This is a genomic window from Zoogloea sp. (assembly GCF_041911615.1).
Lineage (GTDB): Bacteria > Pseudomonadota > Gammaproteobacteria > Burkholderiales > Rhodocyclaceae > Zoogloea.
Window position 1 is genome coordinate 1 of record NZ_JAYROR010000104.1, and the last position, 47,454, is coordinate 47,454.

Here is a 47,454-nt window from a genome sequence, read left to right on the forward strand (position 1 = left end):
CCTGGCGGCGCTGGCGGCGCTCGCCGTCGTCATCGGCCGGCCGGCGCGCCGCTGGCTTGCCGCGCTGCCGGTCGCCGCGCCGCTGCTGTCGCTGTTCCTGCTGCTGGCCGCGCCGACGCTGGAGCGCTATCGCGGGCTCTCCGGGCTGCTCGGGGTGCTGATCGTCGGCGCCGCGCTGGAAGGCGGGACGCCGGGTCGCCTGATCGCCGTCGCCTACGTCGCCAAGCTGGCCTTCGATGCCACTGGCGGTGCGGCCTCGACGCTACTGCCGGACGGCATCGCGGTGGCCTGGGCGGCGCATCTGGGCGGCCTGCTGATCGGCATGGCGCTGGCCGGCGCGTTCCGGCTGTCGCGAGCGACGACACGATGAACCGGCGTCGCTTTCTCACCGGCCTGGGTGCCGGTGCGGCGCTGCTGGGCGGCGGCGGTGCGGCGCTGGCCCGCCAGCGGGTGTGGAATCCGTGCCGTGCCAGCGTGCCGCCGGCCATCGCCGATCACGACATCGTCCGCGCCGCCTGGGACGGCATCGATCCTGCCCAGCTCTGGGACGCCCACGCCCACCTGGCCGGCATCGGCGACGGCGCCAGCGGCATCCGCATCAATCCGCGCATGCTCAGCCTGCTTCACCCGGCCGAGTACGTGCAGCGCCTGTTCTACCTGAATGCCGGCTGCGCCCACCAGGCGCCGGGACGGGTGGACCAGAGCTACGTCGAACGCCTGCACAACCTGGCCGACGGCATGGCGCCAGGCTTCAAGCTGCTGCTCTTCGCCTTCGAACAGGCCCACGACGCCGACGGAAGGCCGCGTCCCGAGCTCACCGCCTTCCACGTCCCGGACGCCACCGCCCGCGACGTGGCGCGCGCCCATCCGGCCTACTTCGAGTGGGCCTGCTCGATCCACCCGCTGCGCGAGGACTGCGTCGAAGCCCTCGAGGCCGCAGCGAAGGACGGCGCCCGGGCGGTGAAGTGGCTGCCGCCGGCGATGGGCATCGACCCGGCCTCGCCGGCCTGTGACCGCTTCTACGCCGCGCTGGCGCGGCTCGACCTGCCGCTGATCACCCACGCCGGCGAGGAAAAGGCGGTGGCCGGCGCCGGCCACCCGGAATGGGGCAACCCGCTGCGGCTGCGCCGGGCGCTGGAGCACGGCGTGCGGGTGGTGGTCGCCCACTGCGCGAGCCTGGGTGAGGACGCCGACGAGGATCGCGGCCGCCACGGCCCGAAAGTGCCGAGCATCGACCTGTTCGCCCGCCTGATGGACGAGCCGCGCTTCGCGGGTCGCCTGTTCGGCGACATCTCGGCGATCACCCTGCGCAACCGGCGCCTCGCGGTGATCCGTCGCCTCGTCGAGCGGGACGACTGGCATCCGCGCCTGCTGTTCGGCACCGACTACCCGCTGCCGGGTATCCTGCCGCTGGTGTCGCCGGCGCGGCTCGCCGCCGACGATCTGCTACCCGCCGCCGCCGTGCCCGTGCTTGAAACCCTGCGCGAGCACAATCCGCTGCTGTTCGATTTCGTCCTCAAGCGCCAGCTTCGCGCTGGGGATCGCCGCCTTGCCGCCAGCGTCTTCGCGACGCGCCCCTTCTTCGACCGGAAAACCGCATGAGTTCCCAGTTCCGTCTGCTCCGCGAGCAACGCTTCCGCCCGTTCTTCCTGACCCAGTTCCTCGGCGCCTTCAACGACAACCTGTTCAAGAACGCACTGGTGGTGCTGCTCACCTTCCAGGCGGCGAGCTGGACGACGATCGCCCCGGCGCTGCTGGCCAACCTGGCGGCGGGGATCTTCATCCTGCCCTTTTTCCTGTTCTCGGCCAGCGCCGGCCAGCTCGCCGACAAGTACGACAAAGCCGGCCTCACGCGACTGGTCAAGGGGCTGGAAATCGCCATCATGCTCGTCGCGCTGGCCGGCTTCGTCGCCCACAGCCTGACGGTGCTGCTCGCCGCCCTGTTCCTGCTGGGCTGCCATTCGACCCTGTTCGGTCCGGTGAAGTACGCGCTGCTGCCCCAACACCTGCACGAAGACGAGCTGATCGGCGGCAATGCGCTGGTCGAGGCCGGCACCTTCGTGGCGATCCTGCTCGGGACGCTGGTCGGCGGCATGCTCGCGGCGGCGCCCCAGGGCGAACTGTGGGTCGCCGGCGGTGGGCTGGCGGTGGCGGTGGCCGGCTATTTCGCCAGCCGTGGCGTGCCGCCCGCCCCGGCGCCGGAACCGGCCCTGAAGATCAATCCCAACCCCGTTTCGGAGACCTGGCGCAACATCGGCTTCGCCCGCCAGAACCGTCCGGTGTTCCTGGCGATCATGGGGATTTCGTGGTTCTGGCTTTACGGCGCGCTGTTCCTTGCCCAGTTTCCGGCCTACGCCAAGGGCGTGCTGGGCGGGGGCGAAGGTACGGTGACGCTGTTGCTGGCCACCTTCACGGTGGGCATCGGCCTCGGTTCGCTGCTGTGCGAGAAGCTCTCGGGCGGCCAGGTGGAGATTGGCCTGGTGCCGTTCGGATCGATCGGACTCACGCTGTTCGGGCTGGATCTGGCCTTCGCCTCGCCGACCGTGCTGCCCGCCGGCGCGCCGCTCGCCATCGGCGCGGTGCTGGTCCAGCCGGGCATGGTCCGGGTGCTCCTCGCACTGCTGATGCTCGGCGTCTTCGGCGGCTTCTTCATCGTGCCACTCTACGCGATGATGCAGAGCCGCTCGGCGCCCCAGCAACGCGCGCGGATCATCGCCGGCAACAACATCCTCAACGCGCTGTTCATGGTGGTGGGCGCCCTGTCTGCGGGTGCGCTGCTGTCGGCCGGTTTGACGATTCCCGAACTGTTCGGCGTCGCCGCGCTGATGAACGCTGCGGTCGCGCTCTACATCTACCGGCTGGTGCCGGAATTCCTGCTGCGCTTCGTGGTGTGGATGCTGGTGCACAGCGTGTATCGGCTGCGCACCGAGGGCAGCGCGCGCATTCCGGCGGAAGGCCCCGCGGTGCTGGTGTGCAACCACGTGAGCTTCGTCGACGCACTGGTGATTGCCGCCGCGTGCCGTCGGCCGATCCGCTTCGTGATGGATCATCGCATCTTCCGCTGGCCAGTGCTGTCGTACGTCTTCCGCCACAGCCGGGCGATCCCGATCGCACCGGCCAAGGAAGATCCGCAGATGATGGAGGCGGCCTTTGCCGAAGTGGCACGGGCGCTGGCCAACGGTGAGCTGGTCGGCTTGTTTCCGGAAGGGAAGATCACCGCCGACGGCGAGTTGTGCCCGTTCCGCCCGGGTCTCGCGCGCATCCTCGAGGGTAACCCGGTGCCGGTGGTACCGATGGCCTTGCGCGGGCTGTGGGGCAGCATGTTCTCGCGCAAGGACGGCCCGGCCCTGTCGCGGCCGCTGCGGCGCGGGCTCTTCAACCGGATCGAGCTGGTCGTCGGCGAACCCCTGGCACCCCAGACCGTCAGCCTGCCCGGCCTCCAGCTGCAGGTAGCCGAGCTGCGCGGCGACTGGAGATAAGGCCCGGCCGGCTCAGGCGGCGGCCACTCCGCCGACCGCCATCGGCGCGGGAATCAACCGGCTGGCCAGACGCGGGCGGATGGTGAGCACCGCCAAGGCCACCGAGACGACGATCAGCGCCCCGAAAACGCTCATGAATCCACTGAAACCCAGCACCGCCGCCAACGGCTTGGCGACGCCGACGAAGGCGGCGTACAGCCACGACGCGGCGCTGACTGCGCCGAAGATCGACGGCAGCGTGGCGGCCTGCAGGGTGTCCGCCTGCGGCGTGGCGAAGCGGGGGAAAGCCAGGAAATGGAGCGCCAGGCTGTTGATCGTCAGCACCGTCACGACGCTCAGCTTGGCCAGCAGCTTGGGCTTGCTGGCCAGCACGTCCAGGTCGAGGCCGATGTCCAGGACGATCACCGCGAGGCCGCTGACCCACAGCAGCCCGAGGGCGAGCGTCGCAAAACGGGCAGCCTGCTCGAGCATCCGCATGTTCACGCGTTCGCGGGCGAAGATCGCGTAGTCGCCGAAGCCCACCGCCACCGCGGCCACCGCCAGGGCCAGCACATGAATGTAGATCAGGGCCATCCGGGTGACGGCGATCGGATCGAAGTTGAATTCCATGGGGTGTCGCCTCAGCGCTTGGTCATCTTGCGGTACAGGTATTCGATGGAGGTGTGCATCGCCTTGACCGCGGTATTGAGTTCGTGGATTTCGTTGGCCGAGGTGTGCTCACCCTCGATGAATTCGACCTTATCGATCTTGGCGCCGGGATCGGAACCCGACGCCGCGAGGGCAAACTCGCGCACCTTGCGCACCGGCACGATCACCTGCTGACGAATGAAGGCCAGCAGCCCGGCGACACCCAGCGCCATCGCCACCAGCGCCGCCCACACCTGGCGGTCGAAGCGCTGAACGAAGCTGCCGATGCTGAACTCGAGCGGGATCGCGACGCTGATGACGCCGGCGAGCTTGCCCTCCTCGTAGCCGTAGCCCTGCGGCCCCGGGTACAGGGCACTGACCGCCGCCGGCGCCTCGGACGGCACGCCATGACAGCGCAGGCAACCCTTCTCGGCCACCAGCCGGCGCGCGTAGAGCAACTGGCCGCCGCGCACTTCGCTGTATTCGGTGGCGCCGGTCTCGCGGATCGTGCTCATCGCCACCTTGTCGAACTCGGTCGGCGCGTTGCCGGGGTTCATGAAGCGGTCCGAGGTCATGCGGAACTTGGCCTTTGCCGGCGAAGCCATCGTGATGTCCGACAGTTCGCGCTGGACCAGCGCGGGGTTCTTGCGGTGGAAGGCCGCCGCGTCGCCCACCTGGCCGTTCGCCACCTCGCGCTCCAGGAAGCTGCCGACCTGCAACTTGGCGTCGCGGGGGTCGTCCTTCACCCACACGCCGCGGTAACGGGTTGCCCACTGGCCGAAGTTATCCACCATGTCGGCCACGGTGCGGGCCTGGTTGCGGGTTTCACTGATGTAAACCGACGAACCGATCAGGTAACTGCCGACCGCCGCGATGGCGGCCAGGCCCAGCAGCAGCAGGGCGAACTGATAGGAAAGGGGAAGCTTCTTGAAGGCGTTCATAGGGTGGATCGATCAAACCAGCAATTCACGGAGAAAATCGGCGCGGGCCTGGCCGTCATTGACGTGCGCGGCGGCGGCATGGGCGAAGACATCAACGGGCACACCGCCCGGATATTGGGAATAGAGCTCGTCGAGCACGTCGTCGATCATCATGCTGGCCACCGGGCCGGCGTATTTCTTGAGCACGACGCGGGCGCGCTCGATGACGACGTCGATCTCGGGCAGGGGCTGGTCGATCCGCGCCACCGGCTCGGCGGCGGAGACGCCGAGGGCGACCGACTTCAGGGCGTCCAGGATGGCGGCGGCGGTGCGGCTGATGAATCCGTTGGCGCCGGACGCGGCGGCCACTTCCTCCATGCTGGAGAGGATCGAGTTGGTCATCAGGAACAGCGGCGTCGAGATGCCGTTGCGGCGCATCTGGCGTCCCAAGCGGAATCCGCTGCCGCCGTTGGCGAGAGAAGCCGCATCGCAGAAGACGGCTCCGAAGCTGGCCGACGCGCACAGCCGCAATGCGTCCTCGATGGAATCGGTCACCCGGGCCACTTTCGCGAGCCCGGGCGGAACGACCCCGGCATCCGTGGTCACGAACAGGACGGCTGTCGACATGGGGATATCTCGGCTTCCATGTTCATGGGCCGACATGTCATAAAACGTACCCGGCAGGGACATTTCGACCTCTTGGCGGTCCATGAAACATAATCTGACAAATGAATGATCAGATTATGCAAAACGGCCGCCAAAAACGTCCCATATCACCGAAAGGACGTCGTGACGGATATCACAAGGGGTCGATCAAGAGCCTAAAGAACCATTTTGGGCGGCCGTAAAGCACCTCCCGCATGGTTTTGGACCCATTTCAGGCGTCGGAAAGGCAGTTTGGCGTGATCGCGAGCGTGGTTTCACCGGCCGAGAACCACACCTGTCCATCCTGGATCGTGCAGGTGAGGGCCATGCCGCGCTCGGCCAGGGCGGCCAGCGCGCGGGATTCGTCGGGCGTCAGCGACCAGACCGCCAGATTGGAGAGCTTGGCGAAGGTCGCTGCGTCCTTCTGCCACCACACCTCCACCGTGCGGCCACCGTAGGCCACCACCACGACCTCGTCCGCCCGCCCCGCCGCGCGACGCAGCAGGCGCTCGTCGGGCAGGCCAACTTCGATCCACTTGAGGATGCGACCCGTGTCGTCCTTTAGCCACAGGGCAGGTTCGTCGTCGCTGGAAATGCCGCGCCCGAACTGCAGGTTCTCGTCCGCATGGAGGGCAAAGGCGAGGATGCGCACCATCATCCGCTCGTCGGTCTCGGACGGATGCCGCGCGATGGTCAGCACGTGTTCCGCGTAGTAACCCCGGTCGAGGTCGGAAACGTTGAGGGTGGCGCGGAAGATGGTCGACTTGAGGGCCATGGCAAGGTGCGGGAAAAAATGAAAAAACCGGGCACGAGGCCCGGTTTTGAGCAGGCGCCGGAGCGCTTACTTGCTGACGGCGGCCTTGGCCTTGTCGGCGGCATCCTTGGCAGCGTCGGCGGTCGCGTTCACGGCGTCCTTGCCGGCTTCCTTGGCGGCGGCGACAGCGTCCTTGGCCGCATCCTTGGTGGCGTCGACAGCTTCCTTGCCGGCTTCCTTGGTGGCGTCGACGGCTTCCTTACCGGCTTCCTTGGCGGCGCCAGCAGCATCCTTGGCCGCATCGGCGGCCTGCTTGGCGGCTTCCTCGGCCTTCTTGGCAGCGTCGGCGGCGGCGTCGGCAACAGCCGGAGCGGGAGCCGGCGGCGGGGTTTCCTTCTTGGAGCAGGCGGCGAGACCGAGGGCCAGCAGGGCGGCGAGGAGGACGGAACGAGTATTCATCGGGTTTTCTCCAACAAAATGTTGATCAATGTTCAATCATTGCGGGTCGGACAAACAACGCCCGACGATACATGCGCGCGACATCCTAACGCATCAGCCCCCGGATAGGATGACTTCGGATCAAAAAAGAAAAAGGCCCCGAAGGGCCTTTCCTGCGATCGAATCCACGCGCATCACTTGACGCGGTTGCGGTATTCGTCGGTGCGGGTGTCGATTTCGATCTTGTCGCCGATTTCCACGAAGGCCGGAACCGACAGTTCGAAGCCGCTCGGCGCGATGCGGGCGGGCTTGAGGACCTTGCCAGAGGTGTCGCCCTTGACGGCGGGCTCGGTGTATTCCACTTCGCGCACGACGGTGGTCGGCAGTTCGACGGAGATCGCCTTGCCGTTGTAAAACACCACTTCGCAGGGCATGCCGTCGATCAGGTACTTGAGCGCGTCGGTCATGTTCTCGGCTTCGACTTCGTACTGCTCGTAGTCGGCGTCCATGAAGACGTACATCGGATCGGCGAAGTAGGAGAAGGTCACTTCCTTGCGATCGAGGACGACGATCTCGAACTTGTCGTCGGCCTTGTAAACCGACTCCGACGGCGCGCCGGTGAGCAGGTTCTTCAGCTTCATCTTCACGACGGCGGCGTTACGACCGGACTTGTTGTATTCGGCCTTCTGAACCACGAGGGCGTCGCTGCCCACCATGATCACGTTGCCGGAGCGGAGTTCCATTGCGGTTTTCATGCGTCTTCCTGCTTGCTAATGATTGCGCGGCACGTGCCACGGATAATAGGTAACTTATTATTCTATCGCATCTTTACAGAACTGCACCAGATTTCCCGCGAGATCCCCGGCGCCCCGAATCGTCGCCGACCAGGTCTGTGCGTGGTGCGCCAAGGCCGGCAACGCGTCCCGGAACGCCGGCCACGCGGCGGCGACACCCCGGCCACGATTCCAGGCGCGCCAGAAGCTGCCGAGGGCCTGCGCCGTCCCGCCATCCAGCCCGACGCAGAAGCGCGCCAGGAAGGCGTCGAGTTTTTCGAGATGGGCGTCGTCCTGCTGGACGTAGATCTGCCAGACGAAGGGCCGCTCGGCCCACTGGGCGCGGACGAAGGAATCCTCCCCACGCACGAAGTTCAGATCGCAGGCCCACAGCAGCGCGTCGTAGTGCTGCTGGGCGACGAAGGGCAGCACCTGGATGGTGAGGGCACCTCGCTGAAGGCGATCCCCCGGACGCAGGTCGCGCAGCCCGAAATGGGCTGCGACACCGGGGAGCACCCGCCCTTCCGGGACCAGGCAGGTGACCGGCGCCGGGCCGCGCTGCCAGCCTTCGAGGAGTTCGCCGAGCGCGGGGCTCTCGTAGGCGAACAGCGAAACGCGCAGCTCGTCCGACGTCGGCAGCGCCAGATCGAGCGTCGACCAGAAGCGTTCCGCCTCGAAGCCCGCGCGGCGCGCGGCGTAATCGGCCTCGCGCAGCAAGCCGCCGGAAGCGCCGTCGAAGCCGGGAAAAAAAAAATGCTGACGCAGCGGCAGGCGCGGGTGCGGCGACGGCAGGCCGTGGCAGCCGGACACCCAGTCCTCGGCGCTCAGGTATTCGAGGTTGATCCACACCGGCCGCGGCGCGCGGCGCGCCATCGCCTCGACGAAGGCGTCGGGCAGCGCGCAGGCGAATGCGCCGATCACCACCGCGCCGGGCTCGATCTCGGGCAGTGGCGCCGTCCAGCGGCGGATCTCGACGCCGTCGAGGTGCTGGACGTCCCGTGTCGGATCGATCTCGGGCGCGAGGCGACGGGCCGCCGCGAGGTCGTCGACCCACAAGCGGACCGCGATGCCGTGCTCGACGGCGAGCTGCCGGGCCAGTCGCCAGCACACGCCGATGTCGCCGAAGTTATCCACAACGGCGCAGAAAAGATCCCAACAGGGCGCGGAAGAAGGCAGGGGAGTCACGCTTGGGGACAAACCGGGGAGACACGGGCGAACAAATTGTGCACAAACCAGCGCGGCGGTGCGAGGCGAAATTTCCTCAACAATCGCCCCACACGTCGTCCGGCGTCTTGCCGACAGCTTTATGAACGGCTCAAGTCCCTGAGATAATTGGACTTAGAACGGTTGTCCACAGAAAACGTCCAAGCAATAACGTAAACAGTATTTATATATAAAGAAAAACAACCAACAACTGCGCTCACGCGCAGCGGCTGGTTCCACCTTGCAACACGACATCCGAAAGGCCCCCATGCTGTCGATCATCGACCTGCGAGATTTCATCGATCTGGACCACGAGACCGTTCAGATCGTCAACGACAGCACCCAGCTGTCCGACGCCCAGGCCACCGAACTGGCCCGGGAACTCCTGAAGACCGAACAGGGGGTGCTGGCCCTGCACGAGATGTTCAGAGAGCAGATCGCGGAAGCGAGCGGACTCGGGCAGTACCGCCGCGAACAGGCCCTGCACAAGGCCTACGCATACTTTGCCCGCAAGTACCCGATGCCCGGCGTGCTGTAAGCCTGCTTTGCCCCGGGCGAAGCAGCAACCTGTGCACAACCAGCGGGGAAAACGGCGCAAAAATTGTGGGCAAAGGCCTCTTCGTGACCGACGAGGAATTTCCTCCCCATTTTGTCCTCGCTTTTTCCGGTGCCCTTTCCAGTGTTTTTTCCAGCATTCAGGGGATTGAATGAAAAGCGGTTTACCCGGTTATCCACAGAATCTGGCTGAGCATAGTTAACATCTTTTTTTATATATAAAGAAAACCTATTAAAACCATCCTGTCCGCAGCCGCCTGCCCATCGGGGCCGGGAGGCCGCGGTAAAGCGTGTTTTTGGTGTAAGGCGTTAAATTCCGCGTTGCGCGGGCTGACGGCGGCTTTCAAGAACCGATACACTGGCGCGCTGACTTACGGAGTACCCCTTGCGTTTCGAACACCTCGTCGAGATCAACGATCCAAAGAACCCCCTCATCGATCCGTTGAGCCGCGAACAGCTCTGGACCGGGCTGATGTTCCGTGTCGAGGAGCCGGGCATCTTTCTGCCTGGTCTGGATCGCTGCGAAATCCTCTCGCGCTCGCCGGAACGGATCGAGCGGGCACTGCACTTCGGTTCGACACTGATTCACGACAGCGTGAGTTTTGTTCCGCAGGAATGGGTGCGCTTCGAATCCGCGGCCAATGCCGAGCACGCCGGCGGGAAACTGACGATCCGCATCGAGGCGCCCGACGCACTGAGCCTCTACCTGCGCTTCACCTACGAAACCACGTTGCCCGATGGAGCCGAGGCGGGGGCGGGTCTGCAGGTGTCGGAGTTCGTCAAATCCGCCTATCGGGAGTCGGATCTGGACACCGTGCGGATCATCCGCATGATCGCCGCCAACGGACGGCCCCAGTAGTCGTCAGCACAGTCAGCCGCCGTATCCGGTATCCAACCAGAACAATCAGGAGATCCCATGACCATCGAAAGACCCGCGATCCCGTCCTTCCAGCCGCCGGTACGTACCCTGATGGGGCCGGGGCCGTCCGACGTGCCGCCGCGCGTGCTCTCGGCGCTGGCCCGGCCCACCGTTGGCCATCTGGACCCGGCTTTCGTCGGCATGATGGACGAGGTCAAGAGCCTGCTGCGCTATGCCTTTCAGACCCGCAACGCGCTCACCTTCCCGGTGTCCGGGCCGGGCTCACTGGGCATGGAGACCTGTTTCGTCAATCTGGTGAGCCCGGGCGACAAGGTGATCGTCTGCGTGAACGGCGTGTTCGGGGGGCGGATGGTCGAAAACGTGCGTCGTCTCGGTGGCACGCCGGTGATCGTCGAGGATGCCTGGGGGGCGCCGGTGGATCCGGCGAAGGTCGAGGACGCCTTTGCCGCCAACCCGGATGCCCGTCTGTTTGCCTTCGTGCATGCCGAAACCTCCACCGGCGCCCTGTCGGACGCCGCGGCACTGGCGGCGATCGCCCGTCGCCACGATGCACTGACGATCATGGATTGCGTCACCTCTCTCGGCGGCGTGCCGGTGCTGCTCGACGAGTGGGGCATCGACGCGGCCTATTCGGGCAGCCAGAAGTGCCTGTCGTGCACGCCGGGCCTGTCGCCGGTGAGTTTTTCGGAAGCCGCGGTGGCGCGCATCCGCGCCCGCACGACGCCCTGCCCGAGTTGGTTTCAGGATCTGGGCCTGGTGCTGGGCTACTGGAGCGGCGCCAAGCGCACCTATCACCACACGGCACCGGTCAATCCGCTTTACGGGCTGCACGAGGCGCTGGTGATCCTCGCCGAGGAGGGCGTGGAGGCGGCCTGGCAGCGTCATCGCGACAATCACCTGCGGCTGGCGGCGGGTTTGCAGAAGCTGGGGCTGGATTTCGTGGTGCGCGAGGACGCGCGTCTGCCGCAGCTCAACACCGTATGGGTGCCGGCCGGTGTGGACGAGGCGGCGGCGCGGGCGCGCCTGTTGAACGAGTTCGGGCTGGAGATCGGGGCGGGCCTGGGTGCGCTGGCCGGGAAGGTGTGGCGCATCGGCTTGATGGGCCATTCGAGCCGCCCGGCCAATGTCGCCCTGTGTCTGGCCGCGCTCGAGGCGGTGATCCGCGGCTGAGCGCCGCTCCGGGGCTGTTGCGAATGTCCGAGGCAGTCGCCCTAACGGGTGGCTGCCTCGATTTCCTTGCGGCGTTGCTCGGCCTGCTGCTGGGCGGCTTCGAGCTGGGATTCGATCTGCGCCTGGGCGGCGCGGGCCTGTTCGGCCTCCTGGGCCTTGAGTTTGGCTGCGGTGGCGGCGCTGCTGCCGGTGTCGGCCAGGCCGCAGGCGGTCAGCAGAACGGCGGCCGCGAAGGCGGCGGTGGAATGCGCAAGGCGGCGGACGGGCATGGTTGTCTCCGGATCGGAAAAGGGGCGGGCGCCAACGGCGTAAAGGTAACGCGCGCGGGTGTCGCCGTCATGTCCGGCCGCCGGGTGGGCGAGGTTATTTCTTCGGGGTGTCGCCCACGCTGAGTTCGCCCTTGAGCTTGGCGATGCTCTTTTCGCCGAAACCCTTGACGTTCTTCAGGTCGTCGATGCTCTTGAAGGGGCCGTTCTTGCTGCGGTAATCGACGATGGCCTTGGCCTTGGCGGGCCCGATACCCTTGATGCCGTCGAGTTCGGCGGGGGTGGCGGTGTTGAGGTTGACGGCGGCGAAGGCGAGGTTGATGCCGCCAAGGGCCAGGCTGAAGGCGGTCGCGATGCGGACGAGGCTGCGTTTCATGGTGGTCTCCGGTTGAATGACAGGGTTATTTTACTGAATTTTTATACATATAAGTCATTTCAGATAAAATATTCCCTTGGCACGCTCCGCGCCAGGGCACTTGGTCGGTGCGGCAACATTTCGAGACGGTTTCATCCCAACCAATGCGGCCATCGCGCGTTGAAGGAGCACAACCCGAACGGAGTGCGCCATGAAACGTCTGATCTGCATTGCCCTTGCCACCGCTTCCCTCGGCGGCTGCGTCGTTCTGCCGGCGGGGCCGGCGTATCGCGACCATCATCCCCACTATGTCGAAGCGCCGGTCGTCGTGGTGCCCGGCAACCGGGGCTATGGCCCCGCGCCGCGGCCGGGCTACGGCTGGGATCGTGGCCGCGACTGGGACCGGCGCTGGTGAGCGCGGCGGCGGTGAGGTAAATCGGCGCAAATTTCCGCCAGCTCGTGTGGGATGGCGCTATCTTTGACGGCTGGACCCTGCCCAAGCACCGCTTCCCGATGTCCTCCATCCCCGTCCCCAGCCACGAACACCGCCTGAGCCTGGCCGAAGTCCTCGAGATGCTGGCGGTGGACGGCCTCGTCGAGCGGGCCGACGCCGACGCCTTGCTGGCGCATCAGCGCCAGCGCAGCGACGACCTCCATCCCCTGCTGGTGGTGGCGCGTCAGAAGTGGGTGTCGCGGGTGCCGCCGAACCGGGTGCTCGGCATCGACGAACTGGGCGAATGGCTGGCCGGGCGGGTCGGGCTCGACTACCTGCGCATCGACCCGCTGAAGATCGATTTCGCGGCGGTCACCGCGGTGATGTCGTCGGCCTACGCGACGCGTTTCGGCGTGCTGCCGGTGCAGGTGGGGCTGCGCGAGGTGGTGGTGGCGACGACCCAGCCTTTCCTGCGCGAGTGGGAACGGGAAGTGGCCGGCATCCTGAAGAAGGACATCCGCCGGGTGGTGGCCAACCCGGCCGACGTGGCGCGTTACCTCGTCGAGTTCTACAACCTGGCCCGCTCGGTCAAGAAGGCGGCCCAGAGCAGCAGCGCCCACGCCGCCGCCGGCACCTTGTCGTCCTTCGAGCAGCTGGTGGAGATCGGCCAGTCGGGCAACCGCCAGTACGACGCCAACGACCGCCACATCATCAACATCGTCGACTGGTTGTGGCAGTACGCCTTCGAGCAGCGCGCCAGCGACATCCACATCGAGCCGCGCCGCGACATGGGGCTGGTGCGCTTTCGCATCGACGGGGTGCTGCACCAGGTTTACCAGATGCCGATGCCGGTGCTGGCGGCGATGACGAGCCGCATCAAGATTCTCGGCCGCATGGACGTGGTCGAGAAGCGCCGGCCCCAGGACGGCCGCATCAAGACCCGGGTGGCGAGCGGCAAGGAAGTGGAGCTGCGGCTGTCGACGCTGCCCACAGCCTTCGGCGAGAAGCTGGTGATGCGCATCTTCGATCCCGACGTGCTGGTGCGCAACATGGCCGAGCTGGGGTTTTCGGATCAGGACGAGGCGCGCTGGCGGTCGATCGCCGACCGGCCCAACGGCATTGTCCTGGTCACCGGCCCGACGGGCTCGGGCAAGACCACGACGCTGTATTCGACCCTCAAGCAGCTGGCGACGTCGGAGGTGAACGTCTGCACCATCGAAGATCCGATCGAGATGGTGGAGTCGGCCTTCAACCAGATGCAGGTGCATCCGGCCATCGAGCTCGGATTTGCCGAAGGGGTGCGGGCGTTGATGCGGCAGGATCCGGACATCATCATGATCGGCGAGATCCGCGACCTGGAAACCGCCGAAATGGCGATTCAGGCGGCGCTCACCGGCCACCTGGTGCTCAGCACGCTGCATACCAACGACGCGCCGTCGGCGCTCACCCGGATGCGCGACCTGGGGGTGCCGGCCTACCTGCTCAACGCCACCCTGCTCGGCATCATGGCTCAGCGCCTGGTGCGGGTGCTGTGCCCGCATTGCAAGGAAGCGCATCCGCCGACGCCCGAGGAAGAGGCGATCTGGGATCACCTGGTGGCGCCGTGGAAAGCCGCCCGACCGGCGCGCGTGCATCGCGCGGTGGGCTGCATGGAATGCCGGATGACCGGTTACATGGGGCGCATCGGGCTGTACGAGATCCTGCTGATGTCGCCCGAGGTGCGCAAGACCTGCGCCGGCGAGGTGGATCTGGCGCGGGTGCGCGAGCAGGCGCTGCGCGAGGGCATGCGGCCGCTGCGCCTGTCGGGGGCGGCCAAGGTGGCTGCCGGGGTGACGACCCTCGCGGAGGTCGTCAAAGTGGCGCCGCCGGCCGAGCACGAGGGCTGAGGCCGGGTCTGCGGGCAATCCGCAATGCCGCGGTGCACCACTTTGGGTTAGGCTGCGCGCTTTCCTTCCGCTCGCCCCGTCCCTGCCGCGATGTCGTCCTTTCTCCACCAGCTCGACCTGGCGGCGCCGTTCTTTGCGCTGGTATTCGTGGGCTACGCCCTGATGCGCTTTTCGGGCTGGCCCAAGGCAATGTCGGAAAACCTGTCGCGCTTCGTGTTCTCGGTGTCGATGCCGGCGATGCTGTTCCACATGATGAGCGACCTGTCGCGCCTGCCGCCGGTGGATGCGCGTCTGCTGATCGCCTTCTTCGGGAGCTGCGTGATCGTCTTCGCCCTGGGGCGGCTGCTCAGCTGGAAGCTCTTCGCGCTCGACGGTCAGGCCCAGTCGATCTTCGCGATGGGCGGCATTTTTTCCAACAACGTGTTCCTCGGCGTGCCCCTCGCCAAGGTGGCGCTGGGCGACGCGGCGCTGCCGTCGGTGGCGTTGGTGCTGGTGTTCAACTCGCTGATCCTGTGGACCCTGGTCACCATCAACATCGAATGGGCCCGCCACGGCAGCTTTTCGGTACGTGGCTTCGCGCGGACGCTGCGCGGCGTGCTCACCAACCCGATCGTCGCGAGCATCCTGTCCGGCAGCCTGTTCGGCGTGTCGGGCCTGCCGGTGCCCGATCTGATCGACCGCCCGCTGGCGATGATCGGCCAGTCGGCCGCGCCGCTGGCGATGCTGGTGCTGGGCACGGGGCTGGCCGAATACGGGGTGCGTGAAGGCTGGCGGATCAGTACCGCGATCACCGCGATGAAACTGGTGGTGCAGCCGGCGGTGGTGTGGCTGCTGGCCCGTGCGCTCGGCCTGCCGCCGATGGAAACCCAGGTGGTGGTGATGCTCGGCTCGCTGGCGGTGGGGGCCAACGTGTACCTGATGGCGCGCCAGTTCCAGCTCATCGAGGGGCCGGTCGCCGGCAGCCTGATCCTGTCCACCGCCCTGTCGGCGCTGAGCACGCCGCTGACGCTCGCGCTGATGGGGGCCACGCCACCTTGAACGCCGCGCCGGCGCGAACTTCGCCCGTTGCCGGCGGTCTGCCGACTTTCCCTTGTCCGCCCGTCCGATGACGACCTCTTCCCCCTCGCTGCTGACCCGCAGCCTGCCCGCGCTGGCCCTGATCGTCCTGTCCTGTACCTGGGGCTACACCTGGGTATTGGTCAAGCAGGGGCTGGCGTTCGCTTCCCCCTTCGCCCTGGCGGCGCAGCGCTGCATCGGCGGCACCCTGGCGTTGATCCTGGCGGTGCGTCTCACGGGGCGCTCGATGGCCCTGGTGGCGCCGGGGGCGACCGCCCTGATCGGTCTGGTTCAGGTGGCCGGCTTCACGATGCTGCAGACCACCGCGCTGGTGGAGGGCGGCCCCGGCAAGACGGCGGTGCTGATCTTCACGATGCCGATCTGGACCCTGCTGCTGGGCTGGCCGATCCTCGGCGAGCGGGTACGCGGCAAGCAGTGGCTGGCAGCGGCCAGCACCCTGGGCGGGCTGCTGCTCATCATCGAACCCTGGAACCTGCACACCAGCCTGCTCAGCAAGGCGCTGGGGCTTGGCGCGGCGCTGTGCTGGGCGGTGGGCACCATCCTCATCAAGCGTCTGCGCAGCCAGCGTCCGGTGGATCTGCTGGTGCTGACGAGGTGGCAGATGATCTTCGGCTCGATCCCGCTGGCGATCCTGGCGCTGGTCCTGCCCGGTCAGGGCATCGACTGGTCGCCCCATTACATGCTGATCCTGGCCTTCCTGTCGGTGGCGAGCGTGGCGCTGTGCTGGTGGCTGTGGGTGTGGATCCTCGACCGGGTGCCGGCCTGGGAGGCCAGCCTGTCGGTGCTCGGCACGCCGGTGGTGGCGATCCTGTCGTCGCGCCTCGCGCTGGGCGAGGCCTTCGCGACCAGCGAGATCGCCGGCATCCTGCTGATCGGCGGTGGCCTGGCGCTGCTGTCCCTGTTCGGCTGGCTGGCGAGCCGGCAGGCGGCGCGGGGCTGATCAGAAGCCCAGCGTGCGCCAGGCGGGGTCGAGGGCCCGGCCGAGATAGGCGGCGGCGCCGGCCTGGGCGGTGACTTGCGGGATGAGTTCGGCTGCCGGCACGCCGTGGCTGGCCAGCGCCGTGGGGCAGGCGAACAGCTTCACGCCGAAGGCCAGCGCCTCGCGGCGGAAATCGGCCACCGTCTTGCCGCCCGGATTGCCGGGGCCAGCCGCCGCGGCCAGGCTTTCGGCGACGCCCGTGCGCAGCAGCTCGACTGAGCGCGCGGTGAAATACATCTCCACGTCCACGTCCATCGCCGCCGCCGCCGCGGCGAAGTAGAACGGCGTGGCACATAGCTCGGGCTGCGACGGGTCGGCCGCCCAGACGAGGAGGGCCAGCTTGTCCGCCGGGCGGGCATCAGAAGTCACGGTTGTCCTCGTGGAACAGCGGCGCGGTGAAATCGGCCAGATCGCGGAAGGCGTAGCGGTCCATGATCCGCTCGATTTCGTCCCGCGCCGTGGCCCAGGGTTGCAGCACGCCGTCGGCGGGGGGCGACAGCGGCGCGAGTTCGACCAGCCAGGCGCCAAAGGGGTCGCGGTTCATCGCCCGTGCCGACGGGTCGAGAGCCGGATTGGCATCGACGAGCCGGGCCGCGAACGGCGTCTTGACCGGGAACACCGTCTTGCCCGCTTCGAGGAGGCCGAAACCGCGCCCGGCATCGAGTTCGACGCCGAGGGGCTTGGCCGTGAACAGCAGGATTTCGCCCGACAGGGCGATGCCGAAGGGGGTGACGCCAACCCGGTAGCGCCCGTCGGCGATGGGGGCGAACCACAGGTGGCTCTCGGGGTGATAGCGCAGATCGTCGGGGAAGTCGCAGCCGCGCAGCTGGGGCATGAAGGGCTCCGGGCAGGAAATCTGGCGGAAGAGAATGGGAGTCGAACCCACCAGGGACCGCTTGACGGCCCCTCCTGGTTTTGAAGACCAGTCGCCCCACCGGGGGACGCATCCCTTCCGTTCGTCAAAAAACGCGTTGATCGAATTTTAACGCATATCGCTTCAATTTATCGGCAATTCGCCGCGAATTCTGTGTTTTTCGTCGTGGCCGCGGCCCACCTTGCGGGTATAGCCGACGCGGTCGAAAAACTCGAGGATCTGGATTGCGCGCTTGCGGCCCAGGCCGCTGCGGTCGCGGAAGCGGGCGGCGTGGATGGCGCCTTCGGCGGTTTCGATCTCGGCGGCGATCTGGCCGAGGGCGCGCACCGCGGCGGGGGCGTAAAACAGGTCGCGCACCACCTGGAAGGCTTCGCCACGGGCGGCGAGGCGCTTGAGAAGATCGCGGGTGGCGGCCTCGGGTTCGCCCAGGCGCAGCGCGATGTCGCGCACCCAGGGCGGGTCGAAGGGATGTTCCGCCAGCCACGGCAGCAGGGTGGCGGCGCGGCGCCGGTCGCGGGCGTCCAGCTCGACTCGGTGATCCGGCAGGTGCCAGGCGGCGCCGGTGCGGGCGAGGCGGCCGTCGGCGAGCCAGGTTTCCAGCCATTCGGCGAAGGCGGCGGCGGGCAGTTGCGGCGCGAGCATCCGGCGCAAGCGGTCGCGTTCGACGCCGAGTTCGTCGGGGTGCTGGGCGTGGTGTTCGGCGAGGCGGGCCTCCACGCGGGCGGCCAGGGCATCGAGGGCGGCGGTGCCGATCAGCCAGCCGGCCTTTTCGCTGGGAACGGCGTGGCCGGCGGGCAGCTGCGCCAGGAGCGCGTCCGGGGGGATGTTTTCGGCGGCGGCGAGCGGGTGCAGGTCGAGGCCCAGCGGCGCGGCGTCGAGCAGCGCCTGGAGGCGCCGGACAGGGTCGTCGATGGCCAGTGCGGCGAGCACGGCGAGGCGCTCGGGGTGGCGGCGGTGGCGTACCGGGCCGAAGGGGTCGAGGACGCGGCCGCCGCCAAGGGTGGCGCGGCCGTGGGCGTCGCGGATCACCAGCAGATCGCCTCGGCAGGCGTGGAGCGGTTGTTCGGCGTGAAGCTGGGCGAGGCAGCAGGCGCCGGGGGCGAGGCCGGTTTTTTCGAGGGTGGCGTCGAGCAGGGCGACCCGCGCGGCCACGTGGCGGGTGCCGTGGTGGATGTGCACGCTGGCGCCGTGGGCGAGGGCGCGGGGCGCGTCGGCGGCGAGGCGCAGGTGCAGGTCGAGGCGCTGGGCGGGCAGGTTGGGGGCGCCCCCGGCGATCAGCCAGTCGCCGCGACGCACGTCGTCCACCGTGAGCCCGGCGAGGTTCAGGGCGCAGCGCTGGCCGGCATGGCCGCTGTCGGCCTTGCGGTTCTGCACGTGCAGGCTGCGCACCCGGGCGGTCTTGCCGGCGGGGGCGAGCTGGACGCCGTCGCCCACCGCGATGCGCCCGGCGTGCACGGTGCCGGCGACGATGGTGCCGGCGCCGGCGAGGGTGAAAACGCGATCGACCGCCAGCCGGAAGTGGCCGTTGTCGGCGCGGGGCGGGGTGGTGGCGGCGGCTTCGAGCAGGTGCTGGCGCAGCGCGGCAATGCCGTCGCCGCTGATCGCCGACACCGGGAAGACCGGCGCGCCGGCGAGGCTGCCGCCCGCCAGCAGGGCGTGGAGCTGGGCTTCGACGTCGGCGAGGCGCTCCGGGCTGGCACGGTCGGCCTTGGTGAGGGCGACCGCGCCGCGGGCGACACCCAGCAGTTGCAGGATCTGCAGGTGCTCGCGGGTCTGCGGCATGGGGCCGTCGTCGGCGGCGACCACCAGCAGCGCGAAGTCGATGCCGTTGGCGCCGGCGAGCATGGTGGGGACGAATTTCTCGTGGCCGGGTACGTCGATGAAGCCCACGGTGGCTTCGGGCGAGCCTTCGCCGCCCGGGAGCGGCAAGTAGGCGTAGCCGAGCTCGATGGTGATGCCGCGGCGTTTTTCTTCGGGCAGGCGGTCGGTGTCGATGCCGGTGAGGGCGCGCACCAGCGTGGTCTTGCCGTGGTCGATGTGGCCGGCGGTGCCGATCAGCATGGGGCGAATCCTGCGGTGAGCTGGGCGAGGAAGGCGGCTTCGTCGACTTCGGGCAGGCAGCGCAGATCCAGGTGCAGCGCGTTGTCGGCGATGCGGCCGATTACCGGCATGGGCAGGCCGCGCAGCTTTGCCTCCAGCTTGCCCAGCACGCCGCCCTTGCGCCCGGTGGGGCGGAAGACGAGGCCAGCGGAGGGCAGGCGATCGACCGGCAGGCTGCCGGAGCCGATCTGGGACAGCATGGGTTCGATGGACACCGTGAGCGGCCAGCCCGCCAGCAGCGCGGCGGTCGGGCCGTGGAGGCGCGCGGCCTGGGCGAGCATGGCGTCCTGGGGGCGGGTGAGGAGGTGCAGGGTGGCGAGCTGCTCGGGCAGGCGATCCGGGTCGCGGTAGAGGCGCAGCACGGCCTCGAGGCCGGCGAGGGTGATCTTGCCGACGCGCAGCGCGCGCTTGAGGGGGTTCTTCTTGATCTTGGCGATGAGATCCGTGCGGCCGACGAGGATGCCAGCCTGGGGGCCGCCGAGGAGCTTGTCGCCCGAGAAGGTGACGAGGTCGGCGCCACTCTCGATCGCTTCGCGGGGCGTGGGCTCGTGGGGCAGGTTCCAGCGTTCGAGGTCGGTGAGGGTGCCGCTGCCCAGATCCTCGACGAAGGGCAGGCCGTGGGCGTGGGCGATGCGGGCCATGTCGGCCTGGCCGACGCTGGCGGTGAAGCCTTCGACGGCGTAGTTGCTGGTGTGCACTTTCATCAGCAGGCCGGTGCGCGGGCCGATGGCGTCCTCGAAATCCCGCGGGTGGGTGCGGTTGGTGCAGCCGACCTCGACGAGCCTGGCGCCGGCGCGCTTCATGATGTCGGGCACGCGGAAGGCGCCGCCGATCTCGACCAGCTCGCCCCGGGAGACGATGACTTCCTTGCGCTGGGCGAGGGTGTTGAGGAGGAGGAAGACGGCGGCGGCGTTGTTGTTCACCACCGTGGCGGCCTCGGCGCCGGTGAGCTCGCGCAGCAGATCGTTTACCACGTCGTCCCGGTCGCCGCGGCCGCCGGTGGCCACGTCGTATTCGAGAGCGCAGGGATTGCGGGCGGCGTCGACCATCGCGGCGATGGCGGCTTCGGGCAGCACGGCGCGGCCGAGGTTGGTGTGGAGGACGGTGCCGGTGAGGTTGAAGACGCGCTTGAGCTTGGGCGTGGCGCGGGCCTGGAGGCGGGCGGCGGCGGCGGCGATCAGGGCGTCGGCATCCGGGGCGGGTTGGCCTTGGGCGATGCCGCTGCGGGCGTCGGCGAGGGCGTGGCGCAGCGCGGCGGTGGTTTCGCTGCGGCCGTGGCGGTCGACCAGCGCATCGGCGGCGGCAAGCAGGCGGTCGAGCGCGGGCAGGGCGCGGTAGGCGGTGGTGTCGGGAACGGGTTTGCTGCCGTCGGACGTGGTGCCATGGACCATGGACGCCATCGTGGGGGACTCCTCAGGGGGTAGTGGGCGTGGGCCGGGTGCGCCGGCCCACTGGGTGGTTTTACGGCATGAACAGGAAGAGGTTGCGCCCGGCGCGGTGGAAACCGGTTTCGTCCACCAGCATGTCGAGGGCGAGGGTGGCGAGGTCGTCGGCGAAGGCGTCGGCGAGCGGGTCTTTTTCCATCGACACGAGCTTGAGACTGCTGTGGCACTCGGGGCAGGTTTCGGCCTTGACGGCGGGGTGTGCCGGGCCGGTTTCGCCTTCGAGGCCCTGGTAGGCGATGCCGCGGGTGTTCTGGCAGGGCACGCACTTGATGCGCGTGACGTGCCATTCGGTGGCGCACAGGCTGCAGGTGGCGTAGCGCACGCCGTGGCCGGCGTCGCCGATGCGCACGATGGACGACACGGGCACCGCGCCGCAGCACGGGCACTGGCCGCCTTCGAAGCCGGTGGGTACGTCGGCGGGCTGCAGCGCGCGGGCGCGGGCGGTCCACAACACCTGCAGGGTGGCGCCGAGCAGCGGGGCGAGGGCGAGTTCGAGCGGGTTGGCGAGGTGTTCCTCGGCGCGCAGGATGTCGCGGGCGATGGCGTCGAGGCGTGGGCGGGGGAAGTCGGGCAGGTCGGCGATGGCGTTCTGCAGGCTGGCCGGGGCGTGGGGGGCGACTTCAAAGGCGATGGCCTGCAGCACGTAAACCCAGTCGGCCGGCAGTGGGGTGTCGAAGGCGCCGATGGGCGGCATCCCGTGTTGGCGGCAGCGTGCGAGGTGGGCGTCGGCGGGGCGGGTTTCGGGGGCGCGGTGGCGCAGCAGGGTGTCCTGGGCGCGGGCCAGACGGGCCGCGAAGCGCAGGAAGTCGCCCATCGCGTGGCCGTCGGCGAGCTGTTCGAGGCGGGCGGCGCGGTTGGCGAAGACGTCGGCGGCGGGCAGCCGATGGGTGGCGCCTTCGGTGCCGGCCTGGACGGCGATCTCTTCGGGGGTCAGCAGTTTCTGCATGGCGTCGGGAAAAAAGCCGGGGCCGTGGGCGACCCCGTGCAACAGGGAAACGGTTCGTGCCGGGACTTCCCGCCGGAGCGGGAAGCCGCCGGACGCCTTACTTGCCGGTGACCTGGCGGTACCAGGCGCGGTGGTGCTGCTTGGCCCAGGCGCGGGTGACGGTGCCGTAGAGCATCGCCCGGATCGTGCCGCGCACCCAGATGGCGGCATACACGTGCACGATGATGGCGATGATCATCAGCGTGGCGAACACCGCGTGGAGCAGGGCGCCGATGCGCACGACGCCGATCGGGAAGCTGGCAGAGAAGTACGCCCGCCAGATCACGATGCCGGAGACGAACAGCACCAGCATGGCAATGCCGAGGAACCAGAACAGCAGCTTCTGGCCGCCGTTGTACTTGCCCATCTCCGGCATGTTGTGGTCGTCGCCATCCACCATTTCCTTCGCCCGCCTGACCCACTCCCAGTCGGTGGGGGTCATGTGGTTGAGGCGCTTGAAGCGGAAGAACATCACCACGAAGAACAGCATCATCACCACCCCGATGAAGGGGTGGAGGATGCGCGTCCACGTGCCGCCGCCGAAGAGGTAGGTGAGCGGAAACAGCGCCGGGTGGAACAGGGCCAGGCCGGAGAGCGCGAGCAGGATGAAGCAGATGCCCGTGACCCAGTGGTTGGCCCGTTCGGACGCCGTGTAACGCTGCAGATCGGAAGGATCGCGTTTCATTTTTCGCCCTCCAGTTCTTTCTCGACTTCGGCTTCAACCTCCTTCGAGACCTCGTTGGGGCCCTTCATCACGAAGTGGAACAGCCCGCCCAGCGCCGCGGCGGCCATGCCGGCCATCGCGATGGGCTTGGCGATGCTCTTCCACAGGGTGACGGTGGGGGCGATCGTCGGGTCGGTCGGCAGGCCGCTGTACAGCGTCGGCTTGTCGGCGTGGTTGAGCACGTACATGACGTGCGTGCCGCCCACCCCGGCCGGGTCGTAGAGGCCGGCGTTCTTGAAGCCGCGCTCCTTGAGCTCGGTGACGCGCTCCTCGGCCAGCTCCTTCATGTCTTCCTTGGAGCCGAAGCTGATCGAGCCGGTCGGACAGACCTTCACGCACGCCGGCTCGAGCCCGACCGCGACGCGGTCGGAGCACAGCGTGCACTTGTAGGCCTTGCTGTCCTTCTTGGAGATGCGCGGCACGTTGAACGGGCAGCCGGTCACGCAGTAGCCGCAGCCGATGCAGTTTTCCTGGTGGAAATCCACGATCCCGTTGGCGTACTTGATGATGGCGCCCGGCGACGGGCAGGCCTTCAGGCAGCCCGGGTCCTCGCAGTGCATGCAGCCGTCCTTGCGGATCAGCCACTCGAGGCCCCGTTCTTCCGATTCGACTTCCGCGTAGCGCATGACCGTCCAGCTCTGGTCGGTGAGGTCGCGCGGGTTGTCGTAGGTGCCGGCGCAGGTGCCGACTTCGTCCCGCAGGTCGTTCCACTGCATGCACGCCACCTGGCAGGCCTTGCAGCCGATGCACTTGGAGACGTCGATGAGCTTGGCGACCTCGAGGGTCTTGCGCGCCTGGGGCGGCTCGGTGGTCGTGGCCGAGCGCTTGGCGATGTCCAGTGATTGCAATGCCATGGCGATCTCCTCAGGCTTTCTCGACGTTGACCAGGAAGGACTTGAACTCCGGCGTCTGGGTGTTCCCGTCTCCCACGAAAGGCGTCAGGGTGTTGGTGATGAAGCCGTTCTTGGCAACACCCTTGAAACCCCAGTGGAGCGGAATCCCGACGTGGTGGACGATCTTTCCGTCGACCTTGAGGGGCTGGATGCGCTTGGTTACCACCGCTACGGCCTTGATGTAGCCGCGGTTGGAGCTGACCTTCACCTTGTCGCCGGCCACGATGCCCTTCTCCTTGGCCAGCGCCTCGCCGATCTCGACGAACTGCTCGGGCTGGGTGATGGCGTTGGACTCGACGTGCTTGGTCCAGTAGTGGAAGTGCTCGGTGAGCCGGTACGTGGTCGCCGCGTACGGGAACTCCTTGGCCGTGCCGAAGGCTTCCATGTCGCCCTTGAACACGCGGGCCGCCGGGTTGGAGGTGGCCTTGGGGTTCTTCGGGTGCATCGGATTGACGCCGATCGGGGTCTCGAAGGGCTCGTAGTGCTCGGGGAACGGGCCTTCGTTCATCATGCCGCGGGCAAAGAAGCGCGCCACGCCCTCGGGGTTCATGATGAAGGGGCCCATGCCATCCTCGGGGGCCGAATCGACCTTGAAGTCGGGCACGTCGGAACCCACCCACTTGCCGCCGGCGGCGTCCCACCAGACCTGCTTGCGCCTGGCGTCCCACGGCTTGCCGGACGGGTCGGCGGCGGCGCGGTTGTACAGGATGCGCCGGTTGGCCGGCCACGCGAAGGCCCAGCCCAGCGTCTGCCCGTTGTCGAACGGGTCGGCGTTGTCGCGCCGGGCCATCATGTTGCCCTTCTCGGTCCAGGCGCCTGAGAAGATCCAGCAGCCGCAGGCGGTGGAGCCGTCGTCCTTGAGCTGGGCGAAGCCATCCAGCAGCTCGCCGGCCTTCTTGATGACCTTGGTCGGGTCCTTCGGATCGACCAGATCGGCCAGCGCCTTGCCGTTGTATTCCTTGGCGAGCTCCTCGGGGGAGGGCTCGTGGGGAATCTTGTACGGCCAGCTGAGGTTCACGATCGGATCGGGGAAGGCGCCGCCGTCTTTCTTGTACAGCTCGCGCAGGCGCAGGAACAGGCCGGCCATGATCTCCGGGTCGGTCTTGGCTTCACCGGGGGGCTCGGCGCCCTTCCAGTGCCACTGCAGCCAGCGGCCGGAGTTGATGATCGCGCCGTCTTCCTCGGCGAAGCAGGTGGTCGGCAGGCGGAACACCGTGGTCTGGATCTTGGCCGGGTCCACGTCGTTGAACTCGCCGTGGTTCTGCCAGAACTCGGACGTCTCGGTGGCCAGCGGGTCCATGATGACGAGGAACTTCAGCTTCGACAGCGCCGCGCTCACCTTCGCCTTGTTGGGGAAGGAGTTGAGCGGGTTGAAACCCTGGGCGAAGTAGCCGTTCATCTTGCCCTGGTGCATCAGCTCGAACACCTGCAGCACGTCGTAGGTCTTGTCGAGCTTGGGCAGGTAGTCGAAGGCCCAGTTGTTCTCGCGGGTGGCGGCGGCGCCGTACCACGCCTTCATGAGGCTGACGTGGAACTTGCCGTAGTTCTGCCAGTAGGAGAGCTGGCCCGGACGCAGTTGCTTGGGCGCGCGCTTGGCGATGTAGGTGTCGTAGTCGGTTTCCTTCTCGCCGGGCAGCGTGAGGTAGCCGGGGAGCAGGTTCGACAGCAGGCCCAGGTCGGTGAGGCCCTGGATGTTGGAGTGGCCGCGCAGCGCGTTGATGCCGCCGCCGGCCCGCCCGATGTTGCCCAGCAGCAGCTGCACCATCGCCGCGGTGCGGATGATCTGCGAGCCCACGCTGTGCTGGGTCCAGCCCAGGGCGTACAGGATCGTCATCACCCGGTCGGGGGTGTGGGTCGAGGCGAGCAGCTCGGCCACCTGCAGGAACTTGGCCTTCGGCGTGCCGCAGATGTTCTCGACCACTTCCGGCGTGTAGCGGGCGAAGTGGGCCTTCATCAGGTTCCAGACGCAGCGCGGGTTTTCCAGTGTCGGGTCGGTCTTGACGAAGCCGTCCTCGCCGATCTGGTAGTCCCAGCTGGCCTTGTCGTACTTGCGCTTCTCGGCGTCGTAGCCGGAGAAGAAGCCGTCCTCGAAGGCGAACTCGTCCTTCACGAGGTAGCTCATGTCGGTGTACGACTTGATGTAATCCAGATGCACCTTTCCGGTGGCGATCAGGTGATTGATCACCCCGCCCAGGAAGGCGATGTCGGTGCCGGTGCGGATCGGCGCGTACAGGTCGGCCAGCGCGGCGGAGCGCGTGAAACGCGGGTCCACGACCACGAGGCGGGCCTTGTTCTTCGCTTTCGCTTCGGTCACCCATTTGAAGCCGCAGGGATGGGCTTCGGCAGCGTTGCCGCCCATGATCAGGATCACGTCCGCATTCTTGATGTCGGTCCAGTGATTGGTCATGGCGCCACGGCCGTACGTCGGGGCAAGACTTGCCACCGTCGGGCCGTGTCAGACACGCGCTTGGTTATCGAATGCGAGCATTCCCAGGTTGCGCACCACCTTGTGGGTGATGTAGCCGGCCTCGTTGCTGGAGGCGGAGGCGGCGAGGAAACCGGTGGTGAGCCAGCGGTTCACGGTCACGCCGTCGGCGTTCTTGGCGATGAAGTTGGCGTCGCGGTCTTCCTTGACCAGCTTGGCGATGCGGGTGAAGGCCTCGTCCCAGCCGATGCGTTTCCATTCCTTGCTGCCGGGCTCGCGCACTTCCGGGTACTTGAGCCGGTTCTTGCTGTGCACGAAGTCGAGCAGGCCGGCGCCCTTGGGGCACAGGCTGCCGCGGTTGACCGGGTGATCCGGGTCGCCTTCGATGTGGACGATCTCGGCATGGGCGTTCTTGGCCCTGTCGCCCAGGCTGTACATGATGATGCCGCACCCGACCGAGCAGTACGGACAGGTGTTGCGCGTTTCGGTGGTGCGCGCGAGCTTGAAGGTTCTTACCTCGGCGAGGGCCGCGGTGGGCGAAAAGCCCATCGCGACCAGACTCGACCCGGTCAAGCCCCCGGCGGCCACCTTGAAGAACTGGCGCCGTGAGAGTTGCATGGTGTGTCTTCCTCCTTCGTTTAACCGCAAAAAAAGCGTGCGTCTGAGTGCACAGCAAGCCTTGCGCCAGGTCGCCGATCCTTATGCTTCAAAGGCTTGGATCTGTTCTTCAACCTGTTTCGGGACATTTTGTCCATCCCCGGGACAGAATGTCCATCTGTGATGCAGCACCGCCCGATGACGGGTGGAAAGCCGCCGTCCCGGCTGTTCACTCCGGCCGGCGACGCCGCTATAGTCCGCCCCGCGGTCTGTGTACCGCCTGGACGTGTTTCACCTGGGTCGACGGCTGTCGGCCCGGAAAGTTGAGCCGGGGCCGTTCTCCCCGTTCCGGCTGCCGGCGTCGCGGCAACGCGCGCCTTTTGAGGAGCTGATGATGACTTCCGTGCCCTTTGCCCGGCGCGCGCTGCTGCGCGCCCTTGCCGCTTCCGCGCTGGCCGCCGCCGCCGGCCTTCCCCTCGCCGCCCAGGCCGACGACGTGCTGCGCGTCTCGGCGATTCCCGACGAGGCGCCCACCGAGCTGCAGCGCAAGTTCGCCCCGCTGGGCGCCTACCTGGAGCAGGAGATCGGCATGAAGGTCGTCTTCGTGCCGGTCACCGACTACGCCGCCGTGGTCGAGGCCCTCGCCACCCGCAAGCTCGACATGGCCTGGCTGGGTGGCTTCACCTTCGTGCAGGCCAAGATCCGCACCGGCGGCACCGCCGTGCCCCTGGTCCAGCGCGCCGAGGACGCCAAGTTCACCTCCCGCTTCATCACCGCCAACGACGGCATCAAGCGTTTCGCCGACCTCAAGGGCAAGACCTTCGCCTTCGGCGCGCCCTCCTCCACCTCGGGCCACCTGATGCCGCGTTACTTCCTCGGCCAGGAAGGCATCAACCCGGACACCGATTTCAAGACCGTCGCCTTCTCGGGCGCCCACGACGCCACCGTCGCCTTCGTGCAGGCCGGCAAGGTGGATGCCGGCGTGCTCAACGCCTCGGTGTGGGACAAGCTGGTCGAGCAGAAGAAAGTGGATACCAGCAAGGTGCGCGTCTTCGCCACCACCCCGCCCTACTTCGATTACAACTGGACGGTGCGCGGCGACCTCGATCCGAAGATCCAGGAGAAGCTCAAGCAGGCCTTCCTCAAGCTCGACCCGGCCAACCCGGCGCACCGTGAAATCATGGCGCTGCAGCGCGCCAGCAAGTTCATCCCCACCAAGGTGGAGAACTACAAGGGCATCGAAAGCGCGGCCCACGCCGCCGGCCTGCTGAAGTAAGCCCCGGCGGGACGGCCCGCGCCGTCCCCGCAAGGCTGCACGAGGATCACCATGGGTTTCTCCCTCGAAGGCGTCGGCCTGGTCCACGCCAACGGTTTTCGCGCGCTCGACGACCTGCGCCTGCACATCGCGCCCGGCGAGCGGGTGGCGCTGATCGGCGCGTCGGGCGCCGGCAAGACCACCCTGCTGCGAGTGCTCGGCGCCGCGCTGCGCCCCACCGAGGGGCGTCTGCGCCTGCTCGACGTGGAACCGTGGACGGCCTCGCCGTCCCGGCTGCGGCGCCTGCGCGCGCGCATCGGGCTGGTGCACCAGGCGCCGCCGATCCCGCTGCGCCAGCGGGTGGTCACCGCGGTGCTGGCCGGCCGGCTGGGCCACTGGCCGCTGTGGAAGGCGGTCGCCTCGCTGGTGTGGCCGGCGGACCCGGCGGGGGCCCGCGCGGCGCTCGCCCGCCTCGACCTGGCCGACAAGCTCTACGCCCGCTGCGACCGTCTCTCCGGCGGCCAGCTCCAGCGGGTGGCGCTGGCCCGCGTGCTGTACCAGCAGCCCGACCTGATCCTCGCCGACGAGCCGGTATCGGCGCTCGATCCGGCGCTCTCCGAGCTTACCGTGGCGCTGCTCAACGACGACGCCCGCGCCCGCGGCGCCACGCTGGTGGCGAGCCTGCACGCGGTGGAGCTGGCCCTGCGACATTTCCCGCGGGTGGTCGGGGTGAAGGACGGCCGGGTCTTCTTCGACCTGCCCGCTGCCCGCGTCACCGACGTCCAGCTGCGCGAGCTCTACGCTGCCGAGGGGGGCTTGCCGCCCGCGGGCGGGCCCACCGCGCCGGCGTCCGCCCCCGCCGGCGAGCTGCCGCCCCTGCGCTGCGCATGAGCCGCTCCGGTCCCGCCACCGCCGCGCCGCCGCGCGACCCGGCCGCCCTGCCCCGCCTGGGCTGGACGCTGGTGGCGCTGGTACTGCTGTGGCCGCTGCTGCGCCTCGCCGATTTTCGGCCGGCGGCGCTGTTCGACGACGGCAACCTGGGCGCGATGGGACATTTCGTCGGTGGCTTCCTGCCGCCCGAAACCTCGCCGGATTTCCTCGCCCTGCTCGGCCGCGCCACCGTCGAGACCCTCGCGATGGCCACCGCCGGCATCGCCCTGGCGGTGTTGTTGGCGGTACCGCTGGGCCTGGTGCTGACCCGCAGCCTGTCGGTGTCGCGCCTGGGGCCGGGGCGCGGGGGCGGGCTCGGAGGGGGCGTGCGGCTCGTCGCGCGGGTGCTGCTGGCGGTGCTGCGCGGGGTGCCGGAGCTGGTGTGGGCGCTGCTCTTCGTGCGGGTCTTCGGGCTCGGCGCGGCGGCCGGCGTGCTGGCGCTGGGCATCACCTACGGCGGGATGCTCGGCAAGGTGTACGGCGAAATCCTCGAATCCGCCGACGCGCGCCCGGCGCGGGCCTTGCTCGAGGCGGGCAGCGGGCGGCTCGCGGCGCTGTGCTACGGCCTGCTGCCCACCGCCGCCCAGGAGCTGGTGTCCTACACCGTGTATCGCTGGGAATGCGCGGTGCGCGCCTCGGTGGTGATGGGCTTCGTCGGCGCCGGCGGCCTCGGTCAGCTGATGGACCAGTCCATGAAGATGCTCAACGGCGGCGAGGCGGCCACCATCCTCGCCACCTTCCTGGCCCTGGTGGTGGCGGCCGACGCCCTGTCGGAACACCTGCGGCGGAGGCTGGCGTGAGGCTTCATCTTGAAGAAAGATGGATTTTCAATTCGATCATCGTTTCTTGCGATGATCTGGCGGAGGCCGGACGATGAGGGCCGGCGTCTCGCCGAGCGGGCTGCTGAGCGTCGTCGCCGTGCTGGCGGCGGTGGTGGCGAGCTTCGCGTTCCTCGACATGCCGCTCGGCGCGTTGTTTTCGGGCGGCGCCGCGGACGAGGCGGTGGCCTTCGTGCGGCGCTTCTTCCCGCCCGCGCTGGCACCGGCTTTCCTCGCCAAGGTGGGCGGAGCGGCGCTTGAGACGCTGGCGATCTCGCTGCTCAGCACCGTGCTGGCGGTCGGCGGCGGCGCGCTGCTGGCGCTGCCCGCGTCGGGTCGCCACGGGCGGCTGGGGCGTGGCGTGGCGCGCTTCGCGCTGAACCTGCTGCGCTCGGTGCCGGAACTGGTGTGGGCGACGCTGATGGTGCTGGCGGCCGGCCTCGGCCCCTTCGCCGGCACCTTGGCGCTGGCGCTGCATACCACCGGTGTGCTGGGCCGGCTGTTTGCCGAGGCGCTGGAGAACGCCCCTCCGGCGCCGGCCGAGGCGCTCGCGGCGGGGGGTGCGCCGGCGCTGGCGGGCTTCCTGTACGGCACGCTGCCGCAGGTGGCGCCCCAGTGGCTGGCCTACGCGCTGTACCGCTGGGAGATGAACATCCGCATGGCGGCGATCCTCGGTTTCGTCGGTGCCGGCGGGCTGGGCGCCCTGCTCTACTACAGCCTGTCGCTGTTCCACGAGGCCGAGGCGAGCACCGCGATCCTGGCGATGCTGGTGCTCGCCATCGCGGTCGATGGCGCCAGCGCGTGGCTGCGGCGTCGGATGGGCTGAGTCGCGTCGGCCCTTGACGGGGGCGCCGGCTTGGTCAATCTTCGGGGTCTGGCGGGTTGCGCCGCCGCTTTCGCCCGATTCTTCACCGGACCCGTTCAGATGGCCGCCTTTCGTCCCGTCGCCCCCCTTGCCGGAGGATTCCGCTGATGCTGTGGGAAGCCCTCGGCGCCGCCCGCGATCTGGGCCGCGTCCATGACATCGCGGCGGTGCTGATCCGCTACGGCTTCGGCGATCTCGTCCAGCGCCTGGGCATGGCGCACGCGCTGGAGCGCGCCGGCAAGGCGCTGCACTGGCACGGCCAGGCGCAACTGCTCCACCTCGACCCGGCCCAGCGGGTGCGCCAGGCGCTGGAGGCGCTGGGGCCGACTTTCGTCAAGCTCGGGCAGATCCTCGCCACCCGCGCCGACCTCTTCCCGCCCGAGTGGATCGCCGAGTTCGGCATGTTGCAGGACGCGGCGCCGGCGGTGCCCTTCGAGGCGATCCGCGCCCAGCTCGCCGAAGACCTGGGCGAGGCGCCGGAAGCCGTGTTTGCCGAACTCGACACCACGCCGCTGGCGGCGGCGAGCCTCGCCCAGGTGCATCGCGCGCGCCTGGCCGACGGCAGCCCGGTGGTGCTCAAGATCCGTCGCCCCGGCATCCGCCCGGTGATCGAGGCCGACCTGCGCCTGCTGGCGCGCCTGGCCGAGATCATGGAGGCCGAGGCGCCTGACCTGCGCCGCTACCGGCCCCGCGAGGTGGTGCGCGAGTTTGCCCATTCGCTGCGCCGCGAGCTGGATTTTTCGGCCGAGGGGCGCAACGCCGAGCGCATCGCCGCGAGCTTTGCCGACCACCCGGAGATCGTCGTGCCGCGCATCCACTGGCAGTGGACGGGCGAGCGGCTCAACGTGCAGGATTTCGTCGAGGGGCTGCCGGGGCGCGCGGTGGCCGACCTGCCGGCCGGCTTCGACCGCCGCCTGCTGGCCCGGCGCGGTGCCGACGCGGTGCTCAAGATGATGCTGGAGGACGGCTTCTTCCACGCCGACCCGCACCAGGGCAACGTGTTCTACCTGCCCGGCAATCGCCTCGCCTTCATCGACTTCGGCATGGTCGGGCGCCTGCCCGAGACGCGTCGCTACCAGGTGGCTGCGCTGATGCACGGCCTGGTGGACCGCGACTCGCGGCGCGTCACCGACGTGCTGCTCGACTGGAGCGGCGAAGCGGAGGGCGACGGCGAGGCGCTGCGCGCCGAGATCGAGCGCTTCGTGGACGAGTACCACGGGGTGGCCCTCAAGCAGCTCGATTTCGGTGCGATGCTGGGCGACGTGGTCACCATCCTGCGCGAGCACGGCCTGGCCCTGCCGCCCGATCTGGCGCTGATGATCAAGGCCTTCATCACCCTCGAGGGTCTGGGCCGCCAGCTCGACCCGGATTTCGACATCGCCGCCGAGGCCGCGCCCTTCCTGCGCACCGTGTTGCTGGCCCACCACGCGCCGGACGCCATCGCCCGGCGCGGCTGGCGGGGGCTGCTGGGGGCGGTGGATCTGCTCGCCGGCCTGCCCCGGGACCTGGGCCGCCTGCTGCGCACCGCGCGCCGCGGCAGCCTCCGCGTGGAGGTGGACGTGCCGCCGCTCAAGGCCTTCGGTGACCAGCTCGACCGCGCGGCGAGCCGCCTGACGATGGGCATCGTGACCGCGGCGCTGATCGTCGGCTCGTCGATCGCACTCACGGTGCATCGCGGCGATTCGGTGTCGCTGTTCGGGCTGCTGGGTTTCGTGGCGGCGGTGATCGGCGGCCTGTGGGTGCTGCTGTCGGTGTGGCGCGGGGGGCGCTAGCGCTTCAGGCGCCGTGGTAGAACAGGTAGCCGATGACGATGGCGCCGATCAGCCCGACGAAATCGGCGATCAGCCCGCAGGCCACCGCGTAGCGGGTGCGGGTGATGTTCACGCTGCCGAAGTACACCGCCAGCACGTAGAAGGTGGTTTCCGTCGAGCCCTGGATGATCGCCGCCAGCCGGCCCTGGAAGGAATCGACGCCGTAGGTGCGCATCACGTCCACCATCAGCCCGCGGGCGCCGCTGCCGGACAAGGTCTTCATCAGCCCCACCGGCAGCGCCGGCACGAAGTCGGCGTCGAGGCCGAGGGCCAGCACGGCGTTGCGGATCGCCCCGACGAGGTAATCCATGCAGCCGCTGGTGCGGAAGATCGAGATCGCCGCGAGCATCGCGATGAGGTAGGGGACGATCTGCACCGCCACCCCGAAGCCTTCCTTGGCGCCGTCGACGAAACTCTCGTACACGTCCACGCCGCGCAGCGCCGCCACGCCCACGAAGAGCGCGATGATCGATACCACGATGCCGCTGCCCAGCAGCCCGATCAGCTGGGCCATCTGCGCCGGCGGCAGCGGGGCGAGCCAGGCGTAGAGCCCGCCCATGAGCGCCGCGAAGCCGCCGAAGCAGGCCAGCACCGGTGCGCTCAGCAGGTTGATGCGCTGCCACGCGGCCACCGCCACCAGCCCGGCGGTGAAGGAGACGAAGGTGGACAGCAGCGTCGGCAGGAAGATGTCCGCCGCGTTGAAGCCGGCGATGCCCTGCTGCACGGCCATGCTCTGGCGGATCGCGATGACCGAGGTGGGGATCAGCGTGATGCCCGCGGTGTTGAGCACCAGGAACATGATCATCGGGTTGCTGGCGGTGTCCTTCTGCGGGTTGAGTTCCTGCAGCTCGCGCATCGCCTTGAGGCCCAGCGGGGTGGCGGCGTTGTCGAGCCCCAGCAGGTTGGCGCTGGCGTTCATCACGATGCTGCCGGCAGCCGGGTGGCCCGGCGGGATCTCGGGGAAGATGCGCCGGAAGAACGGCGCCACCAGCCGTCCGAAAAGCGGGATGAGGCCGCCGCGCTCGCCGATCTTCATGATGCCGAGCCACAGGCTCATCACCCCGGTGAGGCCGAGTGCGATGTCGAACCCGGTCTTCGCGGTGTCGAACAGCCCGCCGAGGAGGCGCGAGAACAGGTCCAGGTCGCCCTGCGCGGTCTGCACCACGGCGGCGGCGAAACCCACGAGGACGAAGGCGATCCAGATCCGGTTGAGCACGGTGGGCGGGCCGTTACGAAGAGGCGAAAAGTCTAGCGGCGCGGCGCCGGGCTGTCATCGCCGCGGCAGGTCCCACGGGCCCTGCAGGCGGGCGTAGGCGTCGTCGGGCAGTTGCACGAGGCGCGGCTGGCGGGCGCCGTCGAGCCAGCGGGCGATCTCGAACATGTCGTCCCGGCCCAGGGCGGTGCATCCGGCGGTGGGGGTGGTGGGCGATTCCCAGACGTGCAGGAACACGCACGAGCCGGCGCCGGGGTGCGCCGGCGCGTGGTTGTGCGCCACCACCGCGCCGATCTCGTAGCGGGCGTCGGCGCGCAGCATGTCCTCGCAGCTCGACCAGTCGGGCGTCTGGTCGGCGGCGTCCACGAGGCAGTTGTAGTGGCGCGAGGCGGGGTCGTCCACGCACTTGAGGCCCGGCCGTGCGGTGACGTAGGGCAGGCGGAAACGGCCATCGTCGGCCCCGTAGCCGAACAGCCCGGTGAGCGCGAAGATCCCGGCCGGCGCGCGTCCGTCGCCTTCGCGCTTGGCCGCGCCGGCCATCGCCGGATGCAGTCCACGTCCCCAGGCCAGCCCCGCGCGGCCGAGCGTCGCCGGCATCTCGGGGCCGACTGCCTGCCAGGTGTCGCCGGCGGCGCGCGCGTAGCGCTGCAGACGGGCGGTGGTGGCGGACCAGGACGGGGCGAGGACGAGGAGGAGCTGGGAGGACATGGGGTGCGGAGCGGGGCTCGCCGCGTGGGCCAGGGGCGGGTTGGATTTTGCTGAGCATCGCCCTGCAGCGCGAATGGCGGCCGGGGCCGCCATTCGTCGTCACGCGCTGTGGTGTGGATTCAGCGTGGGCGGCGGCGCGTCATCGCCATGCCGGCCGCACCGAGGCCCAGCAGCGCCATCGTTGCGGGTTCGGGGGCCGGGTTGGGCGGCGCGGGCTCGTTGATGTAGAAATTGTCCATGCCGAAGCAGTAGGCATTGGTCGATGAAAAGGTCACCGAGGTGACGGCGTCGAAATGGGCGTCGAGATAGAGCCGGGCGACGCCGTCCCCGGTGCCGCCGCTGTAATCGAAATCGAACCCCCAGTCGGAACTCGGCAGTCTGACCGAATAGCCGTTGTTGGTGCTGATGTAGCTTTGTTCGGTGCCCGAAGCCTGCCCGCCGCCCGTGATGGTGTTCGAGGTGAGGTCGATGTAGTTCAGGTCGAACGTCGAGCCGTCGAGCGCGGTGATCGTCATGGCCTGCACGTCCGTCAGCCAGTGGGCGTGCACGACGGCGTTGTGGATGGTGGTTCCATCCGGACGAAATCCGATGGCGTAGTAGTTGCCGATGATGCCGGTACCACCGATGAAGTCGTAGCGGAATCCGCCCTGGTCGTAGTAATCGACCGAGTAATAGATATTGGTGTTGTCGGTCACGACGTTGGTGCCGTCGGACAAATGGGCGATACCCCCCGTGAAGTCGATCACCACCGCGTGCGCGCTGCCGGCAAGCGCAAGACCGGCCAGCACACCGAGTGTCATTTTTCTGGCAAGCATTTCAATCCCCCTGATCATAAAAAGCAGACATGAGATTCGTTGCGAATTTCATGCGCGTACTTCAGAAGCAAGAAAAACACGATCCAGTCAGCACGACTGGCTGCTCTGTCGGAATTGCCAAAAAATACGGTTGTTGCTTTTTTTATGCGGATGGATTTTTTGCTCGCGGCATGAACCGGGCGGTCGCGACCACGGCGTGTGCTCGTCTCGTTGAAGGCGATTGGAAGCGCCCTGCGCCGATTATCCTCCCGGATTTTACAGGTCACAACATGTTGACATGCGGCCGCGCGGTGTCGTCGGCGCGGCCGCGGCCGGCGGGTTTCAGGCGCCGAACCAGCTTTCCACCTTGTCGCGGCCGGGCACGCCGCCGGCATGGACGACCTGGCCGTCGATGACCACGCCGGGCGTGGCGAGGACGCCGTAGCCGACGATGGCGGCCATGTCCTCGACCTTTTCCAGGGCGATCGCTTCGCCCCTGGCGTGGGCGACGGCTTCGATCAGGGCGACGGTGCTGCGGCAGTTGGCGCAGCCGGTGCCCAGTACTTTGATCTGCTTCATGACGTTCTCCTCGGATTAGAGCAGCAGGTTGAAGACATAGCCCACCAGCAGGATGCCGGTGGCGACGACCCCGGCGAAGGTGGCGATGAGGCGCGGCTTGAGCGCCTTGCGCAGGATGATCATCTCGGGCGCCGACAGGGCGATCACGCTCATCATGAAGGCGAGCACGGTGCCGAGGGCGGCGCCCTTGCCGATCAGCGCCTCGACGATGGGGATGATGCCGGCGGCGTTGGTGTACATCGGCACGCCCAGCAGCACGGCGGCGGGCACCGCCCACCACACGTCGCGGCCCATGAACGAGGCCATGAAATCTTCCGGCACGTAGCCGTGGATGCCCGCGCCGACCGCGATGCCGGCCAGGACGTAGGGCCACACCTTGCCGAAGATCTGCCGGACGTGGTCGCGCCCGGCCTCGAAGCGGGCCACCCAGCCGGGGGTGTCGTGGGCGCCGGCGGCGCGCTGGCCGGCGAGGATCTGGCGTACCCAGTCCTCGAGGTGGGCTTCCATCCTGAGCTGACCGATCACCAGCCCCGAGACGATCGCCACCGCGAGGCCGAGGGCGAGGTAGAGCGCCGCCACCCGCCAGCCGAACATGCCGAACAGCAGCGCCAGGGCGACTTCGTTGACCATCGGGGCGGCGATCAGGAAGGAAAAGGTGACCCCCAGCGGCACGCCCGCCGACAGGAAGCCGATGAACAGCGGCACCGCCGAGCACGAGCAGAACGGCGTGACGATGCCGAGGCTGGCGGCCAGCACGTTGCCCACGCCGGTGCGCCGCCCGGCCAGCAGGGCGCGGGTGCGCTCCGGGGCGAAGAAGGTCTGCACGATGCCCATCACGAACACGACGCCGAGCAGCAGCAGCAGCACCTTGGGCGTGTCGTAGAAGAAGAAATGCACGGCTTCGCCCAGCCGGGTGTCGCGGGTGAGGCCGAGCCGGGCGATCACCGCGTCGGCGAAGGCGGTGAGGTGGCCGTAGGCCAGCCACCAGGCCGCCGCCGCCAGCACCACGGCAGCGAGCCAGCGGGGAAGCCGATCGTCGGTGGGGTGCAGGTGGGCGGTCATGGCGGATCTCCGGGCGGGGTCAGCGTGACTCGTACCAGCTGCGGGAGGCGTTGACCCCTTTGACCACCAGCAGCATGGCCGGCACTTCGATGAGCACGCCCACCACGGTGGCGAGCGCGGCGCCGGATTCGAAACCGAACAGGCTGATGGCCGCAGCCACCGCCAGCTCGAAGAAATTGCTCGCCCCGATGAGGGCCGACGGGCACGCCACCGCGTGCTGCTCGCCCACCGCGCGGTTGAGCCCGTAGGCCAGCGCGGCGTTGAAGAACACCTGGATCAGGATCGGCACCGCCAGCAGGGCGATGACCAGCGGCTGGCGCAGGATGGCTTCGCCCTGGAAGGCGAACAGCAGCACCAGGGTGGCGAGCAGCGCGGCGATGGACCAGGGGCCGATGCGGGCCATGGCGGCCTCGAAGGCGGCTGGCCCGCGGGCCAGCAGGGCGCGGCGCCACGCCTGGGCGAGGATCACCGGGATCACGATGTAGAGCAGCACCGAGGCGAGCAGCGTGGCCCACGGTACGGTGATCGACGAGATGCCCAGCAGCAGCGCGACGATCGGCGCGAAGGCGAACACCATGATGCTGTCGTTGAGCGCGACCTGGGACAGGGTGAACAGCGGGTCGCCCCCGGAGAGGCGGCTCCAGACGAAGACCATCGCGGTGCACGGCGCCGCGGCGAGCAGGATGAGGCCGGCGATGTAGCTGTCGAGCTGGTCGGCGGGCAGCAGCGGGGCGAACAGGTTGCGCACGAAGAGCCAGCCCAGCAGCGCCATCGAGAATGGCTTGACCAGCCAGTTCACGAACAGCGTGACGCCGATGCCGCGCAGATGCTGGCGCACTTCGTGGAGGGCGCCGAAATCGACCTTGACCAGCATCGGGACGATCATCACCCAGATCAGCAGGCCCACCGGCAGGTTCACCTGGGCGATCTCGAGCCGGCCGACGGCCCGGAACAGGCCGGGGGCGAGCTGGCCGAGGGCGATGCCGGCGACGATGCACAGGCCCACCCACAGGGTGAGGTAGCGCTCGAAGACGCTCATCGGTGCGGGGACGGCGCGATCACAGGCTTGGGTCATCGTCGCACCTCACAGGCCGAGGGCGTCGCGCACGGCCGGCACGAGGCGGGCGCGGATGTCGTCGCGCACCGCCACGAAGCGGTCCAGGGGCGCGCCGTGGGGGTCGGGGAAGGCGACGTGAATGCGCTTGACGGCCCGCGGGAAGACCGGGCAGTGCTCTCGGGCGTTGTCGCAGACGCTGACCACCAGGTCGATGGGCTCGTCGAGCACCGCGTCGAGGGTCTTGGGGTGCAGGCCCGCGGTGGGCAGCCCGGCCAGGGTGAGGGCCTCGATGGCGCCGGCGGCCACGCGGGGCTGCGGCGCGGTGCCCGCCGAGAGGGCGCGCACGCGGCCGGCGAGGTCGTGGTTGAGAATGGCTTCGCCCATCTGGGAGCGGCAGGCGTTGCCGGTGCACAGCACCAGCACGGTGAAGGGAGTGGTCATGGGGTGGGCTTTCCGGCCAGGGCGCGGCGTTTCTCGGTGGTGTCGCAACAGGCCGTCCGGGGCAGGCAGGCCGCGCCCTGGCAGCAGTTGCGGGTGAGGAAGGCGATCAGCTCGTCCATCGTGGCGTAGCCGGCGGTGTAGCGGATGAACCGGCTCTCCCGCGCGCCGCTGATCAGCCCGACCCGGCTCAGGTGCGCCAGGTGGAAGGAGAGGGTGGCGGGCGCCATCCCCAGCGCTTCGCCGATGGCGCTGGCGTTGAGGCCGTCGGGCCCGGCTTCGATGAGCAGGCGGAACACGGCGAGGCGCGATTCGTGGCCGAGGGCGGCGAGCAGTTCGGCGGCATTGAGCGTTTCCATATTTCAAGTATTGTCGAAATATACGGATTCGTCCAGTGACAGTTCGGTGACAGCCGACCCGGTGGGCCCCCCGGCGCGATGTCGGCGGACGTGGGCTTAGCGCTGCTGCAGGATGTTGACCCCCGCGGGCAGATCGTCGGCGTCCACGTAGCCGATGGCGCCCGGATTGGCGCGGACGTATTCGATCACCTCGGCGCGGGTGCGCAGCTCTTTGGGCGGCGAACCGAGCCCGACGAAGCGGCGGACCGTCCAGTAGCCGGTGTAGTGCTCTTCGTCCTGGCCCAGGAAGCTGGTGAGGAAGCGGGTCCGGACGGGGTGGCCGGTGGGCAGATTGACCGGGGTGACCGGGATGCCACGGATCTCGACCACCTTGCCGGTGTAGAGGCGCCGGATGAGGCCGAGGTCGGTCTTCGGCAGTGCTTCGTGGCCGATGAGGGCGATGCCGTCGGCAACCGCCGAGGGGGCGGCGAGCAGCAGCAGGAGCAGCAGCGGAATGGTGCGTGCGTGCATGTCTCGCGCCATCAGAAGACGAAGCTGTAGGAGAGCGACAGCACGTTGAAGCGCTGCTTGCTCACGTCTTCGTTGGCCGGGGTGTCCACCAGGCTCGAGGCGACGCCCACGCGGGTCTGGCTCCATTCGGCCTTGATCTTGCTGGTGGGGGTGAGGGCGTAGGCGCTGCCGATGCTCCAGGTGTATTGATCGTAGGCGCCGAAGGCGTCGGCGCCGGATTTCTGCATCGCGGTGATGAAGCCGGTGGGGTCGGCGCTGGCCGGCACGCTGGGGTTGTTGAACGCGCGGTACAGATCGAGCGCGGTGCCGTTGGAGCGCAGCCGGGCGTGATAGACGTAGGGCGTCCATCTGCCGACCTGCTTGCGCAGGGCGAGGTAGCCGCCGGTGGAATTGAAGCCGCCGGGAACGTCCAGCGTGCGGCGCTGGACGAGCTCGCCGGCGAGGCGGTAGCCGTTGCCGATGCCCACGTCGGCCCCCAGCATCAGCGCCCGCAGGCGTGAGTCGCGCGTGTCGTGGGGGCCACCGGGAATCACGCTGTAGTAGCTGACGCCGGGGGCAGGGGTTTCGAGGGTCGGAACCACCCAGTCGCCGGTGGGCCGCAGCGTGTCGCTGGCCATGTAGTAGGCGAGCTTGTAGACGTCGTCGTCGTTGCGATAGGCGAGCGCGAGACCGCGAATCGTCAGGGTGAGGGGCAGGTAGTAGGCGCCGGCTGGCTCGACGCCCAGGTAGCTGGTGCGGAAGTACTGGCGCCAGTAGCCGTTGTTGCGGCCCCAGTAGGCGTCGAGGCTGATGTCGCCACTGCCGGCGGTCCAGGTCTTGGTGGCCGATCCGCCGGTGAAATCGACGATGGAGGTGAGGTAATAGACTTCGGCGGGCAGGCGGGCGTAGTCGAAGGTGGCGCCCACGTCCATGTTTTCGGCGTTGAGATAGCCGGGGATACGCAGCTTGCCGACGCGGAACTGCCAGTCGTTGCTCGGCCGCCACGAAATGAAGGCCCACGCGAGCGTGGTGTCCCACTGGACGTCGGAGGCCACGGCGGGGGCGAAGCGGCCCTGCAGCGTGGCGCCCCATTCGGGGGTGAAGCGGATGTCCAGTTGGGCGCCGAACACGCTGTCACGGTTGAAGCCGCCGTTGTCGTCGATGTTGCGCTGGTAGACGAAGGGGTGATCCGAGCGGGCGTAGCCCACCGTGCCGAACACCGCGGTGGCGTAATCGACGGCGCGAGCCGGCCCCGACACGGCGAGGACGGCGGTGATCAGCAGGAGGACGCGTGGGTGTCGCATGGCGTGCGGAGCTCGGGCGGCTAAGGCGATCGTCGCCAGAATGGCATGGAACCGAATCGTATCAGCCGCGCGGGGGGGCGAACGGATCGGGGTGCGTGGGTTCGATCCAGCGGGCGGCGAAGCCCGGTGCGGTGGGGGCGTCGGCGTAGCGGGCCTCGCTGCGCAGGCGGATGGTGAAGCAGGCGCCTTCGCCGTGGCGGCTGGCGACGTCGATACGGCCGCCGTAGCGTTCGACGATGGCGTAGCTGATCGACAGGCCGAGGCCGGTGCCGGAGCCCTTCTTGGTGGTGAAGAAGGGGTCGAAGATGCGCGACAGGTCTTCGGCGGCGATGCCGTGGCCGGTGTCGCAGACCTCGATGGCGGCGCCGGCGGGCCGGCCGTCCTCGTGCCAGTCGCGGGTGGCGATGGTGAGGCGGCCGCCGTCGGGCATGGCCTGGATGGCGTTGACGATGAGGTTGATGAGCACCTGCTGGAGTTCGCCGAGGTTGACCTCGACGCGGCAGGTGGCGGCGTTGTCCACGGCCACCTCGATGCGCCGGCGGTCGAGGTTGTGGCGGGTCAGCACGAGGCAGTCGGCGATCACCTGGGCCGGGTCGACCCCTTCGGCGTAGCCGGCGAATTCGCCCGGCCGGGCGAACTGCAGCAGCTTGGTGACGATCAGCCAGATGCGGTGGGTCTGCGCGTGGATCAGGCGGATCTCCTCCTTCACCGGCGCGGCGGCGGGGCCGAGGATCTCCTGCAGCACGTCGAGGTTGCCCTGGATGACGGCCACCGGGTTGTTGATCTCGTGGGCGACGCCGGCGGTGAGCTCGCCGATGGCGGCGAGTTTTTCGGTCATCGCCAGGTGGCGGCGGGCCTGGTCGAGGGTGGCGTTGGCGGCTTCCAGTTCGCGGGTGCGTTCGGCCACCTTGCGGTCGAGTTCGTCGCCCCAGCGCTGCAGCTCCATGCGGCGGGCGGCGAGGCTGTCGAGGAGCTGGTCGAAGGCGTCGGCGAGCTGGCCGATCTCGTCGCGGCTGGCCACCTGGCCGACGCGGGCGTCGTGGTCGCCGCCGCCCACGCGGCGGATCGTGGCGCTGAGCCGCTCCAGCGGCTTGAACACGCTGCGCGCCCAGTTGAGCGACAGCACGGCGCCGGCCACGCTGACGCCGATGAAGATCGCGAACAGGGCCAGCAGCGCGCCGCGCATGGCGCCGCTGAAGGGCGCTTCGAGGAAGCCCACGTAGAGCATCCCGACCCGTTCGCCGAAGCTGTCGACCACCGGCTCGTAGCCGGAGACGTAGTCGTCGTTGACCACGAAGGCGGTATCGAGCCACACCTTGCCTTTGCCCAGCACGTGGTCGCGCACCACCTGCGAGGCGCGGGTGCCGAGGGCCCGTTCGCCGGCGAAGAGGCGCACGTTGGTGGCGATGCGGGTGTCGCCGAGGAACAGGGTGGCGGTGCCTTTGCTGCCCAGGGGCAGGGTGCCGTCGCGGTAGATGATGGCGTTGAGGCGGTCGACGAGATCGGTGTTGCCGTTGAGCAGCACGCCGCCCTCGAGCACCGCCACGGTGCGGTGGGCTTCGTCCTGCACCGGGGTGGCGGCGTGGATCAGCAGGCCGCGGGTTTCCTCGCTGCGGCTGTCGGGGGCGGCGTTGGGGGTGGGGACCAGGGCGAGGCGGGCGCGGCGCGACAGGCCGCGGTCGATGGCCGCCAGATGGCCGGCGTCGAAGACGTCCACCGCGGTGCCCGGCGTGCCGGCGACGGCGGCGCCGACGACCGGCCAGCGGTTGCGTTCGGCGTAGGCGCCGGTGGCGGACAGGGCGGTGCTGGCGGCGGCGGCGCGCAGGCGGCCGCGGGCGTCGAGGAGGAACAGGAAATCCAGCCCGGCCTGCTGGCGGGCGTCTTCGAGATCGCGGGCGAGGGCGTCCGGCGGGCCGGCCAGGGCGCGGGCCAGGCGCTGGCTGCGGGCGGCGGCGTCCAGGTCGACGCCGACGTTGTGGCGCATCCGGGCGAAGTATTCGTGGGCGGTGACGAGGTCGGAGCCGACCTTGTAATTGACCAGGCGGTGGTAGCCCTCGTTGCCCCACAGCCAGACCAGGCCGAGCAGGATCGGCACGCCGAGCAGCAGCGGCGCCAGCACCATCGCCAGCAGCTTGGCGCGCACGGAACGGCGCAGGCGTCCGGCGAGGCGGAGGCTCATGGGCGGCGGGCCGGCATGGGGGTCAGGCCAGGCCCCATTCGACGGCCTTGCGGTCGAGGGTCTTGCGCGAGACGCCGAGCAGCGCGGCGGCGCGGGCGCGGTTGCCGCCGCACTGTTCGAGCACGGCGAGGATGTGGCGCTTCTCGACTTCGGCCAGCGACAGGGGAAGCGGGTCGGCGAAGCCGGCCGCCTCGCCGGTGGCGGGCAGGCCGCCGAGGATCAGCGCGCGCTCGACGAGGTTGCGCAGCTCGCGCACGTTGCCGGGCCAGGCGTAGGCCGACAGGCGCGCGAGATCGGCCGGGGTGAGCGGCAGCGGCGGCAGGCCGAGACGGGTGGACAGCTGGGCGTTGAAGTGGCCGGCGAGTTCGGCGATGTCTTCGCGGCGCTCGCGCAGGGGCGGGATCGCGACGGTGACCACTTCGAGGCGGTAGAACAGATCCTGGCGGAAGCGCCCGGCGGCGACCTCGGCGCGCAGGTCGCGGTTGGTGGCGGCGACGACGCGCACGTCCACCGGCACTTCGGCCTCGCTGCCGATGGGGCGGATGCGGCGTTCCTCGAGCACCCGCAGCAGCTTGGTCTGCAGCGCCAGCGGCAGCTCGCCGATCTCGTCGAGGAACAGGGTGCCGCCGTTGGCGTAGTGGAACAGGCCGCGGCGTGCCTCGCGGGCGCCGGTGAAGGCGCCGCGGACGTGGCCGAAGAGTTCGCTTTCCATCAGCTCGGCGGACACCGCGGCGCAGTTGAGGGCGACGAAGGAGCGCTCGGCGCGGGGGCTGATCTGGTGCAGCGCGCGGGCGGCGACTTCCTTGCCGACGCCGGATTCGCCGAGGATCAGCACCGTCGATGGCATCGGCGCGACGCGGCGGATCAGGTCGGAGAGCCGGTGCATGGCCTCGGAGTGGCCGACCAGCCCGTCCACCTGGCCGCCCAGGCCGTCCACCTGGCGCTGCAGGACGAAGTTCTCGCGGTCGAGGCGGGCGCGCTCGAAGCAGCGCTGCAGCGAGTTGACGATCTGGTCGACGCGGAAGGGCTTGAGGACGAAATCGGAGGCGCCGGCGCGCAGGGCGTCGATGGCGGTCTCGATGTCGGCGAAGGCGGTGATGAGGATCACGTCGCCGGCAAAACCGGCGTTCTTGAGGCTGCGCAGCCATTCCATGCCGGAGCGGCCGGGCAGCGCGATGTCGAGGACGATGGCGTCGAAGTGGTGTTCGGCGAGGCGGTCGGCGCCTTCCTCGGCCGATCCGGCCACATCCACCCGACAGCCGCGGGCCTGCAGGGCGCGCTGCAGGAAGTTGCGCACGCCGGCTTCGTCGTCGACGACGAGCACGGCGTAGTCGGCCCAGGCGGGCTCGCGGGAGGCAGAGGCGGGGGCGGGCGTGGCGTCGGCGGGACGGGCGTTCATGCGGCGGATTTAACCACGCGGCGGGGCCGAGCGGCAGCCCGTCGCCCCGCCCGCGCGCCGCTCAGGGGCGCTGGCGGTGGGCGAGGTAGTCGGACTGGAAGACGGCCATCCGGAACACGTCGCGGTACACGCCATCGACGAAGAATTCGTGGCGCAGCAGGCCTTCCTCGGTGAAGCCGAGTTTCTTGTAGACGCCGATGGCGCGCACGTTCTCGCAGTCGACGATCAGCGACAGCTTGTAGAGGTTGAGCACGGTGAAGGCGTAGTCCATCGCCAGCCGGGTGGCGGTGGTGGCGTAGTGGTTACCCTGGTGTTCGGGGGCGATGATGATCTGGAACTCGGCGCGGCGGTGGATGTGGTTGATCTCGACCAGCTCGACGAGGCCGACGCGAACCTTGTCGCGTTCGACGATGAAGCGCCGCTCGCTCTGGTCGTGGATGTGCTTGTCGTAGAGGTCGGCGAGCTCGACGAAGGCCTCGTAGGGCTCTTCGAACCAGTAGTGCATCACCGTTTCGTTGTTGTCGAGTTCGTGGACGAAGCGCAGGTCTTCGCGTTCGAGGGGGCGCAGGCGCAGGATGGGGCTCATGACGGGTCCGGGGCGGGGGCGGTTCGAGGGCGGGCGCGGGCGGATGCGCCGCGCCCTTCCGATGGACCGGGGGCGCCGCCGGGAAGTTCGCCGATGCGGCGGCGCGCGCCTCAGGTGAGCACGTAATCGACCACCGGCGGCGGCGTGCCGACGGGCGCATCGCCGGTCAGCTCGCACACCGTCAGCTCGATGCCGTGGCACATGGCGTCGAGGGCGAGATCGTTGGGTTCCTCGCCGAAGGGTTCCTCGATCTGCTCGCCGATCACGTCGAGGGCCAGGTAGGTGTAGGCGATGAAGGGGCCGATCAGCACCGTCAGCCAGCCGATGGTGGTGGCGAGGCCCACCGGCAGGGCCAGGCAGTAGATCATCACCGTGCGGTTCATCAGCACCCGGTAGGTGTAGGGGATCGGGGTGTTGGCGATGCGCTCGCAGGCGCCCGAGGCTTCGGTGAGCAGGTTGAGGTTGCGGTCCATCGAGTGCTGCTGGATGTCGCTGATGAGCCCCGCCTGGCGCGCCGCGGCGAGCTCCTCGGCGAGGCGCAGGAGCAGCAGCGACGGGCCGAAGCGCGCGGCGCAGACCCGTTCGAGGGTGGCGGCGTCGAGCCGGCCGGCGAGTTCGGCGCGCGGGTCGGTGCCGCGCAGCTGGTGCTTGAGGGCGAACACGAAGGCCACCAGGAGACGGGTGAAGCGGCGGTGCAGTTCGGTCTGGCCAGGGGCGAAGCTGACGATCTCGCGGGTCAGTGAGCGGGCGCCGATCAGCAGCGCCCCCCACTGCTTGCGCGCCTCCCAGAAGCGCTCGTAGCTCACCGAGTTGCGAAAGCCGAGAAAGATCGCCAGCGCGATGCCCATCAGCGTGAACGGCGGGATCGACAGCGCCGACTCGGGATGGATGCGCATCCACCAGCCCCGGCCGAGCACGCTCAGCACCGACACCGCCGACACCAGCAGCAAGCGCGTGACGATGTAGGGCAGCACCGAGCCGCGCCAGACGAACAGCAGCCGGAACCAGTGCAGGTGGGGACGGACGATCATGGGCGGCGCTCGCGACGAAACCCGCCATTCTGCCGTGTCGCCGGGGATTTCCCTAGCGTCGGTGGGGAGAAGGCGGGCGGTCGAAAAATCCATCAAAAAGTGAACGACGTATAAAAATAAACGACGTACAATTTATTCACCGGGCCGGGTGCGCCGCGACACCGCCCGGCCTCACGCGAAAGGACATTCGATGACCGATCCGACCCTGCCCGGTCGCCGCGAACGCAAGCGCCAGCAACTGCTCGACCACCTGGCCGACACCGCCTGGGCGCTGTTCGAGGCGGATGGCTACGAGGCGGTGACGATGGAGCGCATCGCCGCCGCCGCCGACGTGGCGAAGGCCACGCTGTACAAGCATTTTCCGGTCAAGGAGGCGCTCCTGCGCCACCGCTTCCACCGGGAGCTGCGCCTGGTGTGGCCGGTGATCCAGGCCGAGCTGGCGCAACTGGCGCCGGGGCGCGAGCGGCTGGCGCACTTCCTGGCGCGTCAGGCGGACTGGTGCGAGCGGCAGCGCGCTTACCTGCTGCACTACGTGCGCCACCGCCTGGCGACGCTCGACCTGCTCGACGATGGCCGCGAGCGCAGCGGCATGGACCAGATCTTCACCGCGCTGATCGCCGACGGCCAGGCGGCCGGCGCGTTCCGTCGCGACCTGCCGGCCGCGCAACTGGCGATCCACTTCCAGTTTGTCCACCTGGCCACGCTGCTGCGCTGGCTGGGCGGCAGCGGACGGCCCCTCGACGAGGAGATGACGACGATGCTCGATCTGACCTGTAACGGCCTGGGCGTGCGGCCATGAGCGCCTCCCACGACACCGCCGACTGGCTGGTGGACGCCGCGGACGCGGCACGGGCCGGCGCCGGACACGTCGGCGGCAAGGGCTTCCACCTCGGTCTGCTCGCTGGATACGGGCTGCCGGTGGCGGATTTCTTCGTGATCGCCGCGCCGTGCAGCCGGCACCGCGCGGCAGGGGGGCCGGCTGCACTGCGGGCGGGCCTGGGCGAGGCGCTGGCGGCCCGCGGCTGGCTCGACACGCCGCTCGCGGTGCGCTCGTCGGCGGTCGGAGAGGACGCGGCGGGCGCCTCGTTCGCGGGGATCTACCGCTCCTGCCTCAACGTGCGCGGCGTCGACGCGCTGGTGGCGGCGGTGGGCGAGGTGTGGGCGTCCCTCGACACGCCGGCGGCGGCGGCCTACCGGCAGCGCCTCGGGCTCACCGGCGAGGCGGCGATGGCGGTGGTGGTGATGCCGCTGCTGGCGGCCGAGGCGTCGGGCATCGCGTTCACCTGCGATCCGGCCAGCGGCCGCGAGGACCGGCTGGTGATCCACGCCCATTGGGGCCTCGGCGAGACCCTGGTCGGCGGCGAGACCGACGGCGACGAATACGTCTTCGCCGAGGACAGCACGGACGTCTGGCGCCTCGCCGCGTCGCGCCGTGGCCGCAAGGCGACGATGAGCGTGCCGGCGGCATCCGGCGGCACCGCGCGGGTGCCGGTGGCGCCGGCGCGGGCGTCCGCTCCGGTGCTGGACACGACGCGCGCCGAGGCGCTCGCCGCGCTGCTGCGGGACGCGGCGGTGGCGCTGGATTTCAGTGCGCCGCAGCACGATCTGGAATGGGTCTGGGACGGCCGCGATTTCTGGCTGACCCAGGCCCGTCCGGTGACCCGGCGGCCCCACCGCACCTACCCGGCGCTGCAAGGCCGCCCAGCGGTGTGGACCCGCGGCAACACCTGCGAGGTGATGCCCGAGCCGCTCTCGCCGATGGACTGGAGCTTTTCGCGGCGCGGGGTGAACGATCTGCTCGAGGCGGGCTGGCGGATCGCCGGCTTTCCGCTGTTGCCCGGCGTGCAGCGGGCCGGGCTGTTCGAGGGTCGGCTCTACCTCGAGGCGACCATCCTGCAGTGGGAGGCATGGCAGGCGGTGGGGCTGGCGCCCGACGCCTTCAACGCGATCATGGGGGGCCATCAGCCGGCGCTGGACGTGCCGCCGGCGAGCTGGCGCGATCGCCTGCGCCACCTGGGCAACACCCTGCGTTACCTGCGCCGGGCGCCGGCCCTGCGGCGGCGCGGCGAGGCCGAGGTGGCGGCGGCGCTGGCC

General features: G+C 69.0%; 48 protein-coding genes and 1 tRNA gene. 17 read left to right on the forward strand and 32 right to left on the reverse strand.

Features of this window, described 5'->3' with window-relative positions; genetic code table 11:
• The 3 genes from ACE3P2_RS13290 to ACE3P2_RS13300 all read left to right on the forward strand — a co-directional run.
• Positions 1-370: hypothetical protein (locus ACE3P2_RS13290; protein ID WP_374265210.1), on the forward strand; the 370-nt coding region annotated here is incomplete at its 5' end.
• The gene (locus ACE3P2_RS13295) at positions 367-1,602 is read left to right on the forward strand and encodes an amidohydrolase family protein (protein WP_374265212.1); all 1,236 of its coding nucleotides are present in this window, start codon (positions 367-369) and stop codon (positions 1,600-1,602) included. The genes ACE3P2_RS13290 and ACE3P2_RS13295, both read left to right, overlap by 4 nt.
• The gene (locus ACE3P2_RS13300) at positions 1,599-3,479 is read left to right on the forward strand and encodes an MFS transporter (RefSeq protein WP_374265214.1); all 1,881 of its coding nucleotides are present in this window, start codon (positions 1,599-1,601) and stop codon (positions 3,477-3,479) included. Before ACE3P2_RS13295 ends, ACE3P2_RS13300 begins: the two co-directional genes overlap by 4 nt.
• A gap of 12 nt (positions 3,480-3,491) precedes the next feature.
• Here the strand turns inward: ACE3P2_RS13300 and ACE3P2_RS13305 are convergent, their stop codons facing one another.
• The 7 genes from ACE3P2_RS13305 to earP form a co-directional block, all read right to left on the reverse strand.
• Entirely contained in the window at positions 3,492-4,088 is a 597-nt protein-coding gene (locus tag ACE3P2_RS13305) for a hypothetical protein (RefSeq protein ID WP_374265216.1), read from the reverse strand.
• 11 nt (positions 4,089-4,099) lie between these two features.
• On the reverse strand, positions 4,100-5,047 hold the full coding sequence (locus ACE3P2_RS13310) for a DUF3365 domain-containing protein (protein WP_374265218.1): 948 nt from the start codon (positions 5,045-5,047) through the stop codon (positions 4,100-4,102).
• A gap of 12 nt (positions 5,048-5,059) precedes the next feature.
• Complete coding sequence (locus ACE3P2_RS13315) at positions 5,060-5,737, reverse strand: hypothetical protein (protein ID WP_374265220.1); 678 nt, start codon at positions 5,735-5,737, stop codon at positions 5,060-5,062.
• A gap of 166 nt (positions 5,738-5,903) precedes the next feature.
• Positions 5,904-6,446, reverse strand: coding sequence for a YaeQ family protein (locus tag ACE3P2_RS13320; protein WP_374265222.1), 543 nt, complete (start codon positions 6,444-6,446; stop codon positions 5,904-5,906).
• 66 nt (positions 6,447-6,512) lie between these two features.
• Positions 6,513-6,884 (reverse strand): hypothetical protein, encoded by a 372-nt coding sequence (locus ACE3P2_RS13325; RefSeq protein ID WP_374265224.1) that lies wholly within the window; start codon positions 6,882-6,884, stop codon positions 6,513-6,515.
• Between the two features lie 173 nt (positions 6,885-7,057).
• A complete protein-coding gene (gene efp / locus ACE3P2_RS13330) occupies positions 7,058-7,618 on the reverse strand; it encodes an elongation factor P (RefSeq protein ID WP_374265226.1) in 561 nt (186 codons plus the stop codon).
• A 57-nt stretch (positions 7,619-7,675) separates the two neighbouring features.
• Positions 7,676-8,821 (reverse strand): elongation factor P maturation arginine rhamnosyltransferase EarP, encoded by a 1,146-nt coding sequence (gene earP / locus ACE3P2_RS13335; RefSeq protein ID WP_374265228.1) that lies wholly within the window; start codon positions 8,819-8,821, stop codon positions 7,676-7,678.
• Positions 8,822-9,107: 286 nt separating this feature from the next.
• Here earP and ACE3P2_RS13340 point away from each other — a divergent pair, with 286 nt between their 5' ends.
• The 3 genes from ACE3P2_RS13340 (at position 9,108) to ACE3P2_RS13350 (ending at position 11,444) form a co-directional block, all read left to right on the forward strand.
• Positions 9,108-9,377 (forward strand): hypothetical protein, encoded by a 270-nt coding sequence (locus ACE3P2_RS13340; RefSeq protein ID WP_374265230.1) that lies wholly within the window; start codon positions 9,108-9,110, stop codon positions 9,375-9,377.
• A gap of 402 nt (positions 9,378-9,779) precedes the next feature.
• Positions 9,780-10,253: an SRPBCC family protein gene (locus ACE3P2_RS13345; protein ID WP_374265232.1), complete on the forward strand. Its 474-nt coding sequence runs from the start codon at positions 9,780-9,782 to the stop codon at positions 10,251-10,253.
• Between the two features lie 57 nt (positions 10,254-10,310).
• Positions 10,311-11,444, forward strand: a complete 1,134-nt coding sequence (locus ACE3P2_RS13350) for an alanine--glyoxylate aminotransferase family protein (RefSeq protein ID WP_374265234.1) — start codon at positions 10,311-10,313, stop codon at positions 11,442-11,444.
• Between the two features lie 41 nt (positions 11,445-11,485).
• Here ACE3P2_RS13350 and ACE3P2_RS13355 read toward each other — a convergent pair whose 3' ends face one another.
• Both ACE3P2_RS13355 and ACE3P2_RS13360 read right to left on the reverse strand, forming a co-directional pair.
• Positions 11,486-11,713: a hypothetical protein gene (locus tag ACE3P2_RS13355; RefSeq protein WP_374265236.1), complete on the reverse strand. Its 228-nt coding sequence runs from the start codon at positions 11,711-11,713 to the stop codon at positions 11,486-11,488.
• A gap of 94 nt (positions 11,714-11,807) precedes the next feature.
• On the reverse strand, positions 11,808-12,086 hold the full coding sequence (locus ACE3P2_RS13360; protein WP_374265238.1) for a ComEA family DNA-binding protein: 279 nt from the start codon (positions 12,084-12,086) through the stop codon (positions 11,808-11,810).
• A 190-nt stretch (positions 12,087-12,276) separates the two neighbouring features.
• Here ACE3P2_RS13360 and ACE3P2_RS13365 point away from each other — a divergent pair, with 190 nt between their 5' ends.
• The 4 genes from ACE3P2_RS13365 (at position 12,277) to ACE3P2_RS13380 (ending at position 16,401) form a co-directional block, all read left to right on the forward strand.
• Complete coding sequence (locus ACE3P2_RS13365) at positions 12,277-12,480, forward strand: hypothetical protein (protein WP_374265240.1); 204 nt, start codon at positions 12,277-12,279, stop codon at positions 12,478-12,480.
• 98 nt (positions 12,481-12,578) lie between these two features.
• A complete protein-coding gene (locus ACE3P2_RS13370; protein WP_374265242.1) occupies positions 12,579-14,384 on the forward strand; it encodes a GspE/PulE family protein in 1,806 nt (601 codons plus the stop codon).
• A 90-nt stretch (positions 14,385-14,474) separates the two neighbouring features.
• On the forward strand, positions 14,475-15,422 hold the full coding sequence (locus ACE3P2_RS13375) for an AEC family transporter (RefSeq protein ID WP_374265244.1): 948 nt from the start codon (positions 14,475-14,477) through the stop codon (positions 15,420-15,422).
• Between the two features lie 67 nt (positions 15,423-15,489).
• Positions 15,490-16,401, forward strand: a complete 912-nt coding sequence (locus tag ACE3P2_RS13380; protein ID WP_374265246.1) for a DMT family transporter — start codon at positions 15,490-15,492, stop codon at positions 16,399-16,401.
• Here the strand turns inward: ACE3P2_RS13380 and ACE3P2_RS13385 are convergent, their stop codons facing one another.
• From ACE3P2_RS13385 to fdnG, 9 genes are all read right to left on the reverse strand, one after another.
• Positions 16,402-16,809 (reverse strand): DsrE family protein, encoded by a 408-nt coding sequence (locus tag ACE3P2_RS13385; protein WP_374265248.1) that lies wholly within the window; start codon positions 16,807-16,809, stop codon positions 16,402-16,404.
• On the reverse strand, positions 16,799-17,275 hold the full coding sequence (locus ACE3P2_RS13390; RefSeq protein WP_374265250.1) for a glycine cleavage system protein H: 477 nt from the start codon (positions 17,273-17,275) through the stop codon (positions 16,799-16,801). Before ACE3P2_RS13390 ends, ACE3P2_RS13385 begins: the two co-directional genes overlap by 11 nt.
• Before the next feature lie 22 nt (positions 17,276-17,297).
• Positions 17,298-17,394, reverse strand: a tRNA-Sec gene (locus ACE3P2_RS13395).
• Between the two features lie 43 nt (positions 17,395-17,437).
• A complete protein-coding gene (selB, locus tag ACE3P2_RS13400) occupies positions 17,438-19,375 on the reverse strand; it encodes a selenocysteine-specific translation elongation factor (protein ID WP_374265252.1) in 1,938 nt (645 codons plus the stop codon).
• Positions 19,369-20,814, reverse strand: a complete 1,446-nt coding sequence (selA, locus tag ACE3P2_RS13405) for an L-seryl-tRNA(Sec) selenium transferase (RefSeq protein WP_374265254.1) — start codon at positions 20,812-20,814, stop codon at positions 19,369-19,371. The genes selB and selA overlap by 7 nt, the downstream gene beginning before the upstream one ends.
• Positions 20,815-20,875: 61 nt before the next feature.
• The gene (gene fdhE / locus ACE3P2_RS13410) at positions 20,876-21,805 is read right to left on the reverse strand and encodes a formate dehydrogenase accessory protein FdhE (protein WP_374265256.1); all 930 of its coding nucleotides are present in this window, start codon (positions 21,803-21,805) and stop codon (positions 20,876-20,878) included.
• 97 nt (positions 21,806-21,902) lie between these two features.
• Complete coding sequence (locus tag ACE3P2_RS13415) at positions 21,903-22,529, reverse strand: formate dehydrogenase subunit gamma (protein ID WP_374265258.1); 627 nt, start codon at positions 22,527-22,529, stop codon at positions 21,903-21,905.
• The gene (gene fdxH, locus ACE3P2_RS13420) at positions 22,526-23,422 is read right to left on the reverse strand and encodes a formate dehydrogenase subunit beta (protein WP_374265260.1); all 897 of its coding nucleotides are present in this window, start codon (positions 23,420-23,422) and stop codon (positions 22,526-22,528) included. The genes ACE3P2_RS13415 and fdxH overlap by 4 nt, the downstream gene beginning before the upstream one ends.
• A 10-nt stretch (positions 23,423-23,432) precedes the next feature.
• Positions 23,433-26,504, reverse strand: a complete 3,072-nt coding sequence (gene fdnG, locus ACE3P2_RS13425; protein WP_374265262.1) for a formate dehydrogenase-N subunit alpha — start codon at positions 26,502-26,504, stop codon at positions 23,433-23,435.
• 370 nt (positions 26,505-26,874) lie between these two features.
• On the opposite strand from fdnG, the gene ACE3P2_RS13430 reads away from it, so the two are divergent.
• The 5 genes from ACE3P2_RS13430 to ACE3P2_RS13450 all read left to right on the forward strand — a co-directional run bounded on the left by ACE3P2_RS13430 (position 26,875) and on the right by ACE3P2_RS13450 (position 32,123).
• The gene (locus tag ACE3P2_RS13430; protein WP_374265264.1) at positions 26,875-27,759 is read left to right on the forward strand and encodes a putative selenate ABC transporter substrate-binding protein; all 885 of its coding nucleotides are present in this window, start codon (positions 26,875-26,877) and stop codon (positions 27,757-27,759) included.
• Between the two features lie 51 nt (positions 27,760-27,810).
• Positions 27,811-28,629, forward strand: a complete 819-nt coding sequence (locus ACE3P2_RS13435; protein ID WP_374265266.1) for a phosphonate ABC transporter ATP-binding protein — start codon at positions 27,811-27,813, stop codon at positions 28,627-28,629.
• The gene (locus ACE3P2_RS13440) at positions 28,626-29,468 is read left to right on the forward strand and encodes a PhnE/PtxC family ABC transporter permease (protein ID WP_374265268.1); all 843 of its coding nucleotides are present in this window, start codon (positions 28,626-28,628) and stop codon (positions 29,466-29,468) included. The genes ACE3P2_RS13435 and ACE3P2_RS13440 overlap by 4 nt, the downstream gene beginning before the upstream one ends.
• A 73-nt stretch (positions 29,469-29,541) precedes the next feature.
• Positions 29,542-30,312, forward strand: coding sequence for a phosphonate ABC transporter, permease protein PhnE (gene phnE, locus ACE3P2_RS13445; RefSeq protein ID WP_374265270.1), 771 nt, complete (start codon positions 29,542-29,544; stop codon positions 30,310-30,312).
• A gap of 146 nt (positions 30,313-30,458) precedes the next feature.
• Positions 30,459-32,123 (forward strand): ABC1 kinase family protein, encoded by a 1,665-nt coding sequence (locus tag ACE3P2_RS13450; protein ID WP_374265272.1) that lies wholly within the window; start codon positions 30,459-30,461, stop codon positions 32,121-32,123.
• Between the two features lie 4 nt (positions 32,124-32,127).
• Here the strand turns inward: ACE3P2_RS13450 and ACE3P2_RS13455 are convergent, their stop codons facing one another.
• The 14 genes from ACE3P2_RS13455 to ACE3P2_RS13520 form a co-directional block, all read right to left on the reverse strand.
• Positions 32,128-33,378 carry a nucleoside recognition domain-containing protein gene (locus tag ACE3P2_RS13455; protein ID WP_374265274.1) on the reverse strand — a complete coding sequence of 417 codons (1,251 nt, stop codon included), beginning with the start codon at positions 33,376-33,378 and terminating at the stop codon, positions 32,128-32,130.
• A 54-nt stretch (positions 33,379-33,432) separates the two neighbouring features.
• The gene (locus ACE3P2_RS13460) at positions 33,433-34,083 is read right to left on the reverse strand and encodes a L,D-transpeptidase (RefSeq protein ID WP_374265276.1); all 651 of its coding nucleotides are present in this window, start codon (positions 34,081-34,083) and stop codon (positions 33,433-33,435) included.
• Between the two features lie 119 nt (positions 34,084-34,202).
• The gene (locus ACE3P2_RS13465) at positions 34,203-34,898 is read right to left on the reverse strand and encodes a PEP-CTERM sorting domain-containing protein (protein ID WP_374265278.1); all 696 of its coding nucleotides are present in this window, start codon (positions 34,896-34,898) and stop codon (positions 34,203-34,205) included.
• A gap of 321 nt (positions 34,899-35,219) precedes the next feature.
• Positions 35,220-35,456, reverse strand: coding sequence for a thioredoxin family protein (locus ACE3P2_RS13470; protein WP_374265280.1), 237 nt, complete (start codon positions 35,454-35,456; stop codon positions 35,220-35,222).
• Between the two features lie 15 nt (positions 35,457-35,471).
• Positions 35,472-36,518, reverse strand: a complete 1,047-nt coding sequence (locus ACE3P2_RS13475; RefSeq protein WP_374265282.1) for a permease — start codon at positions 36,516-36,518, stop codon at positions 35,472-35,474.
• Between the two features lie 19 nt (positions 36,519-36,537).
• On the reverse strand, positions 36,538-37,593 hold the full coding sequence (gene arsB / locus ACE3P2_RS13480) for an ACR3 family arsenite efflux transporter (RefSeq protein ID WP_374265284.1): 1,056 nt from the start codon (positions 37,591-37,593) through the stop codon (positions 36,538-36,540).
• A 9-nt stretch (positions 37,594-37,602) separates the two neighbouring features.
• Entirely contained in the window at positions 37,603-38,016 is a 414-nt protein-coding gene (locus ACE3P2_RS13485) for an arsenate reductase ArsC (protein WP_374265286.1), read from the reverse strand.
• Entirely contained in the window at positions 38,013-38,372 is a 360-nt protein-coding gene (locus ACE3P2_RS13490) for an ArsR/SmtB family transcription factor (protein WP_374265288.1), read from the reverse strand. The genes ACE3P2_RS13485 and ACE3P2_RS13490 overlap by 4 nt, the downstream gene beginning before the upstream one ends.
• Before the next feature lie 96 nt (positions 38,373-38,468).
• Complete coding sequence (locus ACE3P2_RS13495) at positions 38,469-38,882, reverse strand: hypothetical protein (protein WP_374265290.1); 414 nt, start codon at positions 38,880-38,882, stop codon at positions 38,469-38,471.
• A gap of 11 nt (positions 38,883-38,893) precedes the next feature.
• Positions 38,894-40,165 carry a hypothetical protein gene (locus ACE3P2_RS13500; RefSeq protein ID WP_374265292.1) on the reverse strand — a complete coding sequence of 424 codons (1,272 nt, stop codon included), beginning with the start codon at positions 40,163-40,165 and terminating at the stop codon, positions 38,894-38,896.
• Positions 40,166-40,226: 61 nt separating this feature from the next.
• Positions 40,227-42,344 carry a cache domain-containing protein gene (locus ACE3P2_RS13505; RefSeq protein ID WP_374265294.1) on the reverse strand — a complete coding sequence of 706 codons (2,118 nt, stop codon included), beginning with the start codon at positions 42,342-42,344 and terminating at the stop codon, positions 40,227-40,229.
• A gap of 22 nt (positions 42,345-42,366) precedes the next feature.
• Positions 42,367-43,743 (reverse strand): sigma-54-dependent transcriptional regulator, encoded by a 1,377-nt coding sequence (locus ACE3P2_RS13510; protein WP_374265297.1) that lies wholly within the window; start codon positions 43,741-43,743, stop codon positions 42,367-42,369.
• A 61-nt stretch (positions 43,744-43,804) separates the two neighbouring features.
• A complete protein-coding gene (speG, locus tag ACE3P2_RS13515; protein ID WP_374265299.1) occupies positions 43,805-44,329 on the reverse strand; it encodes a spermidine N1-acetyltransferase in 525 nt (174 codons plus the stop codon).
• A 110-nt stretch (positions 44,330-44,439) separates the two neighbouring features.
• The gene (locus ACE3P2_RS13520; protein WP_374265301.1) at positions 44,440-45,360 is read right to left on the reverse strand and encodes a bestrophin family protein; all 921 of its coding nucleotides are present in this window, start codon (positions 45,358-45,360) and stop codon (positions 44,440-44,442) included.
• A gap of 190 nt (positions 45,361-45,550) precedes the next feature.
• Here ACE3P2_RS13520 and ACE3P2_RS13525 point away from each other — a divergent pair, with 190 nt between their 5' ends.
• Both ACE3P2_RS13525 and ACE3P2_RS13530 read left to right on the forward strand, forming a co-directional pair.
• Positions 45,551-46,159 (forward strand): TetR/AcrR family transcriptional regulator, encoded by a 609-nt coding sequence (locus ACE3P2_RS13525; protein WP_374265303.1) that lies wholly within the window; start codon positions 45,551-45,553, stop codon positions 46,157-46,159.
• On the forward strand, positions 46,156-47,454 hold a 1,299-nt coding region (locus ACE3P2_RS13530), incomplete at its 3' end, for a PEP/pyruvate-binding domain-containing protein (protein ID WP_374265305.1). The genes ACE3P2_RS13525 and ACE3P2_RS13530, both read left to right, overlap by 4 nt.

Excerpts from the sequence above, each read along its gene's own strand:
- ACE3P2_RS13295 (WP_374265212.1), top strand. The coding sequence starts at position 367 with ATGAACCGGCGTCGCTTTCTCACCGGCCTGGGTGCCGGTGCGGCGCTG.
- ACE3P2_RS13300 (WP_374265214.1), top strand. The coding sequence starts at position 1,599 with ATGAGTTCCCAGTTCCGTCTGCTCCGCGAGCAACGCTTCCGCCCGTTC.
- ACE3P2_RS13305 (WP_374265216.1), bottom strand. The coding sequence starts at position 4,088 with ATGGAATTCAACTTCGATCCGATCGCCGTCACCCGGATGGCCCTGATC.
- ACE3P2_RS13310 (WP_374265218.1), bottom strand. The coding sequence starts at position 5,047 with ATGAACGCCTTCAAGAAGCTTCCCCTTTCCTATCAGTTCGCCCTGCTG.
- ACE3P2_RS13315 (WP_374265220.1), bottom strand. The coding sequence starts at position 5,737 with ATGGACCGCCAAGAGGTCGAAATGTCCCTGCCGGGTACGTTTTATGAC.
- ACE3P2_RS13320 (WP_374265222.1), bottom strand. The coding sequence starts at position 6,446 with ATGGCCCTCAAGTCGACCATCTTCCGCGCCACCCTCAACGTTTCCGAC.
- ACE3P2_RS13325 (WP_374265224.1), bottom strand. The coding sequence starts at position 6,884 with ATGAATACTCGTTCCGTCCTCCTCGCCGCCCTGCTGGCCCTCGGTCTC.
- efp (WP_374265226.1), bottom strand. The coding sequence starts at position 7,618 with ATGAAAACCGCAATGGAACTCCGCTCCGGCAACGTGATCATGGTGGGC.
- ACE3P2_RS13340 (WP_374265230.1), top strand. The coding sequence starts at position 9,108 with ATGCTGTCGATCATCGACCTGCGAGATTTCATCGATCTGGACCACGAG.
- ACE3P2_RS13350 (WP_374265234.1), top strand. The coding sequence starts at position 10,311 with ATGACCATCGAAAGACCCGCGATCCCGTCCTTCCAGCCGCCGGTACGT.
- ACE3P2_RS13355 (WP_374265236.1), bottom strand. The coding sequence starts at position 11,713 with ATGCCCGTCCGCCGCCTTGCGCATTCCACCGCCGCCTTCGCGGCCGCC.
- ACE3P2_RS13360 (WP_374265238.1), bottom strand. The coding sequence starts at position 12,086 with ATGAAACGCAGCCTCGTCCGCATCGCGACCGCCTTCAGCCTGGCCCTT.
- ACE3P2_RS13365 (WP_374265240.1), top strand. The coding sequence starts at position 12,277 with ATGAAACGTCTGATCTGCATTGCCCTTGCCACCGCTTCCCTCGGCGGC.
- ACE3P2_RS13370 (WP_374265242.1), top strand. The coding sequence starts at position 12,579 with ATGTCCTCCATCCCCGTCCCCAGCCACGAACACCGCCTGAGCCTGGCC.
- ACE3P2_RS13375 (WP_374265244.1), top strand. The coding sequence starts at position 14,475 with ATGTCGTCCTTTCTCCACCAGCTCGACCTGGCGGCGCCGTTCTTTGCG.
- ACE3P2_RS13380 (WP_374265246.1), top strand. The coding sequence starts at position 15,490 with ATGACGACCTCTTCCCCCTCGCTGCTGACCCGCAGCCTGCCCGCGCTG.
- ACE3P2_RS13390 (WP_374265250.1), bottom strand. The coding sequence starts at position 17,275 with ATGCCCCAGCTGCGCGGCTGCGACTTCCCCGACGATCTGCGCTATCAC.
- selB (WP_374265252.1), bottom strand. The coding sequence starts at position 19,375 with ATGCTGATCGGCACCGCCGGCCACATCGACCACGGCAAGACCACGCTG.
- selA (WP_374265254.1), bottom strand. The coding sequence starts at position 20,814 with ATGGCGTCCATGGTCCATGGCACCACGTCCGACGGCAGCAAACCCGTT.
- fdhE (WP_374265256.1), bottom strand. The coding sequence starts at position 21,805 with ATGCAGAAACTGCTGACCCCCGAAGAGATCGCCGTCCAGGCCGGCACC.
- ACE3P2_RS13415 (WP_374265258.1), bottom strand. The coding sequence starts at position 22,529 with ATGAAACGCGATCCTTCCGATCTGCAGCGTTACACGGCGTCCGAACGG.
- fdxH (WP_374265260.1), bottom strand. The coding sequence starts at position 23,422 with ATGGCATTGCAATCACTGGACATCGCCAAGCGCTCGGCCACGACCACC.
- ACE3P2_RS13430 (WP_374265264.1), top strand. The coding sequence starts at position 26,875 with ATGATGACTTCCGTGCCCTTTGCCCGGCGCGCGCTGCTGCGCGCCCTT.
- ACE3P2_RS13435 (WP_374265266.1), top strand. The coding sequence starts at position 27,811 with ATGGGTTTCTCCCTCGAAGGCGTCGGCCTGGTCCACGCCAACGGTTTT.
- ACE3P2_RS13440 (WP_374265268.1), top strand. The coding sequence starts at position 28,626 with ATGAGCCGCTCCGGTCCCGCCACCGCCGCGCCGCCGCGCGACCCGGCC.
- phnE (WP_374265270.1), top strand. The coding sequence starts at position 29,542 with ATGAGGGCCGGCGTCTCGCCGAGCGGGCTGCTGAGCGTCGTCGCCGTG.
- ACE3P2_RS13450 (WP_374265272.1), top strand. The coding sequence starts at position 30,459 with ATGCTGTGGGAAGCCCTCGGCGCCGCCCGCGATCTGGGCCGCGTCCAT.
- ACE3P2_RS13460 (WP_374265276.1), bottom strand. The coding sequence starts at position 34,083 with ATGTCCTCCCAGCTCCTCCTCGTCCTCGCCCCGTCCTGGTCCGCCACC.
- ACE3P2_RS13465 (WP_374265278.1), bottom strand. The coding sequence starts at position 34,898 with ATGCTTGCCAGAAAAATGACACTCGGTGTGCTGGCCGGTCTTGCGCTT.
- ACE3P2_RS13470 (WP_374265280.1), bottom strand. The coding sequence starts at position 35,456 with ATGAAGCAGATCAAAGTACTGGGCACCGGCTGCGCCAACTGCCGCAGC.
- ACE3P2_RS13475 (WP_374265282.1), bottom strand. The coding sequence starts at position 36,518 with ATGACCGCCCACCTGCACCCCACCGACGATCGGCTTCCCCGCTGGCTC.
- arsB (WP_374265284.1), bottom strand. The coding sequence starts at position 37,593 with ATGACCCAAGCCTGTGATCGCGCCGTCCCCGCACCGATGAGCGTCTTC.
- ACE3P2_RS13485 (WP_374265286.1), bottom strand. The coding sequence starts at position 38,016 with ATGACCACTCCCTTCACCGTGCTGGTGCTGTGCACCGGCAACGCCTGC.
- ACE3P2_RS13490 (WP_374265288.1), bottom strand. The coding sequence starts at position 38,372 with ATGGAAACGCTCAATGCCGCCGAACTGCTCGCCGCCCTCGGCCACGAA.
- ACE3P2_RS13495 (WP_374265290.1), bottom strand. The coding sequence starts at position 38,882 with ATGCACGCACGCACCATTCCGCTGCTGCTCCTGCTGCTGCTCGCCGCC.
- ACE3P2_RS13500 (WP_374265292.1), bottom strand. The coding sequence starts at position 40,165 with ATGCGACACCCACGCGTCCTCCTGCTGATCACCGCCGTCCTCGCCGTG.
- ACE3P2_RS13505 (WP_374265294.1), bottom strand. The coding sequence starts at position 42,344 with ATGAGCCTCCGCCTCGCCGGACGCCTGCGCCGTTCCGTGCGCGCCAAG.
- ACE3P2_RS13510 (WP_374265297.1), bottom strand. The coding sequence starts at position 43,743 with ATGAACGCCCGTCCCGCCGACGCCACGCCCGCCCCCGCCTCTGCCTCC.
- speG (WP_374265299.1), bottom strand. The coding sequence starts at position 44,329 with ATGAGCCCCATCCTGCGCCTGCGCCCCCTCGAACGCGAAGACCTGCGC.
- ACE3P2_RS13520 (WP_374265301.1), bottom strand. The coding sequence starts at position 45,360 with ATGATCGTCCGTCCCCACCTGCACTGGTTCCGGCTGCTGTTCGTCTGG.
- ACE3P2_RS13525 (WP_374265303.1), top strand. The coding sequence starts at position 45,551 with ATGACCGATCCGACCCTGCCCGGTCGCCGCGAACGCAAGCGCCAGCAA.